Below are 57,671 nucleotides of genomic sequence, written 5' to 3' on the forward strand. Positions count from 1 at the left end.
TCTACACCTTAATGCAGCTAATAATAATGAAGCTGTTTGCTTAATCTAGAAGAATACAATAGTACGTGAGTAGTTACACTTTCGATTCTTGTATGTTGCTTCTTCTATCAGGCAAGTGCACAAAAAGTAATTACTAAAATAGCTGATGATGTTTGCAAAAATTTCGAAACTGAAATAAAACAAGGCGCCAACGAGTCCGCCGAGCAAATACTTCAACGCTTGATGGTTAGTTCCATGGTTAAGTATGAAAAAGATATTAATAAAGCATTTGGTATTGATATCTTTAATGACTCAAACACAGAAGCTGGTCGTGAGCTGGGAGTTAAAATTGGGAAACTACTTGCCACTGATTGTTCAACATTTTTGGAGTACATCACCAAGCAAAATGACGGTCAAGTCAACAAAGCCGAGAACCTGTATGACAAAGCTGAAGCTTTAAGCCAAAAAGGACAATACAACCAGGCCATAGAGTTGTACAATCAGGCCATCTTAATCAATCCGGCTTATCCTAAATATTATAACTCCCGAGGTATTGCTTATTACAGATTACAAAATTATTATCGTGCAATTGGCGACTTTTATTTGTCGACTGATTTAGATTCGACCAATCACCTACCTTATTATAATATTGCCTATTCATTATACCATTTAGGCGATTATAAAACCAGTTTACAGATGGTAGAAAAAACCATCGAAACCAACCACTATTACTGTGTAGCACACAATTTAAAAGGTCTTCTTTTAGATGATGACAATTTAGAAGAAGCATTGAGTTGCTATCGCAAAGCTTTTAATTGTGATACCACCAACTTAGTTCATTCATTTAATGTTGGTTATGCTCTCTATCGTCAATATAACTACACTGAGGCTATAGGTTTTCTTCTTAAATACTATGAGGAGAACCATGAAAATCAGGATTTACTAAGCTATATCGGCGTTTGTTATAACAATTTAGGTGAGTACAATAAGGCTTTAAGCTTTCATGATAAGGTTATTAATATGACCAATTCAAAACAGTGGATACCTTTTTATAACAGAGGCATGGTTTATTATGATAGTGGTGATTATGTTGCTGCTCTTAAAGATTTTAAACAAGCCCGAAGCATTGACTCAAGCGATTTAGACATAGACATTTATATAATCAGAACTTTAATAAAAGCCGGCCAATACAATGACGCTATTCAGGTAGCCAATAAATGCATCGAACTTCATGACGATGTAGCAGGATTCTACGATGTCAGAGCTCAAGCTTATAAAGAATTAAATAAGTTTCAATTAGCTATAAATGATTATTACACCTCATTGGATTTATATCCAAACGATTGCGAGGTTCACTTTTATATTGGTCAGCTTTATGATTTGCTGAATCAAAAAAACAAAGCACATCTGGCTTATCAAAAAGCCAAAGAAATGGGTTGTGATCAACCTGAGTTAAATTCCTTATAAATAGCATAATGTCTGGTCAAAAAATGGCCAGGCATTATGCTCTATTCTCTACAGTATGTTATTTTTTCTTATTCCTCGACCTTAAAAAAATCAATAGCATCATTCAGCTTCTTTATTTCTTCATAGAAGGACTCTGTTAATTCTGATATTTTATCAGCAGCAACGGCATTACCCTGCGACACATTGTCCAGTTCCAAAATAGCTTTATTCACTTGTTTAGATCCTTCATTCTGCTCCAAAGATGCTGCCGAAATATCAGCCACCAAATTATATGCTTTTTGAATATCAGGCACAAGACTTTCAAATATCTCCCCGGCTTTTATTGCCACAGCAACACCACCGCTTGCATTTTCACTAATTTCATTGGCCGATAAACGACTTCGTTCGGCTAATTTCCTTACCTCTGTTGCCACCACAGCAAAACCTCTCCCCTCCTCACCTGCACGTGCTGCTTCAACAGCTGCATTAAGTGATAAAATGTTTGTCTGCATGGCAATCTCTTCAATCAACTGCACTTTATCAGCAATTAGTTTAATACCATCAACGGCCTTCTTCATAATTTCGCCACCGTTGGTTGTATCCTTAAAAGCCTGAGACATTAACTGCTCTGTTTGTTTTGAGTTGTCGGCATTCTGGCTAATATTAGCCCCCATCTCTTCCATCGACGCAGATACTTCTTCAGTCGAAGTTGCTTGCTGCATCGAGCGGCCTGATAACTCATTGGCAGAATCAGTCAGTTTTGCACCTCCTTCAGAAATCAATTGTGCCGTTTGTTTGGCTTGTATAATAACTTCTGAAATTTTATCGGTCATCTTATCAAAAGTGTTGGCTAACTGTCCTATCTCATCTTGCCTAGCGATTAATGAACCACTAATATTTGCCGTTAAGTCACCATTTGATAAGAAGGTAGCTACATTGTTAAGCTGTAAAATTGGACGTGCCAACGAACGGGATATAAAATACGCTAAAACAAGCGATAGAATTAGGAAGATAAGTCCGATTACAAGCGTAATATTTTGAATTGGCCTAAGCATCGCCACTAGTTCATGTGTTGGAACAGACAGAATAATTTTGTGATTGGTATTCCCGATGTCCATATAAACAACTTCATGATCAATGTCTTCTATAACATATTCGCTTAATAAGCCTTTATCTTTTGCCTTTAGGATAGCTTCCGATGCTTCGCCTATTATATTGTTTAGTGGTTGATTAATATCATCACTATTTTGCGAAAGCTTAACTTCGCCGCTTGCATCAACGACCCACATTTGGCTGTTCTCACTAAACTTCTTTTTGCTCAAGTCATTAACCATTTGGTCAATATTTAACCCAACACCTGCTATTCCGTATGCTGATTCTACATCGCCCATTAGAACATTAATAAATAGTGCTGTTTTATTAAGCTCACGGTTAAAGTCAATATTAGTCACGATGTGCTTTTGTGCTTTAATAGCGCCAAAAAACCAGGCATCATCTTCATCTTCTTCAGAAATAACATCGAGTAAATTATGATTGTGCGACCAGAAGTTGCGTGTACTATTATTAACCGCAAAGGCTGTTAAGTAACCATAGTCCTCAGCTGTTAATGCAATTTTATCAAGACATAACTGTTTAAATGTATCATTCACCTCACCATTCACAAACCACTCGTTAAGTGTTGGATCATTTGCTAATGATAATGAGGTCTCAATAGCTCTCTCAAACTTTGTTTGCAGATCGCTCTGCGAAGCTTCAATAAAGGTGTGCAGCTGTTTGGTTCTGATATCCTTTGTTAAGGTGTTGCTAATGGTATAAAAAAAGGTAAGACTAACAGCCACAATTACCATAAATACGACCAACCCGAAAGACAATAGTATTTTGGATCGAATGCTACTAAGTTGCATACTATAATCATTTTAGTCTGGAAAATCCAGAACAAATTAAACACATATTCATTTCCCCTATTCAAACAAGAACACAGATTGCTTTAATCCTGACAGTCACATATCTTGCATCGAAAGATTACAATACGTTACTTCTTGAAAATAGTTATGAATTTTAAGTTTTTAACACACAAACAATCCTTATCCCAATGATAACCTGACCATTAGAAAACAATGACTTATCAAATTGACAAAAAAAGGCTGCCTGATGAGGCAGCCTTCAACTCTTATATTTTAATTAGTGTCTATCGTTCGTTATACTGTTCTTTGTAATAATTCTCGTAATCACCCGAGATAATATTATTTAGCCATTCTTCATTGGCCAAATACCAATCTACCGTTTTTTCAATTCCTTCTTCAAATTGTAACGATGGGTGCCATTTCAGCTCATTGTATAGCTTGGAGGCATCAATGGCATAGCGCATATCGTGCCCGGCCCTGTCTTTTACAAAAGTGATAAGCTTGGCCGATTCTCCAGTTTCACGTCCGAGCTTTTTATCCATTACCTCACACAATTTATGGATAAGGTCAATGTTAGTCCATTCATTTATGCCACCTATATTATAGGTTTCACCATTTTTACCCTGGTGGTAAATATCATCAATGGCGCGGGCATGATCTAGTACATATAGCCAGTCGCGTATATTTTCACCTTTCCCATAGATTGGTATTGGCTTGTTGTTTTTAATATTGTTAATCGATAGTGGAATCAGCTTCTCAGGAAACTGATTTGGTCCGTAGTTATTAGAGCAATTACTGATAACCACCTGCATGCCATAAGTATGATGATAAGCTCGTACCAAATGATCGGAACTGGCTTTTGATGACGAATAAGGGCTTCTTGGATCGTATGCCGTGGTCTCAGTAAATAAACCTTCCGAACCGAGCGAACCATATACCTCATCGGTTGAAATATGGTAAAACAGCTTCTCACTCATGCAGTCCTTCCAGGTTTCTTTGGCCGCATTCAACAGATTAACCGTACCAAGTATGTTGGTTTTTATAAAAGCCAAAGGATCAGATATCGAACGGTCGACATGCGACTCAGCCGCTAAATGAATAACACCATCGAAGCTATACTCAGCAAACAAAGCATTCATTTTATCAGCATCGGTAATATCAGCTTTAATGAAACTGTAATTATCTTTGGCTTCAATATCTTTCAAATTCTCAAGGTTACCAGCATACGTTAAGGTATCCAGATTGTAAATATGATAGTCTGGATATTTCTCTACAAATAAACGAACAACGTGTGAGCCAATAAAACCAGCTCCTCCAGTAATTAATATCTTCTTCATACTTCTTTATATCAATACGATTGTTTTCCTGTGACAGTCATTTGCAAAGTAACTAAAAACCAAGCGTCTCAATGTTATTTATCGATAGTTTTTTTGTTTTCATAACCACTCATTTTTTGTAACTTGTCTAAATACATTTAAAATTAATCATCTATGGTACGATTATTTGTCCCTATAAATTTCTCCGATTATTCGATCAATGCACTTAAGTATGCAATTAATCTGGGACAAAAAATGCCTTCTACCATTACCCTTTTAAGTTGCGAGGACCCAATAAGCAAAGCAGATGACATTGCAATAAGTAATTTATCAAAACTGGAAGAACTAAAACAGTCAACCGAATCTGGCTTTAATGAATCGCAAAAAAAGAATATCAATATTATCATTAAAACTGAAACAGGATACCCTGAAGATATACTGGTTGAAATTAGTTCACGCGAAGAACCCGATGCTATCATAATGGGTACACGTAGTAAGGGAGAAACCATCAAGGAGCTTTTAGGCAGTGTTACCAGCGATGTCGTTAAAAATGCGAAAGTACCTGTTTTGGCAGTTCCGGCTTCGTCTTCGATTGATACCAACCGCATTAATCATGTATTATTCGTCACCGACTTTAGTGATAGTGACTATCGTTCAATTCATAAATTGATTCGTTTAATCACACCTTTTCAAACAAAAATTGAAGCTGTACATTTTAAAGCTTCCCAACCTGATAAATGGGATAAAAAACGTTTGGAAGAAATGCGTCTCTATTGCCAACAAACCTACCGGAATTACAATATTGATTTTAGTTTTATTATGGCCGATGATTTTATAAGTGATTTGGATGCATTCATTGTGAAAAATCAAATTGATTTAATCGCTATGACACGCCACAAGCGCAACATGATTTCAAAAATATTACACCCTAGCATTACACGCAAAATATTATTTCACACCAACATACCGTTATTGGTGTTTCATGAGTAAGTCGAACAATGAAGCTTAAAGCGTTGTTTTTATATAGAAAAGCAGTAATTTACGAACTTGCTAAGTAAAATATGAGAATCAAACTTGCCTTGTTCAACAGTGATGAACAAGTAAAAAAGATAAACTATGGGAACTGGTAAAAAAAGGATTGGGATATTATCTGCCGGAGGTGATTGTCCTGGTATTAATGCTGCAATCAGGGGAGTTGGCAAAACCGCCATTGTAGAGTACGGGATGGAAGTTTTTGGCATAGCCAATGGGTTTAGTGGCTTAATGAATATGGAAGCCACTCACATGGAAGAGAAAGATCTTTCGGGTATTATTACCGTTGGCGGAACGATACTGGGCACTTCACGTTTTAAACCTTTTAAAGTTGAAGAAGGCGAAACAGAAAACAAGCCAAAAATCATTAAAGAAAACTACGATAAACTAGGACTTGATGCTTTGGTATGCATTGGCGGTAACGGCACACAAAAAACAGCTAATTTACTATCTCAGGAAGGTCTAAATGTGATTGGCATCCCAAAAACCATTGACAACGATGTATGGGGTACGGATGTAACGTTTGGTTTTGACTCGGCCGTTGATATTGCCACCGAAGCTATTGACCGGCTTCACACCACGGCCAACTCACACAAACGGGTGATGGTGATAGAATTGATGGGACACCATGCAGGTTGGATCACCTTGCACTCAGGCATAGCTGGTGGTGGTGATGTTATATTACTTCCCGAATTGGAATTTGATTTAGACAACGTCTGTAATTGCCTGATGGAACGAAGCAAAGTTGGCAAACCATACTCGATTGTTGTAGTGGCTGAAGGCATTGAAAAACCCAAGAAAAAATCAGCTGCCAGTTACATTGGTAAGAAAATACAAAAGATGACAGGAATGGAAACACGAGAAACCATTCTGGGTTACATACAGCGCGGCGGAAGCCCTAGTCCGCAGGATAGAATACTGGCCACCCGTTATGGCGCACATGCTGCCGAATTAATATCACGTGGTGAATATGGAACAATGGTATCGCTTAAAAATGATGTTATTACATCTGTTCCTTTATCAGACGTAGGTGGAAAACTTCGACTTGTTAATCCCGATCATTATTTAATCAAACAAGGCCGTAGCATGGGCGTTTGCTTTGGTTAAATGAGTCTTCAACTTATAAATACCGGCCAATTATAACTAGTGAGGTTATGGTTGGCCGTTGCTTTTTATCGAACGAGCCAACACGTCCTTTTACCGACTATTCAAACTATTATAATTATTATATTTGCGCAAAACATTGGATTATGCAAGCAGAAGAAATTAAGCAGTTGAATGAGCATTTCGCCAGTTCAACACCGCAAGAAATACTTAGCTATTTTATTGAACGCTATGGCGACAAAATTGGCTTAGCATCAAGCCTGGGTGCCGAAGATCAGGTACTCACAGAAATGGTCATAAATATTAATCCGGATACAACAATTTTCACACTGGATACGGGGCGCTTGTTTCCGGAGACCTATGATTTAATTGATCGTACATCACGCAAATACAAAAAGAACCTGCAAATATTTTTTCCTAAAAAGAAAAAGGTTCAGAAAATGGTTAATACCAAAGGAATCAATTTATTCTTCGAAAGCGTAGAAAACCGTAAAGAGTGTTGTTTTACCAGAAAAATCGAACCTCTACAGCGTGCATTCAAAGGATTAGATGTTTGGATTTGTGGCTTAAGAGCTGAGCAATCAGTTACCAGAACAGACATCAATAAAGTTGAATGGGATGCCAACAATAACTTAGTTAAAATTAACCCTTTGGCTGATTGGAGTGAAACACAAACATGGGATTACATCAAAGAAAAAGGTATTCCTTATAACATCCTGCACGATAAAGATTTCCCAAGCATTGGCTGCCAGCCATGTACTCGTGCAATTATGGAAGGTGAAGACGTAAGAGCCGGTCGTTGGTGGTGGGAAAATCCTGACACCAAAGAGTGTGGCCTGCACAAAAGGTAAATCTCAAAACAAAGAATTATTAAAAAAGAAGCGTTCTTAATAATTAAATTAGGAACGCTTCTTTTTTTATAATCAATCGGTTAAAACCTGAAAATCAATCCGCCAGAAAAATCACCTTGCACCGCTAATACGCCAGTACTAATACTAACTCCTCCGCTAGGTCCACCCGACCCAATACCTAAAAACAATCCACCACCAGAAAAATACATCGGTAATAAAAGGCGTCCTTGCATACGAATACCAATTCTGTCACTGAAGAAAAACTTAAGTCCTCCACCTAATGCAGCTGAGAATGAAACATGATCAGATTCGTCTTTCATATTAAACCAGGTAGCACCTAATGACACCATCCCAAATGGAACAACTGGTCCCTTTTTTAATTCCTTTACACCACCCAACTGAAAATAATCAATTGACATATCGTAATAGTTACTTTCTCCTGCCACAAAATCCTCAAATCTGGCAGTGGTATTAGAACGGGTGTATGAAAATTCGCCAAGTACCCCAGGCATTACCTCAACCGAAAGAATACCTCCATAATGCTCAGCATTCTCCATTTTAAAATTAGCCCGGTATAAATTGACACTTCCATTTAAAGAGTAGCCATAAACAGGTGTCAATTCAATACGTCGACCTACGGGTGTTGTTTTTTTCTTTGTCTGTTCATCCAGCTTATATGTTTGCTGAACCGTACCAGTAGAACTTGTTGGGTTTTGTGCCGATAGCATTACAGGTAAAACCATTACAAATGCCATTACAGATACTTTTAGGTTAGATAGTTTCATAGTTTTATCAATTTTATTTTTTTCTCATTAAGTACAACAAACAACTATGCATTTTGATTAGAATCAATGGATTTTATATAATACCAAGCAGCTGAACACAAATAACTAACAACACCATAGCCACCGGGTAAACGGTGGCATATGCAATAGCTGCAGCATTACTATCTGTCATGCTGTCAACAGCCGCCAAACCAGGTGTACTTGTCATTGAACCTGTAATCGTTCCCAATAGTGTTAATACATTAAGTGATTTCATAAAGTAAGCAGCCACCACGGCCATTAACATCGGAAAAAGCGTTAAAATACCACCAACCACAAATAATTGTACACCATAGTTATTATAAGTATCAACCAATGTAGCTCCTGCTTTTGTACCTACCGAGGCTAAAAACAGCATTAAACCCATTTGTCGTAAGAGTTGGTTGGCTGCGCCCGACATACTCCAAATAACAGGCCCTGTCCGTCCAATGCGTGCCAATATCATCGACACAGCCAATACACCGCCGGTTAATCCCAAACTAAATGAGAATGAACCACCAAATGAGAGTGACATTTTACCAAAAAGGACACCTAATACAATACCTGCTGCAACAGGAAAAAAGTCGGTATCTGAAAGCTTCTTATCATTATTCCCAAAGATTCGAATCACTTGTTTCATGTTCTCTCGACTACATGCCACCATGACTTTATCTCCCATCTGTAACTTAATTGAGGGCGTTGGTGTAATATCAATTCCACTACGTCGAATTCGGGTTACTGTTGCCTGATAGTTTGTCCACAAGTTAAATACACTTAGTGCTTTATTTACAGCTTCGGTATTGGTTACTAGTATCGATTGCACCTCATAACCAGCATCAAGAGGTATTTTCTCCTGCGTTTCAGAACCAATTAATAAGGTTATTTTCTCGAGTGCATCCTTAGTTCCAACAGCCCGAACCAAATCCCCTTTACTTAGTACTGTATTATTTTTAGGTGTTGTGCTGAAGCCTTCATGCATCACACGCGAAATGACGGCTTGAGTCATGGAACGTACACGCAATTGACCAATGGTTTTTCCAAATACATTGTCATTCTCTACAACGAGGTTCTGATGCATTATCTCCGGGAATCCAGCTTCAGCATTTTTTTCATAGTCTTCTTCAGCCTGTTTGATATCGGCTTTTATAATTTTTGGATAAAACTTTGCAAAAAGAATGACACCTATTACACCAAATGGATAAGCAACACCATATCCGATAGATACTAATGGAGAATTAGTCGTTTCTATGGCCGCTGCCAATCCCGGAGTTGATGTAAGTGCACCCGTAAGCAGACCTGTGACTATTGGCATATCCAAACCAAAGGCATGATACAATATAAAGGCCATTGCCGATGCTGAAACAATCACAATGGTAGCCAATAAAGCAAGGTTTCGTCCATTTTTCTGAAATGAATCAAAGAAACCAGGACCTGCCTGAACACCAATCGTATAAATAAATAATATTAAGCCTATTTTTTCGAGGATGCCAGGCATAACAATTCCAAAATGACCAAATACCAAGGCTACAAATATTATGGCAGAGATATCAAGAGACACACCCTTAACCTTCACATTACCAATAATAAATCCCAAGCAAATAATAACAAAAAGAGCAAAATAACTGGTTTGAATTAATTCCATCTGTATTAAAAATTGGTTAAGAAAATACGCCAAAAACAGGCGCCATTAGGAAGTTTCATTTGCTGATTAAAAAATATTTGGCAAAGATACACTTTCCATCTCAACGATAGTTTCATAATTTTAGGAATTAGACAAAAGACAATAAGGAATTAAGACTTAAGCTTGACTTACAATTCTTAGTTGGTTCACTAAATATTGCCTGGTATTTTTCGATTGTTGTGTCTAAATCTTAAAATGAAGCTATGAAAAGAGTAAGGATAATTGTTGATGGGCGTGTGCAAGGAGTTGGATTTAGATATTTTGTAGCTAATGGTGCAAGAGAACACAATATTAATGGCTATGTACAAAATTTACCCGATGGGAAGATCGAAATTGATGCCGAGGGAGAATGCGAAAACATTCATCATTTCTTAAGCCAATGTCGTACTGGCCCGCATTTATCAAGGATTGATACTTTTATGGTAAGCGACATACCAGCTTTTGGCTATTCGCATTTCAAAATAAAACAACGGTAAGAAGATTAATTTAAAAAAAATCACATTAAGCTTGTAACATCTATAGCTATCAGCGCGTCCTATTTATGTCTTTAGACAATAAGCATGACTGTAGAAGAATTTAACCAAGCCGTAAATCAGTATTCTGATAATGTATACCGCTTTGTTCTTAAGAACATTAGGGACGAAGACAAGACCAAGGACATTATCCAGGATACCTATGAGAAACTGTGGAAGAAACATGCGGAGGTTAATTATTTAAAAGTTAAGAGTTATTTATTTTCGGCAGCTTATCATACACTAATTGACCTTACCCGACGTGAAAAAAAGCAAGCTCAATGGGACGAAGTGGATTTTAGAAATCACTCGCACTCGGAAGGTTACAGTGACCTGAACGAAATATTGCACAAAGCAGTTAAACGTTTACCAGAAACTCAGCGCATGGTGGTAATGATGCGTGACTATGAAGGTTATTCATACAAAGAAATTGGTGAAATAACCGGACTAACAGAACCACAAGTAAAGGTTTACATCTTTAGAGCACGAAAATTTTTGAAAGAATATATTGGTAAAATTGAAGTTTTAGTCTGATGAGTATTAATATAAACAATTACGAAGCCTTTGTGCTGGATTATCTTGAGGGAAGTATTTCTGCTCATGATAAAGAAGCTTTGTTGCAGTTTATGGAGCTTCATCCTGAACTTAAAGCCGATTTAGATACGGATGTTAGCCTTGGTTTAAACGACGATTCCACAAGGCCAATATTTAGCTTTAAAAATGAATTATTAAAGCATGAAGCAAATGCTTATGATATGCCTTTATTGGATTATCATATAATTAAAAAGCAAGAAGAAGGATTAACAAAAAACGAAGAAGCCGAATTATTATTAGTAGAGCCAGATGCTCAAAAGAGAGAGCAATCATCAAAGCATTATGCACAAACCATCCTTAAATCAGATATTGAAGTTATCTATAGCGAAAAAGCCAAAATTCGCCGCTTTAAATTACTTCCGTTTGTAAAACAACAAAGCTTTAATCGTGTAGCATCAATTGCCGCTATTGTGGCTGCTTGTGCCAGTATTTGGTTAATGTTTGACATGCCAGATCAAACTACACCAAAGATTGCCAACAATACAACCAGCAATGCAGTTAATACATCAACATTAGCGGAAGCTAAAATATTAGAAAAAACTTTACCGGGTGACACACAGCCATCGAAAGACAGTTTACTGAATTTGGCCAAAGACCCATTGCAGTTAAAAAAGAAACCTGTGGTAGCTAAAAAAACTACGGAAAAGAAAAATGCTGAGTACCTCGCCAGTATCCATCACATCGATCGTTTTAGCATTGCCAGTATTAATGCCTATGAACACGGCTTAAATGTTATGATGCCTCAATACATGACCAATAACTTACTTCGGGAAGAACTGGCCACCATCTATCGCAAAATTGAAGATGAACAAACAACACCTTCCCTCACCCTGGCCGTGCTTGAGAGTGGCGTTAAAGTGATGAACTTCTTGTCAAAAGAATCGGTTAAAATGCAAAAGTATTATAACGACAATGGCGAAGTTGTGGCCTATAAATTACAAGGAGACAACTTAGAAGTCAATCGGAAAATCAAACAGTAAAAATTAGGCACTTATTTTTTCAATGGGCATTGAGAAATAAAAACTCGCACCTTTACCCGATTCGGACTCCAGCCACATTTTTCCACCTAATAGTTTAAGAATCTCTTTACAAATAGACAAGCCTAATCCAGTTCCTCCTGTACGGTTAGCAAGTTCTATTTCAGCTTGTTTAAAACGCTCAAAGATAGTATGCTGCAATTCTGAACGAATGCCTACACCTGTGTCTTTTACAAAAAATACGATGTCTTGTTTTTCTATTTGGTAACCAAATTCAATCCGTCCAATGTGCGTAAATTTAATGGCATTATTAACCAAATTATGAAACACACGGGTTAACTTTTCTTTGTCGGTATAAATAGCCACATCCGAACCTTCAGTTTTTAACTTAAGCTGCACATTATCTTTCATTAATGGTGAAAAATAGGCATGGACATTATCCATTAACAAGCCAAGTTCAACTTGCTCATTGTTCACGTAACTATTCCCAGATTCAAGCAAGGAAGTGTCCATTACATCATTAACAATAGATAAAAGCTGCTTCGAACTATTTAAAATGATACCTAAATATTGCTTGATTTCTTCCTGGCTTGCACCCTCAGTCTGAGCTATTTCGGTGAATCCAACAATGGCATTCATAGGCGTGCGCAACTCGTGCGATATGTTTTCAATAAACGCCGTTTTTAACTTTTCATTTTCACGAGCAATGCTCTCGGCTTTACGAAACCGATTAAGGTGTAATTTGCTAAAAAAGTACAATGATACAGCAGTTGCCAAAACATAAAACCATCCTTTGTAGGTCTGAATAACTGTAAGCATGGCCTGGTTTTCAGATAAATTGGCGGCTACTTTATCCGAGAATAATATCCACAACGCTCCAATAATCAAATAAATAACTGACAGTCGGTATTCAAAAGGTATTTTCTTGTATTGCCCAATGATCAAAGCCATGCTTTAAAACTATGTGTTGATTATAACCTAATTACAATAATACTACTTTATTTCTCAAATGTAAAAAATGATATTCTCTGCTGTAACTCATCAGAATATGCACTCAGTTCAACTGCTCGTTCTGACATATTTTCAGCTATTTGAGCATTGTTTTGGGTTGAATTATTGAGTCCCTGTATAGCATTATTTATTTCTGTTACAGCTGTTCGCTGCTCTTGACTTGACGATACAATCTCAGCAATCAAATCAGATGTTTTACTAATTTCCGGCACCAATTCACTTAACTTGTCTGCTGTATGGTTAACAACAATCATTCCCTCAGAAAAACGCTTATTGATAGATGTCGCTGAATCTTTACTTCTTTCAGCCAGTTTACGAACCTCTGAGGCTACAACAGCAAATCCACTTCCATACTCTCCAGCTCTGGCTGCCTCAACAGATGCATTTAAAGACAAGATATTGGTTTGTTGCGCTATTTCCTCAATGGCCGTTAGTTCCTCACGAATTGAGTTCATCGACTGTATAGCCTGATGGGACGAATCATTACCCGACTTTATTTCCATCGCTGATGTTTTAGCAATTGATTCGGTAGAACTGGCGTGTTGACCATTTGTATCAATAGTAGCTGTCATTTCCTCCATTGATACTGAAATCTCTTCAACGGAAGCGGCCTGTGTATTTGACGAATCAGCCAATTGCTTGGAAATTAAGCTTGTTTTTTTGCTTTCTCCATTAAGCACCTGTGCCGTTTCATTAACTGAGGTGACTACACCCTTAATAGAATCAATCATCTGGTTTAAGTTTTGACCAATTTGAGAAAACTCATCACTCCCACTGACTTCTAATTTGTTGGTTAAATCGCCGTTTGCTACCTGATTATTAACCTTAATGATATCACGAATTTTGAAACTTGTATTTCGTATAAAGTAAATACTAATCATTGTAACCAGTAACAACACAAAAAGCATGATTAATACAATCTTATAGATAGCGGCCTGGATATTGGCTTGAACATCGCTTGAATTGGCATCAAGGCTTGATTTGATGATAAATAAACCAACAATATCACCATCTTTATAATCTTCCATGTCATAACCCAATATATCTTTACCATTCATCCAAGGACTTGTTTCCGGCGCCCCATGGCAATGTAAGCAACCCTGTTTTTCTGATAGCCTAACAGGTCGCATAACCCATAATTCATTCGTTTTAGAATGCGTATATGTTAAACTCGTAAGTGTAGGTTCAGATTCAAAACGTTTAATAAAATCGGCCTCGAGCTCATCAGCTAGATTTTTACTGTTTCTTGCACTCAAAGAAGCAACACGAAAGATATAGTTATCGTCATCAACATCATTTTCACCAACAGCCATTGAAGCAAAAATCGGCACTTTTTTAAGCATACCTGTTTTTTCATCAGCACTGATATTCCCATGCGGATTCTTCTCTTTTAATGCATTGATCTCAGTCTCCATATCGAACTGCGTTGCAACATAAGATCGCACTGCCTCCATCCTGCTTAAAATTGCTTTTGTTTTTCACTCAAGCGTTTCAACACCTTGTTTTTTCAACATTGAAGAAGAGACATAAACTGCGATAGCAGTTGCCATGAATATTGGCACAAACACAATTAGAATTAGTTTTACCCTAAAACTTAACTTACTCATTTCCCCGATTTTTTTTGTTTCCCGATAATGCATCTTTATGTGATTTTAAGATGCTTTTGTCTTTATTTACAACGCACTTAAGATAGAGTTACGAGAGATTAATTCTTTAGCCCGCAAAAGCTGCTACTCTCCTGTGCATCTTTTATTTAAAATAATGAAAAAATTCCTTAAATAAACAAATAAGATACTTAAATGCTTCCCAATCACTAACTGTATCGTGTTAATTTTCAGACCACAACATTAAGAATCACCAACAATTACAGGATGTAAGGAATATCGCCCTTAAAATCATAAGGGCCTCAGGAAAATATATAACGACATTGTACAGATACACTGGTTTCATTCACAGTCACTTTTATAACAAAAGCGCACTACACCTCAAGGATGCAGTCCGCTTTATCAAGGATCATCTACCTAAAATAGAAAAGTGGGATGATTGAGACAACCACCCCACTTTTAAATGTTTATACTTTTTCAACTTAGTTTTGGATGCTAATATCCATTTCGTACCCTTCAATATTTATTATGGATGATGATTCTTTCACCGTCCCAAATTCATATAAAAACTCCAAATGGTTGTCATCGCCAATCTTTCTGCGGATTTCATAGTCACTTTCTTTAATATCAATACCCGGATATTGAATTTTTCCAGCTAATACATATGGTGGCGGATTTATAAAAACTAGTCCTGCTTCAATATATTTTCCTGATAATTCAATCTTTAGGAAGTCAGAAGCAATGTTCTCAATTTCAATCTCATCCTCATATCCCGAATGAATTAATGCTTGACCTAGGCTGCCAATTGAAAACTCATTATACTTTCCATTTCGAGATACAAGTCTTTTTACTTTTTCTATCGAGATTTCATTTTCATAACCTTCATTCATTCTGAAGTCTTCAACATGCCCTAGTGAAACCTCAAGGTACTTTGCTGATAATGTTAGCTCCTGCATCTTGCCAACTTCAAGTCCGCCTTCGTAGGCATCCAATTTGAGTTCGGCAAGCTCATTGATATTTATTGAAGCATATTTATTCTTTATTTGCGCCTTTTCTGCCCTAATACCCGATAAACCACCTTCATAAATATCCAATATAAGCCTTTGTGTTTCGCCAACTTTAATTGTTGAATATTTTGCATCCAGGTTGCAAGTAGTTGTATTTCCGACTGACACTTCGCATTCGTAAATATCCAAATCAATATCACTAAAGCTACCTCCCTTAATTTGTGAGTACTTTGCATCTCCTTTTAAATAGCCGGTAACATCTTTTAGTTGCAATTGGCCATCATACAAATCCAATTCAAAATTTCCTTTTAGAACATCATCGAAACGCAGCTGCGAGTATTTTGCATCCAAAGAAACATTGGCGGTTGATGGTAACCATATTTCACATCGCATAATTTTAAAATTCTTCAACTTAATCGTTTCTTTTTTATCGGAATTAAAAGTGACTTTACTCCACCTTTTGCCCATTATCTCCAAATCAAAATTTTTCTGAAATGTTAGTTCCACTGTGGCATCAGAACTTCCTGAAGCACCTTTTAAAATAGACGATGCCATGAGTGCTTTAAGACGCTTCACCTCCTCCTCTTTGCCAGTCGCAATATAATCCAGTTCAATCCGTATCTCATTTTTTGACGAAGGCATAACAACGGCCTTTAAATCATATAAATTCAATTCAACATTAGCCGAACTACCTAATTTAACGGCTTTGTTTAAGGTTATTGTTTCACCATCTTGTGCCAGGACATTCACAGATGCAGCTATTACTATTAAACCAAGTATTAGCCCTTTAAATCCTGATCTGTTTTGATTTATTTTCATCTCTTTGTGTTTTTCGTTTTTCACTGATTAGGCGCTCAATAATCCGAAGGCGCTTTTCATAAGTATCCAGCATTATTAACACGGCGCGTTCGTTATAACCATGCTGTTTAATATCACGTAGCCCTCTGTTGTATATCGTGTCGAGCAACTCCAATTCTTCCAATAATAATCTGTCCAGCTCTACATCTTCTGATGGTAATGATTTAAACTCATCCCATTTTAGATTAACCAATTTGATATAGCTACTTTCCTTTTGTGCCAATTCTTCGTTGATAGAAGCAAGACTATCAATTTGTGCCTGCATCATCAGTTCATGTCGAACCAAAAGACCCATTGATAACATAACACCTGCAAAAACAGCCACTTTTATCAATGTCCTCTTCCATCGGATAGAAGGTTGTTTTAAACCCTTATCGATATTCTGCCACATCCTTTGAACATCGGGCTCATAATTATCTTGTTCTGCCCTATTCTTCCGAAAATACTCTTCCCAATTCTCAGGCATACAATATGGTTTTTAGTTTACTACTCAATATTTTTCTGGCTCGATGATACTGCACTTTGCAATTATTTACTGTTTGCCCTGTCAACTCAGATACTTCATTAAAACGATAGCCCTCAATTGCTCTTAGTGTAAAAACGATACGAGCCCCATGAGGTAGCTCCTGAATCTTCTTCATCACCTTTTCAATGGGAATATCATCACTCACCTCTTTAACCTCAACATCTGTAATCTGCTCAATATCTTCAGCAAGCAGATGCATCTTTTTTGTTTTTCGAATGAGACTGATGGCTTCATTAACCACTATCTGTTTCAACCACGAAGCGAATGCTCTATTATCCTTTAACGAACCAATCTTTTTAAATGCTTTAATGAAAGCATCCTGAACTACATCTTCGGCATCGAACTGATTAGCCACAATTCGATAAGCCACATTATACATCGGCTTCACAAATTGCTGATAAAGTTCATATCTGGCCCGTTCATCACCATGGATACAACTTTGAACTAATTGCTCTGTCAGATCAAATGTTTTATTCAAAATTCAGGTTCTTTATTTTAAGGATGCATGAAAAGCGAAAAGGTTAAAAAACACGTGTAGAAAATTATTATTCAGAAAGTAATTGTGCATATATCTGATGGTTTTCATCATCGAAACAAACAAATATAACTTTGCTAAGTGACTTACTTTTAAAACTCTTAACTGCATTAACAGCCACTTCGGCAGCCTCCGATTTTGGATACCCATAAACTCCGGTGCTAATATTGGGGAAAGCAATTGTACTCAGCTGATGTTCTTCAGCCAATTTTAAGGAATTGAGGTAACATGACTGAAGCTTAGTCTTTTCGTCATTATTTCCACCTTTCCAAATTGGACCAACCGTGTGTATCAGGTTTTTAGCAGGAAGCAAACCGCTGGTCGTTAAAACGGCTTCTCCTGTTGGGCATCCCCCTTGTCTTTCTCTAATTAAACGACATTCAGCCATAATCTCCGGACCTCCTGCTTTATGTATTGCTCCATCAACACCACCGCCACCCATCAAGCCAGAGTTGGCAGCATTCACAATCGCATCAACATGTATTTGGGTAATATCACCTTTCATAAGTTCCAGTTCCATACCAATCTATTTTAGATGTTTATCTTTTAAATAATCCATCATCTTAATGATGCGTTTCACTTTTGTTTCTTCCTTTTTAGCTTCATAAATCCAGCTAATGAATTCTTGCTGCTGATTTGTAGTCTCCTTTTTCAGTGCTTCCAAAAGACGATTGTCTTCCAATTCAAAACATTCAATGATTTCCTGGGGGATATCAACTGGTAAATTATCAGGAAATAATTTTATTCGTACAATATCACCTTCCTGCTTACCAATTGCTTTTCGTATTGCAGCTTTAACGGGTAACATCATATTCCCATTACCCAAAGGCATCAAGCGAGCATGTTTCAGTTCATAATCATCAATAAACCCATGTACCTTTATCCAGTTAAACCACGCATGTTTATCTGGTTTTACCTCTGTGATTTCGGCATATGTCCAGCCACCTTTACCGGGAAATTTCTGTAGTGTGTATGGCTTATCAACCAAGATTGAATTATTCATCGCCTTAATTTATACAAGCAAAAAGAGAAGGACAAAAGGCCTTCTCGGTTTGATAATGCTTATTGTGATTTTTATTTGCTTGAGAAACTATATTTAAACGAAAACTGTACTTTAACGATGTCAGAAGTAAAACCATCGGAAAAGTTTTTTCGCTTTCCATATTGCAATTCAACACCAGCCATCACATTTTTAACTGGATAATACAAAAGGTTAGCTAATGCGTATTGGCCTTGGGCATAAGAGTCGGGAGCCTGTGCATTTGCATGATCGATATCAAGCATTGAAAAGCCTGCCGAACTACTAAATTGTTCGTTCCAACGATGATCAATAAAAGCGACTATTCCAAGGACAGGTTGCGCTGCACCTTTAATGGGCATTGATGGGTCATCTGGATTATTTTCAATTCCAATATCGATTCCTCCATCATTCATATAATTTTGAACAGCCTCACCATACATCACTTGAAATCGTCCGACAGTTGACTTTGTAAAATGCACGTTAGAACTCAGATTTAATCCCCAGCCCATTGCACTATCTGTTAAATCAATATTGTCATTATCATTTAAATCGTCCCACTCGATGTACCGTAACATCGTTGCCAGCTCAAGGTAGCCCCAATTAAAAGCCTGACGATATTCAGCTGAGAAATCAGGAAGTGGAAAACGGCCATGCACCTCATCCCAATAGCCATTTTGTTGATAAACACCACCATCGGCACTTGCTCCCGGACGTTCGAGGGCAAAAGTTAATCGTGTATCTCCTTTTATTGGCATCCACCTAAATTGGATATTTCGAAAGAAAACCATGCCTGTAGGCCCCCAATATTCAATGGTGTTCGGAAACACATCGATATCCATGAATGGGCTCCAATACTGCCCGGCTCCAAACTGCCCCAACTCACCATAAGCATGTCGTAATCGAAAGGTTGTTTGACCGGCATCTACCCCTGTACCGAATAATTCAAATTCAAAAATAATTTTTAAATCACCTAAATCATTCGGAACAATACTCTCCACTCCTAAGCGTGTTTGTCTCACTCCGTAAAAAACATTTCCATCAGGGTTATATTGGCCGTCGTAGCTTGGTAGTTGTGATGGCCTTACCACATCAGTCCAATCCGGATGAATCTGGTTAAAATTATACCCCATATCCGCCATAGCATGTCCGTATATTCTAAAACTAGCATTCTGCTCTTGGGCATTAAGAGAAAAATTAAGCAATAAGATTGTCAATGAAATTAGTGCTTTCATATTGAATATTAGTCTCATAATATGCGATTTACTCAACTCCCACTGATTGAGGATCAAAAATATTTATTTGTAACTGCTTAGATATATACGCTATAGCCTTTTGAGCTCTAACACTATTTCCGGCAGCATCAACACGGGGCGAAAAAGCAGCAATCGCACCTTTTCCTGGCACAATTGCGACAATACCTCCGCCTACTCCACTTTTGGCAGGTAATCCGGTAATGTAAGACCATGTACCTGAATAATCGTACATACCACATGATAACATGATTGATAATATATGTGGTACATTATCCGGACTTATAACATTTTCACCCGTAAAAGGATTGGTTCCATCAGCCGCAAGTGTTGCTCCCATAGCTGCCAGCTGTTCGGTATTTGCTCCTACTGAACACTGTTTGGTATACAAATCAACAGCTTCTTCCGGATCATTGTACATCACTCCGTAAGCCTGAAGTAGCCGTGCGATGGCTTGGTTTCTTCCATTAGTTGCAGCTTCTGACTCGTAAACATCATTTAGAATCGTTAACTCATTACCCGCACAAGCACTATAAAAAGCCAGAATTTCTTCCCATTTCTCTTTCTCAGATTCTCCATCGAGCAAACTTGTTGTGGCAATGGCGCCAGCATTTACCAATGGATTACCAACACGAGTTGGTTGCTGCTCAATTGCAGTCACCGAATTAAAGGGCAAGCCTGTTGGTTCTGCACCTAATTTGTCTAAAATTGCTTGTTGTCCCATTTGATCCATTATCATAGCCAAGGTATATACCTTTGAGATGGATTGAATTGAAAATGTATGATTCACATCACCTACTGAAAATACTTTTCCATCAACTGTTACTACACATATTCCAAATAATTCAGGATCAACTTTCGCAAGTTCAGGAATATAATCTGCAGGTGAACCAGATTTATCAGCGGCAAATTTCTGATGGGCATCTTTTAGAATTTGTTCTAATCGCTCATAGTCAGGCGCTACAGGACTTTTTGCTTTTTGTGCTAAAACAGTATTACTGAATACAATACTTATAAGCAATACTATAAACGGGATAGGTTTCGCATTTTTTTTCATCGTTATTTTATTATTTAAGAAAATTCTATTCTGTGAAACAACACTAACTCATCATTAATCATGTAAAAGTTATTGAAAGCACTTCAGCAAGTCAATATTGAGGCAATATTTGAAGTATAATTAACCAATGAATTCTCCCGAGCAACTATCTTTGCACCATGCAAAAGAGGTATACAAAACAAGAACAGGCTTTTATTCAGAAGGTACGCCAAACAGCTGGTAAAGCTATCAACCAATACAATATGATCTCAGCTGATGACACCGTTATGGTAGCGGTTTCAGGAGGAAAAGACAGCTTGGCTCTTTTGGAGATTTTATCATCCAGAAGAAAAGGCATGCCAATACATTATAACATTCATGCTGCTCACATTATTACCGAGGATGTGCCATACCAAATCGATACAGTGTGGTTGCAGCAATTTTGTGAAGATTTAAATGTGACATTACATCTGGTAACAACAAAGGCCAACCTTGCAACGGCCGGTAAGAAAAAGCCTTGTTTTGCGTGTTCACGTAATCGTCGAAAAGAACTTTTTCAACTCACTCATTCATTAGGCATCAAAAAATTAGCTTTCGGCCACCATCTGGATGATGCAGTAGAAACTTTAGTGATGAATATGGCACAACATGCTAATATTTCATCTATACCAGCTCAACTTCAAATGTTTGAAAATAAACTTGAAGTAATACGTCCTTTAATACTTTTAACCAATGCTGAAATGAAGGAATATGCGAGATTGTTGAATTTTCAATCCTTAAAAAAGGAATGCCCTTATGAGGACCATACTATTCGACAAAAAGCTCGTGACATTGTAGAACAGATGACGTCCATAAATCCGAAAGCACGCATTAACTTATATAATTCAATGAAAAAAATTGATTTTGAGTATTTACCTTAACTCATTATTAATTCAATAAAATTCTTCATTTTTTGGGGCTGGCCAAGGTAAATATGAAAATACGAGGACCAGGCATTAGCTGTTCGATAGATTGGCATCATTACCTTTGTACCACGAGCCGATAGAGCATTTATATCAGCCTTTTTAGCACTACTCTCTGAAACAACTGAATAATGAAACTCATGCCCCTTATACTCCTCTCCATCAACATATACTGAGCGATACCCCAATTTTAACTTCATATTCTTCAGTGAAGTTTTATAATCAAATATACCTATCATTTGATGGGTTGAATCATCCTGCAATTCAACTGACGTTCCCAAATACATCATGCCACCACATTCGGCAATCAACTTTCCTCCTCCCTTTTCAAACTTTCGAATCGATTCAATCATTGATATATTCTCACTTAATTGCTTGGCAAATAACTCCGGATATCCACCAGGGAACCACAATACATCACAACGAGGTATTTTACTATCATTAAGCGGACTAAAATATATTACTTCACCTATTTGTTTTAATGCATCAACATTGGCCGGGTACATAAAATTAAAGGCCTCATCATTGGCAATCCCAAACCTTAGTCGTGGTAAATCCGATGCGCTTATGCTTTTTTTAGTTGGCTCAATATTTTTAAATGATATTCGCAATAAGCTATCTAGATCAACATTTTCCTGTATTAACTCACACGCTGCATCAACAGCGTTCAGAATACTAGCATCATCGGTTAATGAAAGTCCTAAATGACGAGATTCCATCGTTAACCTTTCATCTTTTCGAACATAACCCAATGTAGTAACACCAGCATCTTCAGCAGCTTCCTTTAAAAACTGATAATGAGAATCACCCGAAACTTTATTAAAAATAACTCCCTGAACCTTTACCTTGGGATTAAAATTCTTAACCCCATAAAGCAAAGGCGCCACCGAATAGGCAGTAGCAGCAGCATTTACAATCAAAACAACTGGTAAATCAAGAACCTGGGCTATTTCTGCAGAACTTCCTTTGTCGCGCCTGGCCCCATCAAACAAACCCATTACGCCTTCCACTACTCCAACATCAGCATTACACATCTTCGATTGAAAAACATCTCTCACATGATCTTCATCTGACATCCATAGATCGAGATTATATGAAGCGCGCCCGGCTATTTTCGCATGATGGATAGGATCAATATAATCAGGCCCGCATTTAAATGGCTGAACCTCCAGACCATTTGCTTTCAGAGCCTTTATCAAACCAAGCGTTACAATGGTTTTGCCCGAATTACTTGAGGGTGCAGCAATTAAAAAACTATTCTTCATCAGTTCAAGTATTGGTATTAAATAGGTTGTGACGCAAAGATAATTAATTGGTGATGGATCTTTATTTAAAACCAATTTGTCTTTTTTAATACCCACATAATGCTGTAAACCAAAAAATAGCAGTACCTTTGCGGCTCATTTGGATTTTAGCTATGCAAGAGATTAGAAACGTAGCCATTATTGCGCACGTTGACCACGGCAAAACAACCCTGGTTGACAAGATGTTAATGGCGGGAAAGCTGTTTAAAGACCACCAGGATGTTGGTGAACTAATTATGGACAGCAACGACTTGGAACGTGAACGCGGTATCACCATCCTGTCGAAAAACGTATCGGTAATGTGGAAAGGTGTTAAAATTAACATTATTGACACACCGGGTCACTCCGATTTTGGAGGTGAAGTTGAACGAGTATTAAACATGGCCGATGGCGTATTGCTATTAGTTGATGCCTTTGAAGGGCCGATGCCTCAAACACGTTTCGTACTTCAAAAAGCCATTTCTCTTGGACTAAAACCAATTGTGGTCATCAACAAAGTTGATAAGCCAAACTGTCGTCCTGAAGAGGTTCATGAAGATGTTTTTGACCTTATGTTCTCATTGGATGCAACCGAAAATCAATTAGATTTTCCATCGGTTTACGGTTCAGCCAAAGAAAACTGGATGAGCACTGACTGGAAAAAGAAGACCGATAATATTGAGGCTGTTTTTGATGCTATCTTAGAGCACATTCCTTCACCGGAATACAACAAAGGAACACCACAATTACAAATTACATCCTTAGACCACAGTAAATACCTGGGCCGAATTGCCATTGGACGTTTGCACCGTGGTGAGCTAAAAGTAAATCAGGACGTAAGCCTTGTGAAGCGTGATGGCAGCATTGCCCGCACACGCATCAAAGAACTTAACGTTTTTGATGGACTGGGTCGTTCAAAGGTTGAGCAGGTTTCATGCGGCGAACTATGTGCTTTAATTGGTATTGAAAATTTCGATATTGGCGATACCATTGCTGATTTTGAAAATCCTGAGCCACTAGAGCCAATCGCTATTGACGAACCAACCATGAGTATGTTATTTACCATTAACAACTCACCATTTTTTGGTAAAGATGGAAAGTACGTGACATCGCGTCACATAAAAGAGCGTCTGGACAAAGAACTAGAGAAAAACTTAGCCTTACGTGTTGAGGAGACTGATTCTGCAGATGCATGGAACGTTTATGGACGTGGTGTTCTTCATTTATCTGTTTTGATTGAAACAATGCGTCGTGAAGGCTATGAATTACAGGTTGGCCAGCCACGCGTTATCATTAAAGAAGAGCTTGGTGAAAAATTAGAACCGGTTGAAGATTTAACCATTGACCTACCTGAAGAACATTCGGGCAAAGCCATTGAAATGGTGACACAGCGCAAAGGTGAGTTGACTTCGATGGAGAAGAAAGGCGAACGCGTACATTTAGAGTTCAATATTCCATCACGTGGTATAATTGGCTTACGTAGCAATATGCTGACAGCTACTCAAGGAGAAGCCATTATGGCTCACCGTTTTATTGAGTTCCAACCTTGGAAAGGTGATATTGAAAAGCGTATCAATGGTTCATTAATTGTAATTGAATCTGGTACTTCTATTGCTTACGGAATGGACAAGCTTCAGGACAGAGGTAAATTCTTTATTGCTCCACAGGAAGACGTATACATGGGTCAGGTAATTGGCGAAAACAATCGCGAAGGTGACTTGACTATCAATGTTACAAAAGCTAAGAAAATGAGCAACATGCGTTCTTCTGGTGCTGATGATAAAGTAAAACTAGCTCCTCCAATTCGCTTTAGCCTTGAAGAAGCTTTGGAATACATTCAAGGCGATGAATATGTTGAAGTAACACCTTCTAGCATTCGTCTAAGAAAAATATTACTTTTAGAGCACGAACGTAAACGCGCTACTAAATAATATAACCGGTAATTTTTGAATTATCGGGTTAGCAACCCTAAGGAGATGGCTATTTAGTCATCTCCTTTTTTTTGATCAATCCATTTTCGATATCGCTCATCGGAGTAGTACACTATAAAATTCGCAACAAGCCCAGATACATAAAGCAATGCAGTAAAAACCACAAGTCCAATGACAATGGACAAGTTCTCATATTCCTTGAGGTATTCGATTTCTCTTATAAACTCTCTTACGTAAGCAATTAAGAATCCTGCAATTATTAACGAAGGCAATAGGCTATAAAGACCGAAATATTGATTCTTCTTATGAAAACCAATGACCTCTGAAGGGCAAAATAAAAACTGAATTCTCTTCCTGCCTATCCAGGCCGGAATCAGGCACAATGCCATTAAAATTAAACCAATTACATCCATTAAATCACTGTATCAAACTATTGACAAAATCCGGCTTCAACCTCTTCTGACTAACTTTCTCATACAAATGTGCAATTTGTATTAAGCGACTCTCGGTCCAGGGCTTACCAAAGAATGAAACACCAATTGGTAAACCTTTTATATTTCCCGCTGGAACAGTAATACTCGGATAGCCTGAAATAGCAGCTAACTGTGAACTTCCGCCTCCGAAATTGTCACCATTGACATAATCAATACTCCACGCCGGACCATTCGTTGGAGCCATTAGTGCATCCAGCTTATGCTCATCAATCAACTTATCAATCCCTTGCTTACGCGATAGCTCTATACACTTCGCTTTAGCCTCTTTATATTTTTCATCATTTAAAGCATCAGTTTCATTAGCAGCTTCAAATATCTCTTGTTCAAACCATGGCATTATCTTTTCAGTATTCTTTTTATTGAATTCAATTAATTCAGCAAGGGTATTAAATCCACACTCAGGATGCGACTGAAGATACTTTTCCAAACCATCTTTAAACTCACAAATCAACACCGTCCATTCGTATTTCCACAAGCCTTTCGTTTCATCTGAAACAGCTACTTCGACAACATCAGCTCCTTTTTTCTTCAAGACATCAACCACCTCATCAACAATAAGTGAAACACGTTTATCAAAAGCTGAACTTTCACTCAAATAACCAATGCAAGCTCCTTCCAAAACCGTATCATCAAAATTTAAATACACTGCTGGTTCTGATGGTTGATGTTTCGTTTTATCATCAGCTGCATCAATACCAGTTAGAGCCGTTAGTAACAGCGCAGCATCAGTCACTGTTCGAGCCATTGGACCTGCTGTATCCTGACTTTCAGAAATTGGGATAATTCCTGAGCGAGATAAGAGGCCAACTGTTGGCTTAATTCCAACCACTCCATTAATTCCTGACGGGCAAACGATTGAACCATCTGTTTCAGTACCAATAGCCAAAGGCGTCAGGTTAGCTGAAACAGCAACAGCAGAACCTGATGATGAACCACAAGGTGTGCGATCAAGCACATAGGGGTTTCGTGTTTGACCACCCCTGCTACTCCAGCCACTACTTGAATTGCTTGAACGAAAATTAGCCCACTCGCTCAGATTAGTTTTTGCCAGAATTATCGCCCCGGCTTCACGCAATTTAGTAACAATAAAAGCATCTTTCTTAGCCCGATGATTGGTCAAAGCCAAAGAACCGGCTGAAGTCACCATGGCATCAGCTGTGTCAATATTATCTTTAATAACAACAGGAATCCCATGCAATGGGCCTCTTACTTTGCCAGATTTCCGTTCATCATCGAGCACTTTAGCAATTAATAAAGCCTCTTTGTTTACTTCAATAATAGAATTAACCTTAGGTCCTGATTTATCAATCGCTTCTATTCGTTTCAAATACAATTGAACAATCTGTTGCGACGATAACTCACCTGATTTCAATTTTTGCTGTAGCTCAGCAACAGTTATCTCAGAGAGTTCAAAGTCATCAATAAAAGGTGGGTTTTCAGAACCCGTTTTATTGGCATTATTGCAGGCTGTTACACTTAGTCCCAGCCCCACTAACACAGAACTTTGAAGGAAATCACGACGTTTCATATTGAGTAGATTTTTTTTAAAATATTGCTTTAAAGTAACAATTAGTTCCTAACGAACAAAGCAGCCCCTACGATTCATTATATAAAATCAAACGCTGATCACAATAGACTCATTCTCAACTAAAAAAATTCATCATAACATTTGGAATTCTAAAAAAACCATTTACATTTGTAGTGTACTATTTCACTATAACAGTAAAACAACTCGTAATGATAACAATCAATAACCTTAGTTTTGCTTATAAAAAACAAAAGCCACTCTTTAACGAACTCTCCCTAAATGAGAGAACCGGACAAATCATTGGTTTATTAGGTAAAAACGGTGCTGGCAAAACCACTTTACTTCAACTTATAAGCGGACTATTAACACCAAAATCTGGCCAGATTGATATAAACGGACTAAATCCGATTAATCATGCGCCCGTATTACTTGAGCAGATATACTTTGTGCCCGAAGAATTTATTATGCCTTCGGTAAAAATGCACAGCTATGTCAATGGTTATGCTTCTTTTTATCCTCGCTTCGACAAAGCCTTGTTTAACGAATTAATTAAGCAATTTGAGTTAGATGAGAATAAAAACCTGTCAAAAATGAGCCATGGCCAAAAGAAGAAATTCAGAATTGCCTTTGCCTTGGCCTCCAAATGCCAACTAATAGTTCTCGACGAACCAACAAATGGCCTAGACATTCCTTCAAAAGCCATATTCCGCCAAATGGTAGCTGGCGCGCTAGAGGATGACCAAACTGTTATAATATCAACTCACCAGGTAAAAGATGTTGAAACGCTTATTGACAAAATTTTATTGATTGACAATGGACAGATAATCTTTGATGAATCCATCATCAACCTGTCTGAGAGATACAACTTTAAAATAGTCAGTCATCTTCCGGAACATACATTATACAGCGAACTTAATCCAATGGGATACAAAGTACTTACCCCAAGTGATGGTGAAACATCCGAGGTAGATATCGAGCTATTATTTAATGCCATTAATGATGGTGTGAAGTTTAACAATGAAAAACCTAATCATGAATAACATATTTAACATCAATAGATTCGGAAAGCTGATTAAACAACAATACCAATTATCAGGTAAGAATTTAGTCTTAGCTTTGTCTTCAATTTTTATTGTTTACACCGCAATTTTGCTATTATTTACATTTAACAATAGCTCTATCGAAACCCTTGAATGGCTCCCGTTTTTTATCATCCTTAATACGGTCATTGCACTACCCTTTGCAGCTTATGCTTTCCCGGCATTCAGAACCAAGGAAAAGACCTTTGACTACCTTCTTTTACCATGTTCAGTGGCTGAAAAGTTCACTTTGAATATAATTATCAGAATATTAGCCCCATGGATAGTTTTGCCAACTATTTTTTACATCAGCTCCCATTTAGCAAGCGAATTAGCCCAATGGCATAACCCGGCACTTAAAATTGAATCATTTAGCCTATCAACAATTTTAGGCCAAATAAATCATGATGATTTAAGGATCGCAATTCCAAGTATTATACTATCAGCACTTATACACCAATCTGTATTATTCGCTGGTGCAACAGTATTTAAAAAGCAACCTCTAATCAAAACACTTGTTGCTATTGGTATTGTTGCAAGTGTTATAATCTTTTATTTCTACATCATAATTGAATGGGCTGATATATATCAGAACGGAAAAATGCCTTGGTTTGCAATAATTGAAAACAAGGAATCAGCCATACACTGCCTACTAGGACTTGAAATAGTATTATTAACCACCACTTGGGCCTATGCCTTTTTTAAAGTGAAAGAAAAAGAGATAGCATGATGGAGTTTAAAAGCAACAAAGGCATCTTTCAACAGATAGCTGACAGCATATGTGAGCGCATTCTATTAGGAGAACTTGCACCAGAAGATAAAGTGCAATCAGTAAGACAACTAGCCTCTCAACTAGGCGTTAACCAAAATACAATTATGAGAACTTTTTTAGAATTACAACATAGCAACATAGTAGAAAATCGAAGAGGCATAGGCTACTTTGTAACCAAGGATGCTCCTGATACAATTCGTGAGATGCGCAAAGAGGAGTTTACCAAAGATATACTTCCTGGTTTCTTACAACAAGTTAAATTATTGCGCATTACAAAAACTGAACTGGAGCCATTATTTAACCAATTAAAAGAGAATGAAGATGAAAACAAGTAAAATTATTTTAATAGCTTTTCTATCGGTTATTTGTCTTGGGTTACTCTCTTTTTTAATAACAATTAATAATAAAAAGTACAAAGGGAACTCTATCCAGAGCAAAACAAAAACAGAAAAACTGCCTGATTTTAGCATTGTTAAAGTTATAAATGGAGCAAGCGTTCGCATACAATCTAGTAACACAAACAAAGTAAAATATTCATACAGTGCAGACTCACTGAACAATCCAATCTTTCATATAAAAGGTGACACGCTCATAGTAGAACCTTCACAATTGGATAAACACAACATTGAATGCACTTTTGAAACAAACAATATTACTGAGATCATTAACAAAGGCGGAACAATTACGCTTGATTTAACGCAAGATAGTATCAAGATCTGCAATCAAAATAATGGACGCTGTTTTTTAAATCGAAAAAGCTCAGTAAAAAACATCCAGCTTAAATCAATTGAAAAATCAAGCACCACTATTTCAGCCGATAACATCTACCAACTCATCATGGACGTTAACAATTCGAATGTGATAGTCAATAAAGACATCCAAAGCATTACACTTAGTGCCAACAACAACTCCAGAGTAACGCTACAGTCTGTGAAATCGTTGGTGGTAGAATGTGACACTACATCAAAATTTAATGTATATTGATACTTTGGTTGCTTAAAAAGCCTCGGTCTATTAATGTACATTAATTTACATACTCATCATCCCAGCGAAAGCATGCATGTTAAAGAGATAATTAACATGCATGCTTCGTTATATCCTGAAAGTACCAATCTAAATCAATTTCACTCAATCGGAATTCACCCCTGGGATATTAAGGATGACCATTCGATTCATGTACTTGAAAAATGGGCTCAACACCCAAAAGTATTAGCCATTGGCGAGTGCGGATTAGATAAGTCCAAAGGACCGGATTTAACTATTCAGCAAGAGGTTTTCATACAACACATAAAGCTATCGGAGAAACTAAAACTTCCAATTATCATACATTGTGTCAAAGCCTACTCCGAAATTATTAAACTACGCAAAGACCTACGCCCGAAACAAGCATGGATATTTCATGGATTTAATGCCTCCAGGGAAACCATGGAACAAGCTCTAAGGCAAGGTTTTTACTTCTCATTAGGCAAAGCATTATTAAAAAGCAATTCAAAAGCCAGCCAATCCTTACTATTTATTCCTCATAATAGACTATTTTTGGAAACCGATGATGATCCTCAGCTAAGCATCATCTCCATTTATGAAAAAGCATCAGAATTATTAAAGCTTGAAACACCTCAATTAAAGAAGGTTATTCAAGATAATTTTAAGCGCTTATTCAATGTCAATTGAAAACTTTATCAATCCTCTAAATACCGACTGGACAACATGGACCATCACCGTTGTTTGCGCCTTTTGCGTTGGCGTTTCTAAAAGCGGATTAAAAGGCATGGCCATGTTTGTCATTCCTCTTTTAGCTCATTTATATGGAGGAAAGGCATCCGTTGGAATTCTGCTTCCTTTTCTATTAATGGGCGATTTAATGGCTGTACGATTTTATTATAAAAGCGGGAAAATTAAACTTATAATAAAGCTTCTTCCATGGGCTTTTATTGGCATTATTATAGCTGTTTTTGTTGGTAAAAACATAAATGATGCACAGTTTAAACAAACGATGGGCATTGCCATTCTTATTTGCCTTGCCTTATTGCTATACAACGAACTTAAAAGCAAACGAAATGTTTCAGATTCAAAGTTTTTTAGCAGCTCTCTTGGTGTTATGGGTGGCTTTGCAACAATGATTGGTAATGCGGCAGGCCCTATTTTCAACCTATATTTGTTATCAATACGCTTGCCTAAAGAAACCTATATTGGAACAGGGGCGTGGTTTTATTTGATTTTAAATTCGAGCAAAATACCTTTACACATAATTAGCTGGCAAACTATCAACTGGCAAACCATTCATCTTAATCTGCTTTTATTTCCGGTACTTGTATCCGGTGCCTTTGTTGGTAAAAAAATAGTAAGTTATATTCCTGAGAAACCTTATCGTTATCTCATCTTCACTATCATATTGTTATCAGCTATCCTGCTGTTTATCAAATAGCCAGCTGCAAAATACCTTAACGAGATGCTTTTTGTCATTTAAATTATAAGTTGATTATTGTACCTTTACCACCAGATATAGAAAAATTACACTAGTTAAATCATATTGAAATGAACGATATCAATTGGAGCGATTTGTCTTTCAGCTACATGAAGACAGACTACAACGTTAGATGTTATTACCGCGATGGCAAATGGGGTGAGCTTGAAGTTCATTCGTCTGATCAGGTAAGTATCCACATGGCTGCTACAGGTTTACACTATGGTCAGGAAGCTTTTGAAGGATTAAAGGCATTCAAAGGTCAGGATGGAAAAACACGCCTTTTCCGCATTGAAGAAAATGCAAAACGCATGTACAATTCCGCTGTTGGTACTATGATGGCTGAAATCCCTGAAGACATCTTCGTTAATGCTGTTTTAAAAGCTGTTGAGTTAAACAAACGTTTTGTTCCTCCATATGAATCAGGTGCCTCTTTATACATTCGCCCACTGTTAGTTGGTACTGGTGCAAAAATAGGAGTTGCTCCTACCGATGAGTATTTATTCATGGTATTTGTAATGCCTGTTGGACCGTATTTCAAAGAAGGATTCAAACCAACCAACATGATGATTTCTCGTAAATATGACCGTGCCGCTCCATTAGGAACCGGAAACATCAAAGTAGGTGGAAACTATGCTGCCAGCTTACGTGCAGGCTACGAAGCTCACGAAAAAGGTTATTCAGCAGTACTATTTCTTGATAGTAAAGAAAAGAAATACATCGATGAGTGCGGACCTGCCAATTTCTTTGGTATTAAAGATAATACTTACGTTACTCCAAAGTCAGATTCGATTCTACCATCCATTACCAATATGAGCCTTTGCCAATTGGCCGAAGACATGGGCATGACTGTTGAACGTCGCCCAATACCATATGACGAACTAAGCACATTTGCTGAAGCCGGAGCTTGCGGAACAGCTGCAGTTATCAGCCCTATTGGTCAGATTGATGATGTTGAAGATAGTAACTCATTTGTATTTAGCAAAGACGGCAAACCAGGTGAGGTTTCAGAAAAGCTATACAATAAACTTAGAGCCATTCAATATGGTGATGAGCCTGATACTCATGGTTGGGTAACTATAGTTGAGTAATTTTAACTATCACGATATAAAACCGCAGCTCGATAGTTGCGGTTTTTTTTTGTGCTCGATTTCTAAACACAAACTTCAGATAATCTGTTTACCTTTGAGCAACATTATACAACCATGACAGACTTAAGAATAGAAAACCTCAATATAATTGCTGAAGAGACAATTATCACACCTGATGAATTAAAAAAGCAATTCCCATTATCAGATGTCGCCACTAAAACTGTTTTAGATGGCCAAAACGCTGTTAAACGGATTCTCCATAAAAAAGACAAACGCTTACTGGTTGTGGTCGGACCATGCTCTATCCATGATATTGATGCTGCCAAAGCTTATGCCCAAAAGTTAAAGAAATTGGCCAACGAAGTAAGCGATACAATTTATTTAGTCATGCGTGTGTATTTTGAAAAGCCACGAACAACTGTTGGCTGGCAAGGCTTAATCAATGATCCATACTTAGATGATTCCTGCAAAGTCGAAGACGGTCTAAAATTGGCTCGCGAGTTATTGCTGCACGTGGCCGAATTAGGATTACCTGCTGCCGGCGAGGCTTTAGACATTGTGACACCCCAATACATTCAGGATTTATTTTCCTGGACAGCAATCGGCGCCCGAACAACCGAATCGCAAAGCCACCGCAACATGGCCAGTGGATTATCTTCCGTTGTTGGCTTTAAAAACGGCACAAAAGGAAGCATCGATATTGCAATCAATGCGCGTGCTTCTGTTGCTGCTCCTCATAACTTCGTTAGCATTAATCCTGAAGGAAAAGTAGCCGTTGTTAAAACCAAAGGAAACCCAAATTCACACATTATTCTTCGGGGAGGAAAAGAGCCTAATTACTCATCAAAACATATTGCTGAATACGAGGCAGATCTACGAAAATCGGGCCTTGAACCAAGAATCATGATCGATTGCAGCCACGCCAACAGCGCTAAAAAAGCAGCCAATCAATCTCTTGTTTTAGATGATTTGGCCCAACAAATTTCAGAAGGAAACGAATCGATTATGGGCGTGATGATTGAAAGCAATTTAGAATTTGGCTGTCAGAAACTTACAAGCGACACTTCAAGTCTTAAATATGGCGTTTCTATTACCGATGAATGCATTGGCTGGGATGAGACAGAAAAACTATTGAGAGAACTTCGAGAGAAATTAAAAGCCTAAAATCGTTTATTTTTTAGCACATAAGACACAAATCGCAATCCAATTGGCACATGCTTTATTATTGTAGGAAATAAGCCAAAATAACGACGCATTATATCAAATCGCTCCCTTAGCCCCGGAATGATGTTTTGCTTGGTTAATCCACCATCTAAAAAGCGTGAAAGCGTTTGATTCGTATTGTGAATCAATTGAGCTTCCATTAGAGCTTGCAAACACCATTCAAAATCTGCCGAGAAACGGTATTTCGTATTATATAGCTTCGCTATTTTTGTTGACACCAATATCGATTGATGACTAACTAACATACCGTTTTTAAAATCCTTCCAGCTTAGGTCTTTCGGTGGTTGCAGGCGCCTGCCTCCTATTTCATGACCTTCAGAGTCAATCATCACAGTATCGCCATATATTACATCAGGCCAATTATCGTTAAAGCCATTCACCATGTGCTCAATACTCATCCGGTTGTAAATCTCATCACCCGAATTTATAAACCACACATAATCGCCACTTGCCATTTTAAGCCCCTTATTCATGGCATCATACAAACCATTATCAGGTTCGCTAATCCACTTTGATACTGAAGCTTCATTATCTTTAATTAAATTAATGGTTCCATCACTTGAAGCACCATCAATAATAATATATTCAATAGCAGAGTAGGATTGATTTGCTATACTATCAATTGTTTTTTGAAGAGTTTCAATACCATTATAAACAATTGTAACAATGGACATAACAGGCATCTTCATAAATTACTACTTTAAAAGTGATTCATAAACAGCTTTGTACTGATTAGCCACCACTTCTTCAGAGTAACAATCAATAGCTTTTTGACGCGCATTTTTACTCAATTGCTCCAGATTACTTACAAATAAAGTTTCATAAATACCTGTGGCCAAACTCAATGAATTCTTGACTTCCGCAAGGTAACCTGATTCTTTGTGAGTTATCATTTCCGGCACACCGCCAATACTAAACCCAACGATAGGTGTACCACAAGCCAATGACTCCATAACGGTATTGGGTAAATTATCCTGCAGCGATGGTAACACATAATTATCTGCTGCACTGTATAAATCCACTAACACATCAGGATCGGAAACAAACTTAAATGAATTGGTTTTAAACGGAAACAGCTTCTGTGTTTCTGCATTCATCTTACCAAAAACCACCAACTCGGTATTATCTTTAACAACAGGGAAATTCTCAGCTAAAATATTTAATGCCTCAATAAAATAACGCATTCCTTTTCGCGGATCATTGACATTAGCCGCACCAAATAATACCAAGCGCTTATCCTCAGGCAAGCCCAAGCGTTTTCGAGCTTCTTGCTTATTACGAGGTTCGTAAAAACCGGTATCTATTGGATTTGGAATATTATAAAAATCTTTCCGTCGCAATAATTTACTTTCCTGAGATAGTGTACGTAACCACTTACTACATGCAACGATACTTAAAGGTGATTCGTTATATATTTTTCGCTTTTGAGCAAATATCCTGGCCGATAAATCCTTCTTGCCAGATTTACGTAAAAATGGGCAATACGAACAAAACTCCAAAAACTCTAAACAAGTACCTGCATAATGGCAACCGCCTGTAAAACTCCACATATCATGTTGAGTCCAAACAATGGGCTTGCCGCATTTTAAGAGTTTACCTAAGGTTTCAATTGACAAAAAACCCTGATTTATCCAGTGCAAGTGAATAATATCGGCCTCTAGTACCAACGGATGTTGTGTAATATCAATACCTGTATTAGCTGGTGAAAAGGCAAAGCGAACTGAAGCATTTCGCTCATAAGGTAAGAATGTAAGACGTTCCCATGCAAAGCGAGCGAATGCTTTTTTTCGAAACAAATAACTGTTATCCACAGGATAAACACCTTCCTCATTGCTATGTAAATCCTGTACCAGAAGCTTTGATTCAACACCATTACGGCGCAATGCCCTGTTTAATCGGTTTGCCGCCACTGCAGCACCACCGCCTGCATCAGTTTTATTGATCTGTAGGATTTTCAATTTAGCTTCGAGATTTGTCCAGCTATAAAAGTAATCATTCTGTTAAAATTGCCAAGGCATTGATTAATCTTCCAACTTATGAGGAAAATCAATATTAAAATGTAATCCACGGCTTTCTTTACGCTTTCGTGCCATCTTAATTATCAGATAACCAACATTTATTTTATTACGCAAATGACAAATCTTCTCTGATACTTTTGAATCCTGATACAATGCTTCTGTTTCACGATATATTACTTCGAGTCGATCATAAGCGCGATTGAGACGGATTTTAGAACGAACAATACCAACATATTTGCTCATTATCTGCTGCACTTCCTTGTTGGATTGTGTTATCAAGATCATTTCCTCAGGGTGCGATGTTCCTTCGTCATTCCAATCAGGTATCCGATGGTTATATACCGTATTGTTTATTTTTTCTACCGCATCAATTGCCGCTGCATTTGAAAACACTAAAGCCTCTATCAATGAATTACTTGCCAACCTATTAGCACCATGTAACCCGGTTGACGCACATTCGCCAGCAGCATAAAGGTTGGAAATTGAGCTACGCCCGTTTAAATCCACCTTAATACCGCCACACAAATAATGAGCGGCAGGTACCACCGGAATCATATCTGTTGTAATATCAATGCCCAACGAAAGGCATTTTTTGTAAATGTTTGGGAAATGCTGTTTGGTTTCTTTAGCGTCCTTATGGGTCACATCTAAATACACAAACTCTTCACCCCTGTTTTTAAGTTCATTATCAATGGCGCGGGCCACGATATCACGAGGTGCCAAACAACCGCGCTCATCATATTTTTGCATAAACTCTTCGCCATTTTGACGACGCAAGATTCCGCCATATCCTCGCATGGCTTCTGTAATCAGAAACGACGGTCGCTCCGACAAATTATACAAAGCCGTTGGATGAAACTGGACAAATTCCATATTCTCAATAATGCCTTTAGCTCTAAACACCATGGCTACACCATCGCCTGTAGCTATTAGGGGGTTTGTAGTGGTTTGATACACACTTCCAATTCCACCGGTAGCCATCATTGTTGTTTTGGCCAGGTAGGTTTCAATCTTTCCATTATCCTTGTTGAGTATATAAGCCCCATAACACTCAATATCGCGCATCCAAGGCTCAGTCACCTTTCCCAGATGATGCTGCGTGATAATATCTACCGCAAAATGATTTTCAAAAACCGAAATGGATGAATGATTCTTTACCTCATCGATTAAAGCTCGTTGAATTTCAGCTCCGGTGTTATCTTTATGATGTAATATACGGTACTCTGAATGACCACCTTCGCGATGCAAATCGAATTTACCATCGTCATTCTTATCAAAGTTTGTCCCCCAATTAAGCAATTGCTGAATCTGCTCTGGTGCTTCCTCAACAACCTTTTTAACAGCCTCAATGTCACATAAACCATCACCCGCAATTAAAGTATCATTTACATGCTTCTCGAAAGAATCAGGTGCATATGTTACGGAAGAAATACCTCCCTGTGCGTAAGCTGTATTAGTTTCTTTTAACTCTGTTTTACTAACTACAGCTACCGAACCATATTTGGCTACTTTTAGTGCATAACTCAATCCGGCAATACCAGAGCCAATCACTAAAAAATCAAATTCTCTTCTCATTGGAAAAATCTTTGTACAAGTGTACAAATGTAGAAAGAATTAGAGATCTTTTGATACGAATTTAAGTGCTATTCGACTACAAAGCTTTTTGTCATAACTTCTTTTTTCCCCATTTCATTAATTCCCGTTACGACTACCACGTATTCACCGGCATCGTCACCCGTGTAAAACTCAATACTTTCCTGGCCCTCATTTTTATTCTTTTCAAATGAACCAAAGAACAATACATTACGGTAATCAGCTAAACGTGAATGAAGCAGTTCTTCATTTGAATAATCAGGGCTGATGAATGTATGGTTCAGCAGGTAGCCTTGATGCACTTGTCGGAAGATTCGCTTATCAAAGTCCATATTTCCCATATCGCCATTCCATGTATAAAACATGACTAAGCGCCCTAAATTCTCATCCTTGTAATAATAATTCAAATTAATGACTTCGATTTTTTCCATGTATTCAGGGGAAATATTAAGAATCCGATCTACATCATTAATGGGTACGCCATCTACAAAAGTCATAACTTTACCATCTCTTGGGTATAATGACTTCTCTTCATAAACCTTTACACTATATTCACCCTTTGTTTTTCTTAAACTAACAAAAGGCACAATCTCGCGAATGACTTCTTCCATCGTAGCCAACTCAATATACTTATCAATAACTATCTGGTTCTCCGGAATTCCATAGAAAGATTCTATATTTTCTATCGAGTCAGCCTTTACACTCTCTGGTAAGTGCGATGAGTAAATGGTGTTAATTTGCATATTAATTATCGCCCTGTTTATTTCCTTAACACTCAATGAATCAAGCAACAAATCAGGAATTTCGGAATGTCGTAAATCGGAAGAATACTTTTCTTCTAAATTTATCTTATAGTTAAGTTTAGTTGTATCAGTCGAATAGGGCTGGATAACCATTTCCTGTTGTCCAAATCGATTCACTTCAAATGCGAATTGTCCTAAAGAATCGGTCAATGAAAAATCAATTATTGGGTTAGGCCCAACAAAACTTATCATCATTTTCTCATCAACAACAGGTTCTCCCGAATCAAAACTTGTTATCGTTCCTGTTATTAATTCTCCTTTATGTTCGGGCATTTTTGTATGCTCCAAGCTTAATTTAGAGTTTACTATATTAGCATCATTATTGTTTTCTGGCTTGTAAAGACATGATTTCACTACAGACACCGAATAATGATTCCAGTTTAAATCCTCGAAACACAATGCCATTGTCACCCTTTGCCTTTTTTCATAAGCACTTTGAAGACCTTTCAAATCAAGCTTTAATGATTCATTATCTGATTGCTTGACAACCTTCTTCTCAGCAATATTGGGTAATGAATTACCTGCAAAGGGATTGATAACTGATATAATATCTTGTGCATAATTATGTGCAGAGGCATTGGTCATCCATTGTGTGTATGCCCTTAGCATGTAGTTATCTGTTGATATGGTATCTGGTATTAATATTTGAGTGGAGGCCACACCATTGTTAAAGTAAACTTTTTCTTGAATTACTGGTTCATTATTCCTGTTTAACAGCTCAATATAAGCAAGCTTGCTAACTGGTGAAATTTGATTAGTTGATGTTGTAATATTGGTGATTTTTAACCACATGCTTTCGCCTCCAATATAGATATCACGGTCGGTTGTTAGCACCACTGTTTCTTGCCCTCTTATTGAAGATATCAATAAAAAGCAAGTGAATAAAGCAAGTAATTTTTTCATAAAAGTTTAGTTAATCTTCCCAAAAATCAGGTTTTTCAGATGTTCCGGTTAAAGTACAGTCTGAACAAATTGGTCGAGCAAGCAGGAAACCCACCATGGCTCCGGTATCTTCATCGTATATTGCATCATTAAGGTTATACACTCCAGACAGAACAAATTTATTGTATATTTCAAGCGGTGTCTGGTCTGGGAAATCTTCATATTTAAATGAATCAACACTACAATTGTAATACCTTGAAAACACTGGCAAACCTAAATTAGTTACATCCGACCGATCAATATAGATTCGTTCACTATCCACACTGCCGGTTTGAAAATAACCAAGAACAGGTTCTTTATCGTCATTTATATTTTTAATATTTCCTACGATAGAAAATGGCTGAACACCAAACACATCGCCAACATCATCAGTGGTAACTTTTAGTTTATTCCAGAATTCATATTCTTCTTTAGAAATACATAATTGCTTAACCAAAATACTATATCTGACCGTTAACTTATCCGTCTCTTTTGAAGGCACAAAACACACTTTCTTATCCTTTATAGTTGCTGCATTTTGGTTTGCAAATGAATGTATAACCACCGAATTTGCTGCATCTTCCTTCCAGCAGGTATGATTTATAGGTGTTATATAAACCCAATCATCAATTTCAAAATCGTAGGCCATACGTGTTGGAAATGGCGTTTTAAATTGCCAGTCTTCTTCATACAACCATCGTAAATAATTGCCTTCACTTGCCACACCATCCACTAATATATTAAGCCCTTGTAACTCCATTGTTTCATCACTATTCCATTCCTTACCAGCCTTAAAACTGACATTATCTATATCAATTTTAGGCAACAAAGTACAAGGAGTTGACTGATAAACGATGCCTCGAGAAGTTCTAATTGTTAATGTATAGGTGCCTCCTATTATGGGAACGAACTGTTCCTTATCTGTTTCGTAAACACCTGGTTCAATTTCCGTTAATACCTCCTCCTCATTATTTTGATCGGTAATAATTACCAAAGCATTTGATTCTCGCTGTGGTATTTCATCCAAATTGGGAATAGAACGAGAAAGGTATACACGATGATTTATTTGCTCGTCAGTTATGAGTGCATCAACAACTAATAAATCTTCGTAATCAGTAATGTTAACATCATAAGGTTCGAGACATGACGTAAAGCAAATTAGCACAAGGAAAAAGGATGTTATTTTTCCATTCATGAGGGAGTAGGATTAAGTTGTGGTTATTTAAACTATATTCAAAACTGCAAAAAAAATATCAAATTCTAACAATTAAGAAATGAAATGATTGATTTTTAACGATAAAAGTTCAACAATTGAAGGCTTTTTATATTTTTGTTGTCATACAACTTTAATCTACCCCTTTATGAAAGCCCTTCTCCTATTTTTACCTTTTGGTATTTTTTGCTGTTTTAGTACCCAATCGGCAATTGCACAAAGTATCAAATCTACTCCTTTTTCATCTGATACACTTTCGGCAATTGATATACATAACAATACTTTTAGCAATGAGTTGGACTACATTAACGGCCGAGAATATAAACCCTATCACCATCCTGATAACGAAAATCCATATCTAAACTCAAGCCAGGGTAGCGGTAGTATTTTTATTGATGGCAGAGAGTTTACTGATAAAAGAATAATATACGATATCAATAAGGATGAACTCATTGTTAATCCAAACTTTTTTAAGTTTGCAGGAGGGTATATTCAGTTAAAAAAATCGGCCATAGATTCTTTCACAATTCATTTCGAGGAAGAAAGTTATACGCTCACTAATTTCAAAGAACAATATGAAAAACTTGGTCTGTCATCTGGCTTTTATCAACAAATTCATCAATCCGATAATAGCTCACTACTTATAAGGCACTTTGTAACAACAGGTATAAACAATTCTGTTAAAACCTACACCTATCAAACCAAGCGACTCTTATTTATCAATCATTATTTTCATAACATCAGTGCCAAAAGACGTTTATTGGCTTTGTTTCCAGATGATAAGAAAAAAATAAGGCGTAAAATCAAATCCATTAACTACTCATACAAAAAGATGAATAACAAGCAACTCAAAAACCTTATCAAATACATCGACACCCTCTAACCCGCTCCCATGAAACGTTTGATTGTAGCAGTTCTACTTATGCCTGTTTTTATAAGCGCATTAAGTCAAAATATCATTAACCATAACGATTCGCTATCTTTTAATGATATCATTTTAGATATTGAAAGTCGTTCTGATTACCAATTTTATTATTCACCTAACTGGACAGACACACTAATTTTAAAAAGTGATTACAAACAATTGCCAATTCTAAAGGCCATTGATTGGTTATCGAAAATGAGCCAACTGGAATACACCATTATTGACAACACCAATGTGGTATTTACCAAAGCTTATAAAGTGAAAACCAACTATGCTGAATTGTTTTCCAGTTATATCAATGACAAAAAAGCCATAAAAGTTGATTCAGTTATTTACGAAGCACCTAAAAAAGAGTCATTAGAGACAAATACTATTAGTAAAGAATACATGGTCTTTACCATTGGTAATCAAGCTAAAAACCCTAATACACAAACGGCTACCTTAAGTGGAAAAGTGATTGATGTGGAAAATGGAGAGCCTTTAGTTGGTACAGTTATTTATATTGACGATTTAAAAAATGGAACTGTTACTAATCTTTATGGACACTATTCTTTTTCAATACCTAAAGGTCGTTACAAAATAGAATACCGCTCGGTGGGCATGAAAACAACTTATCGAAATGTAGTTATCCACTCTGATGGTTCGCTAGATGTTGACCTCAAAAGCAAACCAACTTCATTAAAGGAAGTGACCATTACGGCCAAGTCAGAAGATCCTGTTCGTAACCTGAGAATGGGAATGGATCAAATTTCAATGAAAACGTTAAAGCAATTACCCTTAGGAATGGGTGAAGCTGATGTGATTAAAACAACGCTCTTATTGCCCGGTGTTCAAAGTGTTGGGGAAGCCTCCAATGGTTTTAACGTGCGCGGTGGAAGTACCGACCAAAACCTTATATTATTAAATGATGCACCAATCATTAATACGTCACATTTCTTTGGTTTCTTCTCAGGCTTTAACGCCGACATTATAAAAGATATTAAGCTGTACAAAAGTGGCATCCCAGCTAAATACGGCGGTAGAGTGTCGTCAGTGATGGATTTAACGGTTAAAGAAGGTAATCGCAAACAAACTAAACTAAATGGTGGTATCAGTCCGGTATCAGGACGCTTAACGATTGAATCGCCAATTAAAAAGGACAAGAGCTCATTTATTTTGGCAGCACGAACCACCTACTCCGATTGGGTATTAAAACTTCTTGATGATCCTAAACTTAAAAACAGTTCTGCCAATTTTCATGATTTGCAAGGAAGTTTTTCCTGGGATATCGACGAAAAAAACAGCTTATATCTTTCAGGATATTACAGTCATGATGATTTTGATTATTACACCGAAGATGCTTTTGAATACAACACATTAGCATCCACCGTTAAATGGAAACACATATTTAGCCCCAAATTGTTTTCAACCTTCTCGGGCATTGTTAGTAATTACGATTACACCAACGAATCACGAACTGACTCCAGCCTGTTGCACAAGATTGATTACCAGCTCAATCAATACAGTTTCAAATCCGATTTCTCATATATATCAGGCACCAACCATAAAATTGACTTTGGTTTAAATGCCACCTGGTACGATTTATCACCAGGCAAACAAACACCTTCATCCACCGAATCACTTATTGCTTACAAAGAATTAGAAAAAGAGCAGGCCCTCGAAGCTGCTTTATACATCAGTGATGAATTCGAACTAAGCCATTTTATGTCGTTATCAGCCGGATTACGCTATTCGATGTATAGTAACTTTGGTCCTAAAACACAATATAATTATCAAAGTGGCTTACCCCGATCGGTCGATAACATAGTTGACACAACGCATCACGGAAATGGTGGTATCTCGTTTTATTCAGGGCCAGAGTTTCGCCTTTCGTCCAATATTCGCTTGAGCGGAACCAGCTCTCTTAAATTAGGATATAACCGCATGTATCAGTACATACAGATGATATCCAATACAGCAGCAATGGCGCCTACCGACATTTGGAAACTAAGTGACAAATACCTGAAACCTCAACATGGCGATCAGTACTCTATCGGATTCTACAAAAAAATGCGCAACAATAGCATAGAAGCATCCATCGAAACATATTACAAAAAGCTGGACAATATTATTGATTACAAAGGTGGTGCTAAATTGGTGATGAACGAGCACCTTGAAACAGATGTGCTAAATGGTAAAGGTAAAGCTTATGGTGTTGAACTGATGGTGCAGAAAAAACGTGGTAAATTAACAGGTTGGGTCAACTATACCTATTCGCGTATTCTTCATAAAATTGATAGCGAGTTTGACGAAGAACAAATCAATAATGGTGATTACTTTCCGGCTAATTACGACAAACCACACGATTTTAAGTTTGTTGCCAATTATAAATTCAGCCGTCGGATGAATATCTCATCTAACTTCTTTTACAGCACTGGCCGACCGTTTACAGCACCAGTTGCGTATTACAATTTTGGTGGAACTGATAAAGTCTACTATTCCGAACGTAATTCAATGCGTATGCCAGATTACATCCGTTTGGATGTGGCAACAACCATCAATGGCAATTTGGTGGCTAAAAAACTAAATCATAGTTCATGGACATTTGCTGTTTACAATGTGCTCGGACGTCAAAATGCCTACAACATTTTCTTCAGGACTGAAGGCGAGAAAGTACAGGGCTATAAGATGTCGATATTTGGCCAGCCAATATTTACCGTCACCTATAATTTTAAATTCTTAGGCAATGCCAAGGATGATTTCTAAACGATCATCATTCGATTAAAACAATACGGATGTGCCCTTGTTATTACCACAAAGCACATCCATTTTTTTTGAAAAACAGTCTCATCATATTGTTGTCGCTAGCCAGTATCGTCGCCTCCCTGAGTGATTCGTATACGCTATTGGTTTTTAAGCTTAACCAACAGTATATTGCTGAGAATCTTTGTGTACAAAAAGAGGTAGAAGATAATTCGTGCCAGGGTTGTTGCCAGCTTAAAAAGCAGATGGAGCAACAAAATAAGCAAGACAAATTAAAATCAAATTCCACCAATGGATTTTCGATATTTACTAAGCGGGCATTACCTCAATGGCAAACTCCGCCCCGAATTAAACTTGCGCCACGTGTTAATGCAAGATCGAATTGCCGAAAGTTTCGGTGAAACAGCAACACCAGCCTTTTCTCTTGTGGATGTTTCGCTCAACTATGCATTTAATAGGCACCTTGAACTAAATTTCGCTGCTAATAATTTATTAGACGAAACTTATTATGAACACTTAACTCGTTCGGTAAAAGGAACAAGTGATGCCATTAATGCACCAGGAAGAAATATAATTTTTACACTGGTGGCAAAATTGTAAACTTTAAACCTGTCAGGCTTGCTAAACCTGACAGGTTTTATAATTTTGATAGCCATGAAAATGGCTCATCTGCGTGGCAAAAAGAAGATGTTTTGGATAATTCTGATAGTATTGTTCATCGCATACTATTTCTGCCTGCCCAGTCAACTATTCGATACGCCTTACTCTTCTAAACTTCAATCGCGCAATGGTGAACTCCTTTCAGCTCATATTGCTGATGATGGTCAGTGGCACTTTGAGGCCATAGACTCGGTGCCGCATAAATTTGAACAAGCCATCATCCATTTCGAAGATGAGTATTTTCGATACCACCCGGGTTTTAATCCAATTTCATTGGTAAGAGCCAGCTATCAAAACGTATCATCAGGAAAGATAAAAAGCGGTGGCAGCACCCTTTCGATGCAAGTGATACGCCTCGCTTTTAAACGGCAACGAACCATTTGGAACAAACTCGTTGAAACCATCCAGGCCAGTCGTTTAGAATGGCGATACTCAAAGGATGAGATTTTGTTAATCTACTCGACCCATGCACCTTTTGGCGGTAATGTGGTAGGTATTGAAGCAGCTGCGTGGCGTTACTTTGGCCGTTCAGCCTATGAATTATCATGGAGCGAATCAGCATTACTGGCTGTATTACCCAATGCTCCGGCACTGATTCATCCTGGTCGCAATCGTGATGCTTTGTTGCAAAAGCGAAACTTTTTGCTGAATAAACTTCTGAATAAAAGTATTATTGATTCAACTGAACACTACCTGGGCTGTGCCGAACCATTACCCGATAATCCATTGCCACTGCCCAATATCGCCCCTCACCTGCTCAACACTTTAAACCAAAACAATTCACACAATTCTCATCATTCAACGCTTAGTAAACCATTGCAGGAAAGAAGCAATCAGATTGTTGAGAATTTCTACAGTATATATCGTCATAATGAAATCCATAACCTGGCAGCCATCATCATTAATAACCACTCCGGGGATGTTCTTGCCTACACTGGTAATTCATCTTTTAACACCCATGGGCATGGACACGATGTTGATATTATCCAGGCACAAAGAAGTACCGGCAGTACACTCAAGCCATTTTTGTATGCATCAGCTATCGACAATGGATTAATACTTCCTGAAATGCTATTGGCCGATATACCAACCTACTACAGTGATTTTTCACCCAAAAATTATACGAAACAATTTGATGGTGCTGTACCGGCCCACATGGCACTTTCGCGCTCACTCAATGTGCCTTTTGTACGTTTGCAAGACGATTATGGTACAGATAAATTTCATGCATTACTTCGAAAACTGGGCATAACCAGCATTAACAAACCCGCCTCTCACTACGGGTTATCTTTGATTCTGGGTGGTGCCGAGACCAGTTTATATGAGTTGTCATCGGTTTATTCATCCATGGCTCGTTGCCTCACGACTTATACGAAACAATCGGCTCAATACAATGCTACTGATATTCGTAGTGCACAACTGACTCAGTCAGGTAATAAACATCGAGATAAGCTTAGCTTCCAGCCATCAGTTTTAAGCGCAGCATCTGTTTACCACACTTTTGAAGCCTTAACCAATGTACAACGTCCCGAAGAAGAAACCGGCTGGAAAAACTTCTCTTCAGGGAGGAATATTGCTTGGAAAACGGGCACCAGTTTTGGCTTTAGAGATGCCTGGGCCATAGGTGTCACACCCGAATATACTGTAGGTGTTTGGGTGGGTAATGCCAGCGGCGAAGGACGACCAGGAATTATTGGCGGCAGTGCAGCGGCACCAGTCATGTTCGAGTTGTACCGTACTTTACCCGCAACAACATGGTTTGAAACACCCTACGACGACATGCAAACCACCGCTATTTGCAGACAAAGTGGACATAAATCATCACAAAATTGCCTTGATATTGATACCGTTTATATAGCAAATGTCGAACATGACAGGCCAGTGTGTCCTTATCATCAACTGGTGCATTTAAGCGCTGATAAACAATACCGGGTTAATGCCGATTGCTACCCACAGCATCAAATGAACCATACCAGCTGGCTTGTTCTTCCTCCAGTAATGGCTTGGTATTATCAGGCACGAAATCCTTTGTATAAGCCACTTCCACCATTTATGGAAGGTTGTCATGAGCAGCAGCACGCTATCGACATCATCTACCCACAAGCCAACGCTCAGCTTTTTGTTCCCCGTGAAATAGATGGACAGCTTGGCCGTATTATCTGCAAAGTAACGCACAGGAAGGCTTCTGCTCGTTTATTTTGGCATCTAAACAATGTTTATTTAGGCGAAACAAGCTTTCAGCATCAAATGGAAATTATACCTGATATTGGCTGGCACACACTAATAATTACTGATGAAGATGGTAATTCGGTAAGCCGACGCTTTGAAAGACTTGGTAAAGGTCACTAATCATTGTTGTATAATTTAGGGCTATTGTTATGAAAATGAACTTTAAGGCATCATATTTGGTTAATAATAAGTTAAAGTCATGTTAGTCATCGAGCTAACAACTTGATACTTTTGTATGAAATATTAACTTTGTCAACCACACTTTTTATTGGGCCTTTGCTGAAAGCAGTTTTTCTAAAGCGCCCGCGAACTCAGGTAAAAATAATAAATACAGAATATGAACAACTTTTTGAGAACCCGCCGAGTAAGATGGATAGCAGGCATATCGCTTGTAATGGTGATGACCCTGGGACTATACAGTTTCAACGATGATAAACGAAACTTTGAAGTCGTTAAAAACCTCGATATTTTTTATACCCTTTTTCGCGAAGTCAACAGTTATTATGTGGATGAAACCAATCCGGAAAAGCTAATTACAGATGGCATCAACAACATGCTGGAGTCATTAGACCCATACACCACTTATATTCCTGAGTCGGATATGGAAGATTTCCGTTTTATGACTACCGGTGAATATGCAGGCATTGGCTCACTCATTTCAAAGCGTGGCGAACATGTGGTTATTGCCGAACCTTATGAGAATTTTCCGGCGGCAGAAGCAGGACTAAAAGCTGGTGATAAAATACTTGAGATTGATGGAAAAAATATGGTTGGGAAAAACACGCCCGACGTCAGTGATATGCTTAAAGGTTCTGCCAATACAAGCCTAAAAATTAAAGTTGAGCGCCCAGGTGAGAAAAAGCCCATTAACATTGAACTTGAACGTAAAAAAATCTCCATCAACCCGGTGCCTTATTATGGCATGGTGAATGATGAAACCGGTATCATCCAGTTAAATAACTTCACGCAGGATTGTTCTCGTGAAATTGAAAAAGCATTTCTTGATTTACGTGATAAGCAAGGTGCCAAAAGCATTGTATTAGATTTACGCGCTAACCCGGGTGGCTTATTAGACGAAGCCGTAAAGATTGTTAACCTTTTTGTTCCATCTGGCTCTGAAGTAGTGAGTACTCGCGGAAAGGTGAAGCAATGGGATAAAACTTACAAAGCCATGCGTCAGCCAATTGATACAGTAATGCCTTTAGCGGTATTAATCAGTCGTGGTTCGGCTTCGGCATCAGAGATTGTATCAGGTGCTTTGCAAGACCTGGACCGTGCCGTAGTTCTTGGACAACGCTCGTTTGGTAAAGGCCTTGTACAAACAACCCGAAACCTGTCTTACAATGCCAAGCTAAAAGTAACCACAGCTAAATATTACATTCCTTCGGGTCGATGTATACAGGCCTTGGATTATACACACCGCGATGAAGACGGTGCCGTTGGTTTAGTTGCCGATTCGTTAATATCAGAATACAAAACATTGAATGGCCGTTCGGTATTTGATGGTGGTGGCATATCTCCTGATATTAAAATAAAATCGCCAAAGTATGCCAACGTTACCTTTGCCCTGGTGGTTCAAAGCATGATCTTTGATTATGCCACTGAATTTGTATTAAAAAATAAAACCATTGCTGCACCCGAAGATTTCGTTATCGCTGAGGGCGACTACAACGAATTTATCGAGTTTGTAAAGGCTAAAGAAGATTTCCGTTACGAGTCACTTTCACAAGAAAAACTGAAGGAATTGGTTAAAACAGCCAAGCGTGAAGGTTATTATGAAAAAGCAGAAGAAGACTTCACGGCTATGGAAGAAATATTAAAGCTGGATGTCGAAAAGGATATGCGCCAGTTTGAGGACGAAATTAAGGAGTTAATGGTAATGGAGATAGCCAAGCGTTACTATTACCAAAAAGGCGCTATTAAAGCCAGCTTACAAAACGATATTGAGTTGGAAGAAGCCAAAAAGCTACTTAAAGATATGGGCCAGTATGATGGCTTGCTTGACGGAACTGTTGCCAGCCATGCAGGCGATCGCCCTTCAAGGGACAAGAAGAGCTAATTGAAAAATTGTACACTATAGAAAAGCGCTTGCCGATTGGTAAGCGCTTTTTTTTGATTGTTTTATTGCATATAGTTGACTTTTGATAGGCATGTTTTTACATTACAGTATTAATAACCACTACTTCAATTACAATAATTGTATTTCAAATTTTAAAAGATAGTAATCAAACTCACATCAAACATGCTCACTATGAAAAGTAAAATCAGTGTTATTATGGCCTCTTTGATGATTGCCATATTTATTGTTTCAGTGCCAACAACCTTTGCCCAGGAAAAGGACGCCAAGAAAGAAAAGAAAATTCAAAAGCAGCGTAAGAAATTTGAACACAACAAGACAAAGGCTGTGAAGGAAATGTACAAAGCCTACCCCACTTCAAAAGCAGAAATGGGTAAATCCTACGGTTATGCCGCATTTGCGAATACTGGTGTTAACTTATTTGTTTTGGCCTCAGGCAACGGAGGTGGCAAGGCACATAATAATGTAACCGGTGAAGAAGTATATGTAAAAATGATATCATTGGGAGCTGGCATTGGCATTGGATTCAAAAAATACTATGCAGTATTTCTTTTTAGCAACCAATCAGCCTATGATAACTTCCTGATAAACGGGTGGTCTGCCGACACACAAGCCGATGCCACAGCCGATACAGGCAAAGAAGGTGAAGGCGGCTCTGTGGCAGTTGGAATGACAGTTTCCGAAGGCGTTACCTTGTATCAGATTGCCGATAAAGGTTTGGCAGTGCAGGCAACAGTTCAGGGCACCAAGTTTGTTGTTTCTGAAGAACTGAATGCTAAGTAATAACATACAGTAAAAATATCAAGCCATGCGAACGCTTACTATCCATAAAGCGCAGCATGGCTTTGTTATATCAAGCACCCGCAATAAACAGCCACGTTCTTAACGCTTAAGAAACCCTATTATGAAGAAACTACTCCTCTCCTTACTAATCATACCGACTTTGGTTTTTAGCCAATCTGACACCACTAAAACTGAAAAAGCATTTAGAATTGTTCCCTTAATTACCAGCACACCATTAATGGGCTGGGGATTTGGCGTCTCTTCATCCTTTCTTTACGATGGTGATGAAAGCTCGGCATCCAAATCGCAACTTCTGGTTGAAGGGCAATATACTACCACTAAAAGTTACAATGCTCTGGCCAGAAACAACTTGTGGTTAAAAGACAATAGTTTCTTATCCTCCACCCAAGTTGTTTTTTCAAGTATCAATAATGAGTTTAGCGACAAAACATATGGTGATGTAGAATACAATATCAACACGGTTATAGTAACCGAGTTATTAATGTTCAGGGTAGCAAATCAAATATACCTTGGAACACCATTAAGTTATAAGCGATTAGAATACAAACCCAATAACCAGAGTGGCGAAGACTTCATTACCGGTAATGGCATCACTGATGAAAACTCAGCTGGTATTGGCGTGGCTGTAAGCTACGATACGCGCAAAAACAAATATTTTCCTTCAAAAGCAGCATGGATTACCGCTCGCGTAAATACAAATCCTAACTGGCTGGGTGCCGATAATTCTTATGGTGCGCTTATTGTTGATGCCCGTTATTATGCCAAAGGATTTAAAGATAATGATGTTTGGGCATCACAATTTTACGGCCATTACAGTTCCGATAAAGCACCAGATAACGGACTACCTACCCTATCGGGTAAAACACAGTTAAGAGGCTATCCGGCCGGACAGTTTAAAGCCAAATACCAAACAGGTGCACAAACCGAATACCGGTACACCATCAACAACACGCGCTTCAGAGCTGTGGCCTTCTTTGGACTCGCCAACCTATCAGGTGGCTCCTACGGTTTTGAAGGTAACTCACGAGATGACGATGGCTGGTACACTTGCGAAGGCCTGGGTGTACGCTATATGTTACAACAGGTAACAGGTGTTGATCTTCGTCTTGATTTTGTGCACACCAGCAAAGGTGATATTTCTTTTTACTTAAAAGTCAATCAGGCATTTTAATAATATGCCTTTGCAATAAACTTACATGATCAATCTTAAGGCTTCTCTTTTACTGAGGGTATTCAGTACCGTTTGATCAACAAAATCAATAACCCACTGCGGGTTTGTACGGCTATATTCTCTTAATATCCAGCCAATGGCTTTATTGATAAAGAACTCCTTAGAGCCGAGTAAAGAATTAATCGCTGTGGTTAATAGTTCAGTGTCCAGTTCCTCTTTGTATTTTAACTGAAACAACAAGGCAGATCGTTGTAACCATAGATTGTTTGAAGCGAGCCACTTATCAAGGTACAACTGTCGTTCTTCAGGAAATGAAACGAAATACGCTCCCATCAGTTTATAGGCGATATAATCCACGGTGTCCCACCATGATTTATGAACCACCATGTATTCCAGTAAAGCAATATCTCCTTTCTCAAATTGCTTGCAGTATTTAAACACCAGCTCCTGAGCAAACAACTGGAAATCACGTTGTGGCTTTTGCCACAGTGCTTTTACCAAGGTATGCAAATCACTTTTAGCCGGAAGGTATTTAGCCACCAGGAAAGGCTTTTGAATGGCACGTCTTTCGGTGGCTTTTAAACCGTAAAAGTCAAACTGGTGACGCATATAGGCCTTTTGTTCCAAGGCAATTGTCGGATTTTGATGTTTCTCATACTCCTGTTCTAAAGTCCTGATAAACTCATGCATTATTATAGAGTTTTAATCATTTCAAACTGCTTACCACTCACTGGTATATTAAAGGAATTTAGAAAGGCAGTAATAGACTGGCAATGAACATCTGTATTAATCACTTTTACAGAACTGAATTCATTGCGTTCAATAGCCGCCTTCAAAAGTGTTGTCCCTACCCCTTGCCTGCGACATTCTCGTTTAACCAACAATTGGGTAATATCGCCAGAACAGGATTCAAGAATGCAATAAGCAACTAGGTTGCCTTGATAAAAAGCCCCAAAGACAATAAACTTATCCTTTTGACGCTGTATGGCTGCAAAACTATTCTGCCACGATGGATGAAAATCCATGTGATTTTGCAAAGACATGCACGCCTCTATCCCAATCTCTTGAATACTTACAGACGCGTTTTTATTACCCTGTGGAATACTCAGTTCTTTTGCGTCCCTTACAAAATAGTTAAACTCACGACTCACTTCAAAGCCTATGTTCCGATAGATATTAACGGCTTTAGTATTGTGCTGCAATACTTCCAGCAGATACTGTTGCACCCCTGCTTCTTTAAGGTATGGAATGGAGTACTCAAATATTTTGGTAGCCAAACCTTGCCCCCGAAAGTCAGGAATAGTACCAGTTCCGGTATCATAAGCTGTTTTGCGGCCATTAAAATCACCAATCCCATTCAGTGTAAACGAAACGATGGCCTCACCTTCCATAGCGGCAAAAGACAATTCAGGTACAAAGCCTCGGCGCTGCAGCATGTTTTTTAATTCCTGCTTATTAAGTTGAATTTCATAATCGGCAAAAGCAGTGCTGAAAGCATCATGTATTTGCTCAAAACTGCTGTCTTTAAGGGAATGAATGTGCATGTGTAGTGATTATCTGAATGATTAACGTTATGACAAGATACTAATTGTAGTTAAAACTCAGGTTTGCTAACATTCTTCACTATGGCAATCTCAACTAAGAAATAGTTTTACAACTCAAGCCGTTGAGGCTTCCCTTAAGACAACTCTTCGGAAAAAATTACTGCTAGATTATTGCTTCATTCAGCATTATTCTAACAAGTTTGATACTGAATTCATTTATCGCAATAATTTAAAGATTAACAGCTTGGTGTCAAATTTTTCTTCCCTCTGTTTATGTCAATGGGTCCCAAACTACGTTGCTTATGTCGGTATTATGCAATACAAAAATAAAAATCATATTAAATGCGGTTGCCATACATTCTTAACCAGAGTAAATAGCATTAAAATAATATACGCTCTGCCTGTCAACACAACGTCACTTAGTTAAGCGTTAATTATTCCCCCACAACCCTACGGGTAGCTCCCCAAGTGGAGCATTTATGTACAGCTTGCATTTTTGGAATATATGCCCAACTGCCAATCAAATCTTCCCCTTGGGGAAGTGCCGCAGGCGATGGGGGAAAAAAATCTAGACTGTGTAATGTTCACTCAAGAGTATATAATTCCTTAACTAAACGACATTGGTCTGCCGCACCTCTCCTATTTTTTTAAAGGAGTACCACGAAGTGGGCAGATGGTTATGAAAGTTAAATTCAATTGATGCGACTTACAATCCTGTATTGTATTGCCCATTGCTACTTGGATAAATACACTTCTTTAAATCCTGCTCTGCTTGTTTATCACCCTGTAAGTGCTGCTTAAAAAGTGTCACTAGATGCTTCTTATTCGAGCTTAGTTTAGTAGTGCTTGAGATATTTCTTAAATCAATAAAAAAGCTGGTGAAGGTATTCGGTATATCCTTGTTGATAGTGGTATTTAAACAGTGAGTCTGATGATAAATATGATTGTATTCCCCTTTGTTTTTATCAATGGTAAAAGTCGTGTTTTTCAGATTACTCAATGTAGCCGACTTATCGCACGATATCAGGCAATCCTCGTCCATTCGTTCTTTTTCGCAACCGATGGTTTGATGAAACAAACACTGGCGACTACTCATCAGCACAATAGGATGAAAAATACTGTAATACAATTGAAAATCATCGGGCCTGGTAATATTTCTGATTTGTTGGCGGTTAATCTCATTGGAGATGAAAGCACCCGCACAATTGAAATTCTCTTGCAGCGTTAGTAAAGCATACGAATTAACAATATTGAGTTGAGGACCAGCCACCCAATCCACACCCATTTGATTGGCTTCATAGGCAATTCCGGTATTGTCGGTCACCAGTCGCTGTGGTTGTAGTTGCTGCAGAAAAGCAATGGCATCCCCATAGTCATCGCCAATCAGCACTGTTGGAAACCAGGGAATGAGGCATTTGTGCTTGCCAAATAAGTCCAATAGTTCGTTTGCTTGATGAGCGATGTGATTGGGTAACTTATAATAGAGATCAACATTGCTATTCTTTAATAACTCTACATCTTCTTCGGCATCAATTATTACCGAAAGCGTTGGTTCAATTTCCTGAGGCTTTGTTTTGTTGAGTGCTGGCTTAGGCACCGCCACATATGTTTTACGAGAATCATTGATAATGTAAAGTAAACGATTCTTTAAGGCCGTTAATTCCTTAAAAGGCAGAAAGGCATTGGACTGTATATCTTTTAAATCGATACTTTCAATAAAATATTCGGTATCATTTATGGCTTTAAAACGAGTCATCAATTGTTTTTCATCCAATGCTTTAATGCCATGGCTCATCAATCTCACTTCTGAAATTAACTCAAAATGATGCTCTGGTGTTTTAACTTCTATTTTTAAGGCACTGCCAACCTGCCCAGATAAAACTAATGCTAAAGGTGCTTTATTGACACTTAAAGCATCTATCTCACGCTTAATTCCCTGCCTTAAAAGGCCTTTTTCGCTGTAAAGCGCCTCTTCTGCCCGTGCAATGCCTTCAGTTGAAAAATCATCCTTTAATTTAGCCAAATGGGTCGATGAGTAATCACGTGGATTCTCAATAAACATTTGCTGATGAATATCGCCCCTGAGAAAGCCGTTGGTAAAATCGCGGTTAAATACTTTGTAAAGCATGCCATCTGATGATTCCAATGCTTCATTATTATACCAACGCTTCAGTTGCTTTTGATAGGCCTCAACCACCAGGTACACATAATGGTATTTTTTAATGCGCCCCTCAATTTTTAGGGAGTCTACTCCCGCCCTTGCCAGCTCAGCGATATCAGCAAAGGCCGAGTTATCTTTCAGGTTTAGCGGAAACTCAATGCCTTGTGAAGTTGTTTGGTATTGATCGCGACACGGCTGGCTGCAACGACCCCGATTGGCCGAATTACCACCATGCAAAGAACTCATGTAACACAAGCCCGAAAATGAAATACAATAAGAGCCGTGCACAAATACTTCGGTGAGCATATTGTGCTGATGGGCCGCGTGTGTTAATTCTGTTATTTCATTGATATTCAATTCACGCGACAGATTTACACGCGTTGCCTTTAATTGATTCAGAAATTTGATTTGCCCCTCATTATGCGTTGTCATCTGCGTAGAAGCATGTATCATTAAGCTGCTGTAATACTTATTCAGGATATAGAATAAGCCCAGGTCCTGAATAATGATACCATCGATACTGGTGTTAACCAACTTATTGAGCAAACGGATGAGATCGGGTATTTCACTTTCAACAATAATGATATTAAGGGTAATAAACACCTGACACTGGTGCTGATGAGCCAAACGTAAGAGGCCATTTAAATCGTCGAAAGTAATGTTGGCTGCCCTGTTACGCGCATTAAACTTGTTAAGTCCGCAGTACACAGCATTGGCTCCTGAAGCAATGGCTGCTTTTATCGCATCTATGTCGCCACCAGGGGCTAATAATTCAATTTTTTGTGCCATCTATTTTTTTGAAAATCAATTAAGATGCGAAGCTAACAAAAAGTTATTCAGGACGGGACGATAATTGGTAAACGATATTATATACAATCACCCCCCATCAACTGTGGTATTTAATTCCCATGTAAGTTAGTCATCTCGACTATTTGGTATGCATTACTATCCCAAATAGAGTAAACTACGACTTTGCATTTATATTTACTTATGCACCTAACGGGTAGTCGTGGATATTAAAAAAAACGTTTTGTAACAAAAAATGCTTTATTAAAAATTAATTGAAAGGTATATTTGTAAGCAAGTAGGCATACGAAATATGTATTTAGACTAAAAATAGTGAAATAAATCAATTTAAATTACATCATATGACTAAGAATTTGTTACCCATCATTAGCTTGATGGTGCTACTTTTTGCAAGCTGTACTAAGCCAGTAAATGAGTACAATCTAGTACCCTATCCTTCAAGCCTCGAAGAAAAGGAAGGAACATTTGAAATAAATAACACGACGAAGGTATTGTTCAATGGAAGTGAAAACACACAATTCGTTGCTCAGTTCTTTGCTGATTTTATTTCTCCGGCATCTGTCTACAAGCTTGAAGTGGAAAAAACAGAAAGCACTGAATTAACGAAAGGTGCCATTACCTTTATAGAAGATAAACAAATAAAGGGTGCTGAAGGAAGCTACCAGTTATCCATTACTCCTAATGGTGTTCTAGTCAAAGCCAATAACCCTGTTGGCTTGTTTTACGGCTTTCAAACGATTCGTCAGTTATTACCTGCTTCAATTGAAAGTAAAGAGCTTAGTAAGGTTAGCTGGCTTCTTCCTGCAACCGAAATCAATGATACACCTCGTTTTTCATACCGCGGCTTACACCTCGATGTCGGTCGCCATTTCTATCCGGTTGATTTTATAAAGAAATTTATTGACTTGTTGGCACTTCATAAGATGAATGTATTCCACTGGCATTTGACTGAAGACCAGGGTTGGCGACTTGAAATTAAAAAATATCCCAAACTAACCGAAGTAGCAGCGTATCGTGATGAAACGCGTGTGGGACATGGCGGCAGTCGCCCTGAAGAATATGACGGTAAACGATATGGTGGTTTTTATACTCAGGAAGAAGCTCGTGAAGTTGTAAAATACGCCGCCGAACGACACATTACAGTCATCCCTGAGATTGAATTACCAGGCCATGCACAGGCTGCCTTGGCCGCCTATCCAGAATTAGGTTGCACAGGCGGACCATATGAAGTAGCTAAAACATGGGGTGTATTTAAGGAAGTGTATTGTGCAGGAAACGAAAAAACATTTGAATTCCTCGAGAATGTACTGCTTGAAGTGATGGACATATTCCCTTCTGAATATATCCACATTGGTGGTGATGAGTGCCCTAAAGCACGCTGGAACGAATGTCCGAAATGTAAAGCACGTATGAAAAAAGAGCATTGCGAAGACTCGCATGAGCTGCAAAGCTATTTTATAAGTCGAGCAGAGAAGTTTCTGAATAGTCACGGTCGACAAATCATTGGCTGGGACGAAATATTAGAAGGTGGATTGGCTCCAAATGCCACGGTGATGTCGTGGAGAGGCATCAAAGGCGGTGTGGAAGCAGCTCGCCAAAAGCACAATGTGATTATGACTCCTAACTCGCATGTTTACCTTGATTATTACCAGAATACACCGGCCAGCGAACCACTAGCTATTGGTGGATTTTTACCAATCAGCAAGGTGTACTCTTACAATCCGATACCAGAATCTCTGTCAGCAGAAGAAGCAAATTACATTATTGGTGTTCAAGGAAATATATGGACTGAGTATATGCCAACCAGCGAACATGTTGAATACATGGCTTATCCGAGAGCCTGCGCCATTGCTGAAATGGGATGGCTGGATTACAGTCAACGTAATTTTGATCAATTCTCCAATCGATTACAAAAACATTTTGAGCGTCTGGATGCATTGAATGTGAATTACTTTAACAAGGTCTTATCACCTATTGCATCGGTTGATAAAGTAGAGTTTGTAGAACCAACAACACTTGAACTTCAGAACATTGCAATTGGCACTGAAATCTACTATACCATTGATGGTTCAAAGCCTAACCAAAACTCTAGTGTTTATGTAGGGCCTATCACCTTGTCAGAAGAAGG

The 57,671-nt window shown here is 38.1% G+C and carries 50 protein-coding genes (1 of these 50 running past the window's edge); 25 read left to right on the forward strand and 25 right to left on the reverse strand.

The window, feature by feature from the left end:
- The first annotated feature begins 234 nt into the window (after positions 1–234).
- A complete protein-coding gene (locus JIV24_RS04195) occupies positions 235–1,446 on the forward strand; it encodes a tetratricopeptide repeat protein (protein WP_200463762.1) in 1,212 nt (403 codons plus the stop codon).
- A 68-nt stretch (positions 1,447–1,514) separates the two neighbouring features.
- Here JIV24_RS04195 and JIV24_RS04200 read toward each other — a convergent pair whose 3' ends face one another.
- Both JIV24_RS04200 and rfbB read right to left on the reverse strand, forming a co-directional pair.
- Positions 1,515–3,329: a methyl-accepting chemotaxis protein gene (locus tag JIV24_RS04200; RefSeq protein WP_200463763.1), complete on the reverse strand. Its 1,815-nt coding sequence runs from the start codon at positions 3,327–3,329 to the stop codon at positions 1,515–1,517.
- 284 nt (positions 3,330–3,613) lie between these two features.
- On the reverse strand, positions 3,614–4,666 hold the full coding sequence (gene rfbB, locus JIV24_RS04205) for a dTDP-glucose 4,6-dehydratase (protein ID WP_200463764.1): 1,053 nt from the start codon (positions 4,664–4,666) through the stop codon (positions 3,614–3,616).
- A gap of 153 nt (positions 4,667–4,819) precedes the next feature.
- Here rfbB and JIV24_RS04210 point away from each other — a divergent pair, with 153 nt between their 5' ends.
- From JIV24_RS04210 to JIV24_RS04220, 3 genes are all read left to right on the forward strand, one after another.
- On the forward strand, positions 4,820–5,635 hold the full coding sequence (locus tag JIV24_RS04210; protein WP_200463765.1) for a universal stress protein: 816 nt from the start codon (positions 4,820–4,822) through the stop codon (positions 5,633–5,635).
- A gap of 126 nt (positions 5,636–5,761) precedes the next feature.
- Positions 5,762–6,784: a 6-phosphofructokinase gene (locus JIV24_RS04215; protein WP_200463766.1), complete on the forward strand. Its 1,023-nt coding sequence runs from the start codon at positions 5,762–5,764 to the stop codon at positions 6,782–6,784.
- A gap of 143 nt (positions 6,785–6,927) precedes the next feature.
- Positions 6,928–7,632, forward strand: a complete 705-nt coding sequence (locus JIV24_RS04220; protein WP_200463767.1) for a phosphoadenylyl-sulfate reductase — start codon at positions 6,928–6,930, stop codon at positions 7,630–7,632.
- Between the two features lie 80 nt (positions 7,633–7,712).
- Here the strand turns inward: JIV24_RS04220 and JIV24_RS04225 are convergent, their stop codons facing one another.
- Together JIV24_RS04225 and JIV24_RS04230 are read right to left on the reverse strand one after the other, a co-directional pair.
- Positions 7,713–8,417, reverse strand: a complete 705-nt coding sequence (locus tag JIV24_RS04225; RefSeq protein WP_200463768.1) for a hypothetical protein — start codon at positions 8,415–8,417, stop codon at positions 7,713–7,715.
- 73 nt (positions 8,418–8,490) lie between these two features.
- The gene (locus JIV24_RS04230; RefSeq protein WP_200463769.1) at positions 8,491–10,077 is read right to left on the reverse strand and encodes an aspartate:alanine exchanger family transporter; all 1,587 of its coding nucleotides are present in this window, start codon (positions 10,075–10,077) and stop codon (positions 8,491–8,493) included.
- Positions 10,078–10,319: 242 nt separating this feature from the next.
- Here JIV24_RS04230 and JIV24_RS04235 point away from each other — a divergent pair, with 242 nt between their 5' ends.
- The 3 genes from JIV24_RS04235 to JIV24_RS04245 all read left to right on the forward strand — a co-directional run bounded on the left by JIV24_RS04235 (position 10,320) and on the right by JIV24_RS04245 (position 12,202).
- On the forward strand, positions 10,320–10,592 hold the full coding sequence (locus tag JIV24_RS04235; protein ID WP_200463770.1) for an acylphosphatase: 273 nt from the start codon (positions 10,320–10,322) through the stop codon (positions 10,590–10,592).
- A gap of 84 nt (positions 10,593–10,676) precedes the next feature.
- The gene (locus JIV24_RS04240) at positions 10,677–11,162 is read left to right on the forward strand and encodes an RNA polymerase sigma factor (protein WP_200463771.1); all 486 of its coding nucleotides are present in this window, start codon (positions 10,677–10,679) and stop codon (positions 11,160–11,162) included.
- Complete coding sequence (locus tag JIV24_RS04245) at positions 11,162–12,202, forward strand: hypothetical protein (protein WP_200463772.1); 1,041 nt, start codon at positions 11,162–11,164, stop codon at positions 12,200–12,202. Before JIV24_RS04240 ends, JIV24_RS04245 begins: the two co-directional genes overlap by 1 nt.
- A gap of 3 nt (positions 12,203–12,205) precedes the next feature.
- Here the strand turns inward: JIV24_RS04245 and JIV24_RS04250 are convergent, their stop codons facing one another.
- From JIV24_RS04250 to glsA, 10 genes are all read right to left on the reverse strand, one after another.
- Positions 12,206–13,150, reverse strand: coding sequence for a sensor histidine kinase (locus JIV24_RS04250; protein WP_200463773.1), 945 nt, complete (start codon positions 13,148–13,150; stop codon positions 12,206–12,208).
- A 47-nt stretch (positions 13,151–13,197) separates the two neighbouring features.
- Positions 13,198–14,676: a methyl-accepting chemotaxis protein gene (locus tag JIV24_RS22750; protein WP_289047984.1), complete on the reverse strand. Its 1,479-nt coding sequence runs from the start codon at positions 14,674–14,676 to the stop codon at positions 13,198–13,200.
- A 12-nt stretch (positions 14,677–14,688) separates the two neighbouring features.
- Entirely contained in the window at positions 14,689–14,817 is a 129-nt protein-coding gene (locus JIV24_RS22610; RefSeq protein ID WP_262896384.1) for a hypothetical protein, read from the reverse strand.
- A 479-nt stretch (positions 14,818–15,296) separates the two neighbouring features.
- Positions 15,297–16,640, reverse strand: coding sequence for a hypothetical protein (locus tag JIV24_RS04260; protein WP_200463775.1), 1,344 nt, complete (start codon positions 16,638–16,640; stop codon positions 15,297–15,299).
- Entirely contained in the window at positions 16,609–17,145 is a 537-nt protein-coding gene (locus JIV24_RS04265) for a hypothetical protein (RefSeq protein ID WP_200463776.1), read from the reverse strand. The genes JIV24_RS04260 and JIV24_RS04265 overlap by 32 nt, the downstream gene beginning before the upstream one ends.
- Positions 17,138–17,683 carry an RNA polymerase sigma factor gene (locus JIV24_RS04270; RefSeq protein ID WP_200463777.1) on the reverse strand — a complete coding sequence of 182 codons (546 nt, stop codon included), beginning with the start codon at positions 17,681–17,683 and terminating at the stop codon, positions 17,138–17,140. Before JIV24_RS04270 ends, JIV24_RS04265 begins: the two co-directional genes overlap by 8 nt.
- Before the next feature lie 67 nt (positions 17,684–17,750).
- Positions 17,751–18,260 (reverse strand): O-acetyl-ADP-ribose deacetylase, encoded by a 510-nt coding sequence (locus tag JIV24_RS04275; protein ID WP_200463778.1) that lies wholly within the window; start codon positions 18,258–18,260, stop codon positions 17,751–17,753.
- 6 nt (positions 18,261–18,266) lie between these two features.
- Complete coding sequence (locus JIV24_RS04280) at positions 18,267–18,743, reverse strand: YdeI/OmpD-associated family protein (protein ID WP_200463779.1); 477 nt, start codon at positions 18,741–18,743, stop codon at positions 18,267–18,269.
- 71 nt (positions 18,744–18,814) lie between these two features.
- The gene (locus JIV24_RS04285; RefSeq protein ID WP_200463780.1) at positions 18,815–20,011 is read right to left on the reverse strand and encodes a DcaP family trimeric outer membrane transporter; all 1,197 of its coding nucleotides are present in this window, start codon (positions 20,009–20,011) and stop codon (positions 18,815–18,817) included.
- A gap of 10 nt (positions 20,012–20,021) precedes the next feature.
- A complete protein-coding gene (gene glsA / locus JIV24_RS04290; RefSeq protein ID WP_200463781.1) occupies positions 20,022–21,068 on the reverse strand; it encodes a glutaminase A in 1,047 nt (348 codons plus the stop codon).
- 158 nt (positions 21,069–21,226) lie between these two features.
- Between glsA and JIV24_RS04295 the strand changes: the two genes are divergently transcribed.
- Complete coding sequence (locus JIV24_RS04295; protein ID WP_200463782.1) at positions 21,227–21,967, forward strand: tRNA lysidine(34) synthetase; 741 nt, start codon at positions 21,227–21,229, stop codon at positions 21,965–21,967.
- Here the strand turns inward: JIV24_RS04295 and JIV24_RS04300 are convergent.
- Positions 21,964–23,274, reverse strand: coding sequence for a cobyrinate a,c-diamide synthase (locus tag JIV24_RS04300; protein ID WP_200463783.1), 1,311 nt, complete (start codon positions 23,272–23,274; stop codon positions 21,964–21,966). The genes JIV24_RS04295 and JIV24_RS04300 overlap by 4 nt on opposite strands.
- A 152-nt stretch (positions 23,275–23,426) precedes the next feature.
- On the opposite strand from JIV24_RS04300, the gene typA reads away from it, so the two are divergent.
- A complete protein-coding gene (typA, locus tag JIV24_RS04305) occupies positions 23,427–25,223 on the forward strand; it encodes a translational GTPase TypA (protein ID WP_200463784.1) in 1,797 nt (598 codons plus the stop codon).
- 53 nt (positions 25,224–25,276) lie between these two features.
- Here typA and JIV24_RS04310 read toward each other — a convergent pair whose 3' ends face one another.
- A complete protein-coding gene (locus tag JIV24_RS04310; RefSeq protein ID WP_200463785.1) occupies positions 25,277–25,636 on the reverse strand; it encodes a hypothetical protein in 360 nt (119 codons plus the stop codon).
- A 4-nt stretch (positions 25,637–25,640) separates the two neighbouring features.
- Positions 25,641–27,245 (reverse strand): amidase, encoded by a 1,605-nt coding sequence (locus JIV24_RS04315; protein WP_200463786.1) that lies wholly within the window; start codon positions 27,243–27,245, stop codon positions 25,641–25,643.
- 209 nt (positions 27,246–27,454) lie between these two features.
- Between JIV24_RS04315 and JIV24_RS04320 the strand changes: the two genes are divergently transcribed.
- The 8 genes from JIV24_RS04320 to JIV24_RS04355 all read left to right on the forward strand — a co-directional run bounded on the left by JIV24_RS04320 (position 27,455) and on the right by JIV24_RS04355 (position 33,815).
- Positions 27,455–28,285, forward strand: coding sequence for an ABC transporter ATP-binding protein (locus JIV24_RS04320; protein ID WP_200463787.1), 831 nt, complete (start codon positions 27,455–27,457; stop codon positions 28,283–28,285).
- Positions 28,278–29,054, forward strand: a complete 777-nt coding sequence (locus tag JIV24_RS04325; RefSeq protein ID WP_200463788.1) for a hypothetical protein — start codon at positions 28,278–28,280, stop codon at positions 29,052–29,054. The genes JIV24_RS04320 and JIV24_RS04325 overlap by 8 nt, the downstream gene beginning before the upstream one ends.
- On the forward strand, positions 29,051–29,431 hold the full coding sequence (locus tag JIV24_RS04330; protein WP_200463789.1) for a GntR family transcriptional regulator: 381 nt from the start codon (positions 29,051–29,053) through the stop codon (positions 29,429–29,431). The genes JIV24_RS04325 and JIV24_RS04330 overlap by 4 nt, the downstream gene beginning before the upstream one ends.
- Positions 29,418–30,080, forward strand: a complete 663-nt coding sequence (locus JIV24_RS04335) for a hypothetical protein (protein WP_200463790.1) — start codon at positions 29,418–29,420, stop codon at positions 30,078–30,080. Before JIV24_RS04330 ends, JIV24_RS04335 begins: the two co-directional genes overlap by 14 nt.
- Before the next feature lie 33 nt (positions 30,081–30,113).
- Complete coding sequence (locus JIV24_RS04340; RefSeq protein WP_200463791.1) at positions 30,114–30,767, forward strand: TatD family hydrolase; 654 nt, start codon at positions 30,114–30,116, stop codon at positions 30,765–30,767.
- Positions 30,757–31,521: a sulfite exporter TauE/SafE family protein gene (locus JIV24_RS04345; protein WP_200463792.1), complete on the forward strand. Its 765-nt coding sequence runs from the start codon at positions 30,757–30,759 to the stop codon at positions 31,519–31,521. The genes JIV24_RS04340 and JIV24_RS04345 overlap by 11 nt, the downstream gene beginning before the upstream one ends.
- 110 nt (positions 31,522–31,631) lie before the next feature.
- A complete protein-coding gene (locus JIV24_RS04350; RefSeq protein ID WP_200463793.1) occupies positions 31,632–32,651 on the forward strand; it encodes a branched-chain amino acid aminotransferase in 1,020 nt (339 codons plus the stop codon).
- A 114-nt stretch (positions 32,652–32,765) separates the two neighbouring features.
- Entirely contained in the window at positions 32,766–33,815 is a 1,050-nt protein-coding gene (locus JIV24_RS04355) for a 3-deoxy-7-phosphoheptulonate synthase (RefSeq protein ID WP_200463794.1), read from the forward strand.
- Here JIV24_RS04355 and JIV24_RS04360 read toward each other — a convergent pair.
- The 5 genes from JIV24_RS04360 to JIV24_RS04380 form a co-directional block, all read right to left on the reverse strand.
- Entirely contained in the window at positions 33,812–34,564 is a 753-nt protein-coding gene (locus JIV24_RS04360; RefSeq protein WP_200463795.1) for a glycosyltransferase family 2 protein, read from the reverse strand. The two genes, JIV24_RS04355 and JIV24_RS04360, sit on opposite strands and share 4 nt — an antisense overlap.
- 6 nt (positions 34,565–34,570) lie before the next feature.
- Positions 34,571–35,833 carry a glycosyltransferase family 4 protein gene (locus tag JIV24_RS04365; protein WP_200463796.1) on the reverse strand — a complete coding sequence of 421 codons (1,263 nt, stop codon included), beginning with the start codon at positions 35,831–35,833 and terminating at the stop codon, positions 34,571–34,573.
- A gap of 63 nt (positions 35,834–35,896) precedes the next feature.
- The gene (gene nadB / locus JIV24_RS04370; RefSeq protein WP_200463797.1) at positions 35,897–37,468 is read right to left on the reverse strand and encodes an L-aspartate oxidase; all 1,572 of its coding nucleotides are present in this window, start codon (positions 37,466–37,468) and stop codon (positions 35,897–35,899) included.
- Positions 37,469–37,536: 68 nt separating this feature from the next.
- A complete protein-coding gene (locus JIV24_RS04375) occupies positions 37,537–39,192 on the reverse strand; it encodes a hypothetical protein (protein WP_200463798.1) in 1,656 nt (551 codons plus the stop codon).
- A gap of 10 nt (positions 39,193–39,202) precedes the next feature.
- On the reverse strand, positions 39,203–40,405 hold the full coding sequence (locus tag JIV24_RS04380; protein WP_200463799.1) for a DUF4249 domain-containing protein: 1,203 nt from the start codon (positions 40,403–40,405) through the stop codon (positions 39,203–39,205).
- Between the two features lie 166 nt (positions 40,406–40,571).
- Between JIV24_RS04380 and JIV24_RS04385 the strand changes: the two genes are divergently transcribed.
- The 7 genes from JIV24_RS04385 (at position 40,572) to JIV24_RS04415 (ending at position 51,031) form a co-directional block, all read left to right on the forward strand.
- On the forward strand, positions 40,572–41,306 hold the full coding sequence (locus tag JIV24_RS04385) for a hypothetical protein (protein ID WP_200463800.1): 735 nt from the start codon (positions 40,572–40,574) through the stop codon (positions 41,304–41,306).
- A gap of 9 nt (positions 41,307–41,315) precedes the next feature.
- The gene (locus JIV24_RS04390) at positions 41,316–44,093 is read left to right on the forward strand and encodes a TonB-dependent receptor (RefSeq protein ID WP_200463801.1); all 2,778 of its coding nucleotides are present in this window, start codon (positions 41,316–41,318) and stop codon (positions 44,091–44,093) included.
- Between the two features lie 288 nt (positions 44,094–44,381).
- Complete coding sequence (locus JIV24_RS04395; protein ID WP_200463802.1) at positions 44,382–44,690, forward strand: TonB-dependent receptor; 309 nt, start codon at positions 44,382–44,384, stop codon at positions 44,688–44,690.
- 54 nt (positions 44,691–44,744) lie between these two features.
- On the forward strand, positions 44,745–47,099 hold the full coding sequence (gene pbpC, locus JIV24_RS04400) for a penicillin-binding protein 1C (RefSeq protein WP_200463803.1): 2,355 nt from the start codon (positions 44,745–44,747) through the stop codon (positions 47,097–47,099).
- A gap of 217 nt (positions 47,100–47,316) precedes the next feature.
- Positions 47,317–49,038: a S41 family peptidase gene (locus JIV24_RS04405; protein WP_200463804.1), complete on the forward strand. Its 1,722-nt coding sequence runs from the start codon at positions 47,317–47,319 to the stop codon at positions 49,036–49,038.
- 192 nt (positions 49,039–49,230) lie between these two features.
- Positions 49,231–49,839, forward strand: a complete 609-nt coding sequence (locus JIV24_RS04410; RefSeq protein ID WP_200463805.1) for a lipid-binding SYLF domain-containing protein — start codon at positions 49,231–49,233, stop codon at positions 49,837–49,839.
- A 121-nt stretch (positions 49,840–49,960) separates the two neighbouring features.
- Positions 49,961–51,031: a BamA/TamA family outer membrane protein gene (locus JIV24_RS04415; protein ID WP_200463806.1), complete on the forward strand. Its 1,071-nt coding sequence runs from the start codon at positions 49,961–49,963 to the stop codon at positions 51,029–51,031.
- 21 nt (positions 51,032–51,052) lie between these two features.
- Here the strand turns inward: JIV24_RS04415 and JIV24_RS04420 are convergent, their stop codons facing one another.
- The 3 genes from JIV24_RS04420 to JIV24_RS04430 form a co-directional block, all read right to left on the reverse strand.
- Positions 51,053–51,721 (reverse strand): DNA alkylation repair protein, encoded by a 669-nt coding sequence (locus tag JIV24_RS04420; protein ID WP_200463807.1) that lies wholly within the window; start codon positions 51,719–51,721, stop codon positions 51,053–51,055.
- A gap of 2 nt (positions 51,722–51,723) precedes the next feature.
- Positions 51,724–52,575, reverse strand: coding sequence for a GNAT family N-acetyltransferase (locus JIV24_RS04425; protein ID WP_200463808.1), 852 nt, complete (start codon positions 52,573–52,575; stop codon positions 51,724–51,726).
- Between the two features lie 706 nt (positions 52,576–53,281).
- A complete protein-coding gene (locus tag JIV24_RS04430) occupies positions 53,282–55,525 on the reverse strand; it encodes a peptidase U32 family protein (RefSeq protein ID WP_200463809.1) in 2,244 nt (747 codons plus the stop codon).
- A gap of 359 nt (positions 55,526–55,884) precedes the next feature.
- Here JIV24_RS04430 and JIV24_RS04435 point away from each other — a divergent pair, with 359 nt between their 5' ends.
- Positions 55,885–57,671 carry the 5' portion of a family 20 glycosylhydrolase gene (locus JIV24_RS04435; RefSeq protein WP_234445703.1) on the forward strand. The gene runs 520 nt beyond the window's last position, so only the first 1,787 of its 2,307 coding nucleotides appear in the window; the start codon lies at positions 55,885–55,887; its stop codon lies off the right edge, out of view.

The organism is Carboxylicivirga marina, assembly GCF_016612505.1.
Lineage (GTDB): Bacteria > Bacteroidota > Bacteroidia > Bacteroidales > Marinilabiliaceae > Carboxylicivirga > Carboxylicivirga marina.

Excerpts from the sequence above, each read along its gene's own strand:
- JIV24_RS04215 (WP_200463766.1), top strand. The coding sequence starts at position 5,762 with ATGGGAACTGGTAAAAAAAGGATTGGGATATTATCTGCCGGAGGTGAT.
- JIV24_RS04410 (WP_200463805.1), top strand. The coding sequence starts at position 49,231 with ATGAAAAGTAAAATCAGTGTTATTATGGCCTCTTTGATGATTGCCATA.
- JIV24_RS04235 (WP_200463770.1), top strand. The coding sequence starts at position 10,320 with ATGAAAAGAGTAAGGATAATTGTTGATGGGCGTGTGCAAGGAGTTGGA.
- JIV24_RS04280 (WP_200463779.1), bottom strand. The coding sequence starts at position 18,743 with ATGAATAATTCAATCTTGGTTGATAAGCCATACACACTACAGAAATTT.
- JIV24_RS04285 (WP_200463780.1), bottom strand. The coding sequence starts at position 20,011 with ATGAGACTAATATTCAATATGAAAGCACTAATTTCATTGACAATCTTA.
- JIV24_RS04260 (WP_200463775.1), bottom strand. The coding sequence starts at position 16,640 with ATGAAAATAAATCAAAACAGATCAGGATTTAAAGGGCTAATACTTGGT.
- JIV24_RS04430 (WP_200463809.1), bottom strand. The coding sequence starts at position 55,525 with ATGGCACAAAAAATTGAATTATTAGCCCCTGGTGGCGACATAGATGCG.
- JIV24_RS04415 (WP_200463806.1), top strand. The coding sequence starts at position 49,961 with ATGAAGAAACTACTCCTCTCCTTACTAATCATACCGACTTTGGTTTTT.
- JIV24_RS04245 (WP_200463772.1), top strand. The coding sequence starts at position 11,162 with ATGAGTATTAATATAAACAATTACGAAGCCTTTGTGCTGGATTATCTT.
- JIV24_RS04335 (WP_200463790.1), top strand. The coding sequence starts at position 29,418 with ATGAAAACAAGTAAAATTATTTTAATAGCTTTTCTATCGGTTATTTGT.
- JIV24_RS04390 (WP_200463801.1), top strand. The coding sequence starts at position 41,316 with ATGAAACGTTTGATTGTAGCAGTTCTACTTATGCCTGTTTTTATAAGC.
- JIV24_RS04295 (WP_200463782.1), top strand. The coding sequence starts at position 21,227 with ATGCAAAAGAGGTATACAAAACAAGAACAGGCTTTTATTCAGAAGGTA.
- rfbB (WP_200463764.1), bottom strand. The coding sequence starts at position 4,666 with ATGAAGAAGATATTAATTACTGGAGGAGCTGGTTTTATTGGCTCACAC.
- JIV24_RS04425 (WP_200463808.1), bottom strand. The coding sequence starts at position 52,575 with ATGCACATTCATTCCCTTAAAGACAGCAGTTTTGAGCAAATACATGAT.
- pbpC (WP_200463803.1), top strand. The coding sequence starts at position 44,745 with ATGAAAATGGCTCATCTGCGTGGCAAAAAGAAGATGTTTTGGATAATT.
- JIV24_RS04225 (WP_200463768.1), bottom strand. The coding sequence starts at position 8,417 with ATGAAACTATCTAACCTAAAAGTATCTGTAATGGCATTTGTAATGGTT.
- JIV24_RS04320 (WP_200463787.1), top strand. The coding sequence starts at position 27,455 with ATGATAACAATCAATAACCTTAGTTTTGCTTATAAAAAACAAAAGCCA.
- nadB (WP_200463797.1), bottom strand. The coding sequence starts at position 37,468 with ATGAGAAGAGAATTTGATTTTTTAGTGATTGGCTCTGGTATTGCCGGA.
- JIV24_RS04210 (WP_200463765.1), top strand. The coding sequence starts at position 4,820 with ATGGTACGATTATTTGTCCCTATAAATTTCTCCGATTATTCGATCAAT.
- JIV24_RS04360 (WP_200463795.1), bottom strand. The coding sequence starts at position 34,564 with ATGAAGATGCCTGTTATGTCCATTGTTACAATTGTTTATAATGGTATT.
- JIV24_RS04250 (WP_200463773.1), bottom strand. The coding sequence starts at position 13,150 with ATGGCTTTGATCATTGGGCAATACAAGAAAATACCTTTTGAATACCGA.
- typA (WP_200463784.1), top strand. The coding sequence starts at position 23,427 with ATGCAAGAGATTAGAAACGTAGCCATTATTGCGCACGTTGACCACGGC.
- JIV24_RS04330 (WP_200463789.1), top strand. The coding sequence starts at position 29,051 with ATGATGGAGTTTAAAAGCAACAAAGGCATCTTTCAACAGATAGCTGAC.
- JIV24_RS04300 (WP_200463783.1), bottom strand. The coding sequence starts at position 23,274 with ATGAAGAATAGTTTTTTAATTGCTGCACCCTCAAGTAATTCGGGCAAA.
- JIV24_RS04355 (WP_200463794.1), top strand. The coding sequence starts at position 32,766 with ATGACAGACTTAAGAATAGAAAACCTCAATATAATTGCTGAAGAGACA.
- JIV24_RS04395 (WP_200463802.1), top strand. The coding sequence starts at position 44,382 with ATGGATTTTCGATATTTACTAAGCGGGCATTACCTCAATGGCAAACTC.
- JIV24_RS04375 (WP_200463798.1), bottom strand. The coding sequence starts at position 39,192 with ATGAAAAAATTACTTGCTTTATTCACTTGCTTTTTATTGATATCTTCA.
- glsA (WP_200463781.1), bottom strand. The coding sequence starts at position 21,068 with ATGAAAAAAAATGCGAAACCTATCCCGTTTATAGTATTGCTTATAAGT.
- JIV24_RS04220 (WP_200463767.1), top strand. The coding sequence starts at position 6,928 with ATGCAAGCAGAAGAAATTAAGCAGTTGAATGAGCATTTCGCCAGTTCA.
- JIV24_RS04380 (WP_200463799.1), bottom strand. The coding sequence starts at position 40,405 with ATGAATGGAAAAATAACATCCTTTTTCCTTGTGCTAATTTGCTTTACG.
- JIV24_RS04240 (WP_200463771.1), top strand. The coding sequence starts at position 10,677 with ATGACTGTAGAAGAATTTAACCAAGCCGTAAATCAGTATTCTGATAAT.
- JIV24_RS04200 (WP_200463763.1), bottom strand. The coding sequence starts at position 3,329 with ATGCAACTTAGTAGCATTCGATCCAAAATACTATTGTCTTTCGGGTTG.
- JIV24_RS04325 (WP_200463788.1), top strand. The coding sequence starts at position 28,278 with ATGAATAACATATTTAACATCAATAGATTCGGAAAGCTGATTAAACAA.
- JIV24_RS04340 (WP_200463791.1), top strand. The coding sequence starts at position 30,114 with ATGTACATTAATTTACATACTCATCATCCCAGCGAAAGCATGCATGTT.
- JIV24_RS22610 (WP_262896384.1), bottom strand. The coding sequence starts at position 14,817 with ATGAGTAAGTTAAGTTTTAGGGTAAAACTAATTCTAATTGTGTTTGTG.
- JIV24_RS04275 (WP_200463778.1), bottom strand. The coding sequence starts at position 18,260 with ATGGAACTGGAACTTATGAAAGGTGATATTACCCAAATACATGTTGAT.
- JIV24_RS04310 (WP_200463785.1), bottom strand. The coding sequence starts at position 25,636 with ATGGATGTAATTGGTTTAATTTTAATGGCATTGTGCCTGATTCCGGCC.
- JIV24_RS04385 (WP_200463800.1), top strand. The coding sequence starts at position 40,572 with ATGAAAGCCCTTCTCCTATTTTTACCTTTTGGTATTTTTTGCTGTTTT.
- JIV24_RS04350 (WP_200463793.1), top strand. The coding sequence starts at position 31,632 with ATGAACGATATCAATTGGAGCGATTTGTCTTTCAGCTACATGAAGACA.
- JIV24_RS04265 (WP_200463776.1), bottom strand. The coding sequence starts at position 17,145 with ATGCCTGAGAATTGGGAAGAGTATTTTCGGAAGAATAGGGCAGAACAA.
- JIV24_RS04420 (WP_200463807.1), bottom strand. The coding sequence starts at position 51,721 with ATGCATGAGTTTATCAGGACTTTAGAACAGGAGTATGAGAAACATCAA.
- JIV24_RS04195 (WP_200463762.1), top strand. The coding sequence starts at position 235 with ATGGTTAAGTATGAAAAAGATATTAATAAAGCATTTGGTATTGATATC.
- JIV24_RS04405 (WP_200463804.1), top strand. The coding sequence starts at position 47,317 with ATGAACAACTTTTTGAGAACCCGCCGAGTAAGATGGATAGCAGGCATA.
- JIV24_RS04315 (WP_200463786.1), bottom strand. The coding sequence starts at position 27,245 with ATGAAACGTCGTGATTTCCTTCAAAGTTCTGTGTTAGTGGGGCTGGGA.
- JIV24_RS04230 (WP_200463769.1), bottom strand. The coding sequence starts at position 10,077 with ATGGAATTAATTCAAACCAGTTATTTTGCTCTTTTTGTTATTATTTGC.
- JIV24_RS04345 (WP_200463792.1), top strand. The coding sequence starts at position 30,757 with ATGTCAATTGAAAACTTTATCAATCCTCTAAATACCGACTGGACAACA.